At 70.3% G+C, this 57,671-nt stretch carries 50 protein-coding genes and 5 tRNA genes (2 of these 55 running past the window's edge); 16 read left to right on the forward strand and 39 right to left on the reverse strand.

What is annotated here, in order from left to right; genetic code table 11:
• Window positions 1-248 carry the 3' end of a methyltransferase type 11 gene (locus ADK36_RS37760; RefSeq protein WP_053200818.1) on the forward strand. It extends 610 nt beyond the left edge of the window, so the window shows 248 of its 858 coding nt (coding positions 611-858); the start codon falls outside the window, past its left edge; it ends in the stop codon at window positions 246-248.
• A 51-nt stretch (window positions 249-299) separates the two neighbouring features.
• Here the strand turns inward: ADK36_RS37760 and ftsH are convergent, their stop codons facing one another.
• The 6 genes from ftsH to ADK36_RS37790 form a co-directional block, all read right to left on the reverse strand.
• Entirely contained in the window at window positions 300-2,237 is a 1,938-nt protein-coding gene (gene ftsH, locus ADK36_RS37765) for an ATP-dependent zinc metalloprotease FtsH (protein WP_078942773.1), read from the reverse strand.
• A gap of 121 nt (window positions 2,238-2,358) precedes the next feature.
• Window positions 2,359-3,912: a signal recognition particle protein gene (gene ffh, locus ADK36_RS37770; protein WP_048580655.1), complete on the reverse strand. Its 1,554-nt coding sequence runs from the start codon at window positions 3,910-3,912 to the stop codon at window positions 2,359-2,361.
• A gap of 106 nt (window positions 3,913-4,018) precedes the next feature.
• A complete protein-coding gene (locus tag ADK36_RS37775) occupies window positions 4,019-6,466 on the reverse strand; it encodes a [protein-PII] uridylyltransferase (protein ID WP_048580654.1) in 2,448 nt (815 codons plus the stop codon).
• Window positions 6,467-6,494: 28 nt separating this feature from the next.
• A complete protein-coding gene (locus tag ADK36_RS37780; RefSeq protein ID WP_003997576.1) occupies window positions 6,495-6,833 on the reverse strand; it encodes a P-II family nitrogen regulator in 339 nt (112 codons plus the stop codon).
• Window positions 6,830-8,173: an ammonium transporter gene (locus ADK36_RS37785; RefSeq protein WP_048580653.1), complete on the reverse strand. Its 1,344-nt coding sequence runs from the start codon at window positions 8,171-8,173 to the stop codon at window positions 6,830-6,832. Before ADK36_RS37785 ends, ADK36_RS37780 begins: the two co-directional genes overlap by 4 nt.
• A gap of 339 nt (window positions 8,174-8,512) precedes the next feature.
• The gene (locus ADK36_RS37790; protein WP_053200820.1) at window positions 8,513-10,006 is read right to left on the reverse strand and encodes a hypothetical protein; all 1,494 of its coding nucleotides are present in this window, start codon (window positions 10,004-10,006) and stop codon (window positions 8,513-8,515) included.
• Between the two features lie 458 nt (window positions 10,007-10,464).
• Between ADK36_RS37790 and ADK36_RS37795 the strand changes: the two genes are divergently transcribed.
• Window positions 10,465-11,121, forward strand: coding sequence for a bifunctional DNA primase/polymerase (locus ADK36_RS37795; RefSeq protein ID WP_048580651.1), 657 nt, complete (start codon window positions 10,465-10,467; stop codon window positions 11,119-11,121).
• 121 nt (window positions 11,122-11,242) lie between these two features.
• Here the strand turns inward: ADK36_RS37795 and ftsY are convergent, their stop codons facing one another.
• Complete coding sequence (gene ftsY, locus ADK36_RS37800; RefSeq protein WP_048580650.1) at window positions 11,243-12,454, reverse strand: signal recognition particle-docking protein FtsY; 1,212 nt, start codon at window positions 12,452-12,454, stop codon at window positions 11,243-11,245.
• Window positions 12,455-12,559: 105 nt separating this feature from the next.
• Here ftsY and ADK36_RS37805 point away from each other — a divergent pair, with 105 nt between their 5' ends.
• Entirely contained in the window at window positions 12,560-13,531 is a 972-nt protein-coding gene (locus ADK36_RS37805) for an LLM class flavin-dependent oxidoreductase (protein WP_053200822.1), read from the forward strand.
• A gap of 52 nt (window positions 13,532-13,583) precedes the next feature.
• Window positions 13,584-13,961 carry a hypothetical protein gene (locus ADK36_RS37810; RefSeq protein WP_048580648.1) on the forward strand — a complete coding sequence of 126 codons (378 nt, stop codon included), beginning with the start codon at window positions 13,584-13,586 and terminating at the stop codon, window positions 13,959-13,961.
• Window positions 13,962-14,097: 136 nt separating this feature from the next.
• On the opposite strand, the gene ADK36_RS37815 is transcribed toward ADK36_RS37810, so the two are convergent.
• From ADK36_RS37815 to ADK36_RS37830, 4 genes are all read right to left on the reverse strand, one after another.
• Entirely contained in the window at window positions 14,098-15,513 is a 1,416-nt protein-coding gene (locus ADK36_RS37815; RefSeq protein WP_048580647.1) for a sugar porter family MFS transporter, read from the reverse strand.
• A gap of 285 nt (window positions 15,514-15,798) precedes the next feature.
• The gene (gene smc, locus ADK36_RS37820; RefSeq protein ID WP_053200824.1) at window positions 15,799-19,398 is read right to left on the reverse strand and encodes a chromosome segregation protein SMC; all 3,600 of its coding nucleotides are present in this window, start codon (window positions 19,396-19,398) and stop codon (window positions 15,799-15,801) included.
• A 253-nt stretch (window positions 19,399-19,651) separates the two neighbouring features.
• A complete protein-coding gene (locus ADK36_RS37825; protein ID WP_030048901.1) occupies window positions 19,652-19,855 on the reverse strand; it encodes a hypothetical protein in 204 nt (67 codons plus the stop codon).
• A 383-nt stretch (window positions 19,856-20,238) separates the two neighbouring features.
• The gene (locus ADK36_RS37830; RefSeq protein ID WP_078916141.1) at window positions 20,239-20,520 is read right to left on the reverse strand and encodes an acylphosphatase; all 282 of its coding nucleotides are present in this window, start codon (window positions 20,518-20,520) and stop codon (window positions 20,239-20,241) included.
• A gap of 152 nt (window positions 20,521-20,672) precedes the next feature.
• Here ADK36_RS37830 and ADK36_RS37835 point away from each other — a divergent pair, with 152 nt between their 5' ends.
• Both ADK36_RS37835 and ADK36_RS37840 read left to right on the forward strand, forming a co-directional pair.
• Window positions 20,673-21,815 (forward strand): CAP domain-containing protein, encoded by a 1,143-nt coding sequence (locus ADK36_RS37835; RefSeq protein ID WP_053200826.1) that lies wholly within the window; start codon window positions 20,673-20,675, stop codon window positions 21,813-21,815.
• An 84-nt stretch (window positions 21,816-21,899) separates the two neighbouring features.
• Complete coding sequence (locus ADK36_RS37840) at window positions 21,900-22,301, forward strand: winged helix-turn-helix transcriptional regulator (protein ID WP_048580643.1); 402 nt, start codon at window positions 21,900-21,902, stop codon at window positions 22,299-22,301.
• Here ADK36_RS37840 and mutM read toward each other — a convergent pair.
• The 8 genes from mutM to ADK36_RS37880 form a co-directional block, all read right to left on the reverse strand.
• On the reverse strand, window positions 22,274-23,134 hold the full coding sequence (gene mutM / locus ADK36_RS37845; RefSeq protein WP_048580642.1) for a bifunctional DNA-formamidopyrimidine glycosylase/DNA-(apurinic or apyrimidinic site) lyase: 861 nt from the start codon (window positions 23,132-23,134) through the stop codon (window positions 22,274-22,276). The genes ADK36_RS37840 and mutM overlap by 28 nt on opposite strands.
• A gap of 98 nt (window positions 23,135-23,232) precedes the next feature.
• The gene (gene rnc / locus ADK36_RS37850) at window positions 23,233-24,102 is read right to left on the reverse strand and encodes a ribonuclease III (protein WP_199830341.1); all 870 of its coding nucleotides are present in this window, start codon (window positions 24,100-24,102) and stop codon (window positions 23,233-23,235) included.
• Window positions 24,103-24,109: 7 nt separating this feature from the next.
• Window positions 24,110-24,283, reverse strand: a complete 174-nt coding sequence (rpmF, locus tag ADK36_RS37855; RefSeq protein WP_003951102.1) for a 50S ribosomal protein L32 — start codon at window positions 24,281-24,283, stop codon at window positions 24,110-24,112.
• Window positions 24,284-24,285: 2 nt separating this feature from the next.
• The gene (locus ADK36_RS37860; RefSeq protein WP_425315289.1) at window positions 24,286-24,951 is read right to left on the reverse strand and encodes a YceD family protein; all 666 of its coding nucleotides are present in this window, start codon (window positions 24,949-24,951) and stop codon (window positions 24,286-24,288) included.
• 119 nt (window positions 24,952-25,070) lie between these two features.
• Entirely contained in the window at window positions 25,071-26,162 is a 1,092-nt protein-coding gene (locus tag ADK36_RS37865; RefSeq protein ID WP_048580639.1) for an ATP synthase F0 subunit B, read from the reverse strand.
• Between the two features lie 58 nt (window positions 26,163-26,220).
• Entirely contained in the window at window positions 26,221-26,700 is a 480-nt protein-coding gene (coaD, locus tag ADK36_RS37870; protein ID WP_048580638.1) for a pantetheine-phosphate adenylyltransferase, read from the reverse strand.
• A 26-nt stretch (window positions 26,701-26,726) separates the two neighbouring features.
• Window positions 26,727-27,347, reverse strand: coding sequence for a 16S rRNA (guanine(966)-N(2))-methyltransferase RsmD (gene rsmD / locus ADK36_RS37875; protein WP_267887441.1), 621 nt, complete (start codon window positions 27,345-27,347; stop codon window positions 26,727-26,729).
• 48 nt (window positions 27,348-27,395) lie between these two features.
• Window positions 27,396-30,617, reverse strand: coding sequence for a helicase-related protein (locus ADK36_RS37880; RefSeq protein WP_053200831.1), 3,222 nt, complete (start codon window positions 30,615-30,617; stop codon window positions 27,396-27,398).
• 190 nt (window positions 30,618-30,807) lie between these two features.
• On the opposite strand from ADK36_RS37880, the gene ADK36_RS37885 reads away from it, so the two are divergent.
• Entirely contained in the window at window positions 30,808-32,646 is a 1,839-nt protein-coding gene (locus ADK36_RS37885) for an HSP90 family protein (RefSeq protein WP_078916139.1), read from the forward strand.
• Entirely contained in the window at window positions 32,643-35,612 is a 2,970-nt protein-coding gene (locus tag ADK36_RS37890; protein ID WP_053200833.1) for a hypothetical protein, read from the forward strand. The genes ADK36_RS37885 and ADK36_RS37890 overlap by 4 nt, the downstream gene beginning before the upstream one ends.
• A 26-nt stretch (window positions 35,613-35,638) precedes the next feature.
• Here ADK36_RS37890 and ADK36_RS37895 read toward each other — a convergent pair whose 3' ends face one another.
• Entirely contained in the window at window positions 35,639-37,342 is a 1,704-nt protein-coding gene (locus ADK36_RS37895) for a DAK2 domain-containing protein (protein WP_048580633.1), read from the reverse strand.
• A 272-nt stretch (window positions 37,343-37,614) separates the two neighbouring features.
• On the opposite strand from ADK36_RS37895, the gene rpmB reads away from it, so the two are divergent.
• Window positions 37,615-37,800 (forward strand): 50S ribosomal protein L28, encoded by a 186-nt coding sequence (gene rpmB / locus ADK36_RS37900; protein ID WP_003993230.1) that lies wholly within the window; start codon window positions 37,615-37,617, stop codon window positions 37,798-37,800.
• Between the two features lie 140 nt (window positions 37,801-37,940).
• Here rpmB and thiD read toward each other — a convergent pair whose 3' ends face one another.
• The gene (gene thiD, locus ADK36_RS37905) at window positions 37,941-38,732 is read right to left on the reverse strand and encodes a bifunctional hydroxymethylpyrimidine kinase/phosphomethylpyrimidine kinase (RefSeq protein ID WP_048580632.1); all 792 of its coding nucleotides are present in this window, start codon (window positions 38,730-38,732) and stop codon (window positions 37,941-37,943) included.
• Entirely contained in the window at window positions 38,729-39,697 is a 969-nt protein-coding gene (locus ADK36_RS37910) for a thiamine-phosphate kinase (protein ID WP_030050100.1), read from the reverse strand. Before ADK36_RS37910 ends, thiD begins: the two co-directional genes overlap by 4 nt.
• Before the next feature lie 206 nt (window positions 39,698-39,903).
• On the opposite strand from ADK36_RS37910, the gene ADK36_RS37915 reads away from it, so the two are divergent.
• Both ADK36_RS37915 and ADK36_RS37920 read left to right on the forward strand, forming a co-directional pair.
• Window positions 39,904-40,137: an Lrp/AsnC family transcriptional regulator gene (locus ADK36_RS37915; RefSeq protein WP_003997603.1), complete on the forward strand. Its 234-nt coding sequence runs from the start codon at window positions 39,904-39,906 to the stop codon at window positions 40,135-40,137.
• A gap of 20 nt (window positions 40,138-40,157) precedes the next feature.
• The gene (locus tag ADK36_RS37920) at window positions 40,158-40,688 is read left to right on the forward strand and encodes a DUF3515 domain-containing protein (RefSeq protein ID WP_048580631.1); all 531 of its coding nucleotides are present in this window, start codon (window positions 40,158-40,160) and stop codon (window positions 40,686-40,688) included.
• On the opposite strand, the gene ADK36_RS37925 is transcribed toward ADK36_RS37920, so the two are convergent.
• The 3 genes from ADK36_RS37925 to ADK36_RS37935 all read right to left on the reverse strand — a co-directional run bounded on the left by ADK36_RS37925 (window position 40,681) and on the right by ADK36_RS37935 (window position 43,726).
• On the reverse strand, window positions 40,681-41,838 hold the full coding sequence (locus ADK36_RS37925; RefSeq protein WP_048580630.1) for a D-alanine--D-alanine ligase family protein: 1,158 nt from the start codon (window positions 41,836-41,838) through the stop codon (window positions 40,681-40,683). The genes ADK36_RS37920 and ADK36_RS37925 overlap by 8 nt on opposite strands.
• Before the next feature lie 80 nt (window positions 41,839-41,918).
• Entirely contained in the window at window positions 41,919-42,929 is a 1,011-nt protein-coding gene (locus ADK36_RS37930) for an NAD(P)H-dependent glycerol-3-phosphate dehydrogenase (protein ID WP_030050097.1), read from the reverse strand.
• Window positions 42,926-43,726 (reverse strand): lysophospholipid acyltransferase family protein, encoded by an 801-nt coding sequence (locus ADK36_RS37935; protein WP_048580629.1) that lies wholly within the window; start codon window positions 43,724-43,726, stop codon window positions 42,926-42,928. The genes ADK36_RS37930 and ADK36_RS37935 overlap by 4 nt, the downstream gene beginning before the upstream one ends.
• Before the next feature lie 169 nt (window positions 43,727-43,895).
• Here ADK36_RS37935 and cofC point away from each other — a divergent pair, with 169 nt between their 5' ends.
• Both cofC and ADK36_RS37945 read left to right on the forward strand, forming a co-directional pair.
• A complete protein-coding gene (cofC, locus tag ADK36_RS37940) occupies window positions 43,896-44,597 on the forward strand; it encodes a 2-phospho-L-lactate guanylyltransferase (protein ID WP_048580628.1) in 702 nt (233 codons plus the stop codon).
• Between the two features lie 10 nt (window positions 44,598-44,607).
• Entirely contained in the window at window positions 44,608-44,811 is a 204-nt protein-coding gene (locus tag ADK36_RS37945) for a hypothetical protein (protein ID WP_048580627.1), read from the forward strand.
• Window positions 44,812-44,883: 72 nt separating this feature from the next.
• Here ADK36_RS37945 and ADK36_RS37950 read toward each other — a convergent pair whose 3' ends face one another.
• The 4 genes from ADK36_RS37950 to leuC form a co-directional block, all read right to left on the reverse strand.
• Window positions 44,884-45,531: an HU family DNA-binding protein gene (locus ADK36_RS37950; protein WP_048580626.1), complete on the reverse strand. Its 648-nt coding sequence runs from the start codon at window positions 45,529-45,531 to the stop codon at window positions 44,884-44,886.
• A gap of 138 nt (window positions 45,532-45,669) precedes the next feature.
• Window positions 45,670-45,900, reverse strand: a complete 231-nt coding sequence (locus tag ADK36_RS37955) for a hypothetical protein (RefSeq protein WP_053200835.1) — start codon at window positions 45,898-45,900, stop codon at window positions 45,670-45,672.
• A 265-nt stretch (window positions 45,901-46,165) separates the two neighbouring features.
• Complete coding sequence (leuD, locus tag ADK36_RS37960) at window positions 46,166-46,759, reverse strand: 3-isopropylmalate dehydratase small subunit (protein ID WP_048580624.1); 594 nt, start codon at window positions 46,757-46,759, stop codon at window positions 46,166-46,168.
• Window positions 46,760-46,765: 6 nt separating this feature from the next.
• Window positions 46,766-48,196, reverse strand: a complete 1,431-nt coding sequence (gene leuC, locus ADK36_RS37965; protein WP_048580623.1) for a 3-isopropylmalate dehydratase large subunit — start codon at window positions 48,194-48,196, stop codon at window positions 46,766-46,768.
• 199 nt (window positions 48,197-48,395) lie between these two features.
• Here leuC and ndgR point away from each other — a divergent pair, with 199 nt between their 5' ends.
• Window positions 48,396-49,112, forward strand: a complete 717-nt coding sequence (gene ndgR / locus ADK36_RS37970) for an IclR family transcriptional regulator NdgR (protein ID WP_048580622.1) — start codon at window positions 48,396-48,398, stop codon at window positions 49,110-49,112.
• 72 nt (window positions 49,113-49,184) lie between these two features.
• Here the strand turns inward: ndgR and ADK36_RS37975 are convergent, their stop codons facing one another.
• From ADK36_RS37975 to ADK36_RS38010, 7 genes are all read right to left on the reverse strand, one after another.
• Window positions 49,185-49,712, reverse strand: a complete 528-nt coding sequence (locus ADK36_RS37975) for a monooxygenase family protein (RefSeq protein WP_234330037.1) — start codon at window positions 49,710-49,712, stop codon at window positions 49,185-49,187.
• 360 nt (window positions 49,713-50,072) lie between these two features.
• Window positions 50,073-50,145, reverse strand: a tRNA-Glu gene (locus ADK36_RS37985).
• Window positions 50,146-50,173: 28 nt separating this feature from the next.
• A tRNA-Gln gene (locus tag ADK36_RS37990) sits at window positions 50,174-50,245 on the reverse strand.
• A 20-nt stretch (window positions 50,246-50,265) separates the two neighbouring features.
• Window positions 50,266-50,338 (reverse strand) — tRNA-Glu (locus ADK36_RS37995).
• A gap of 62 nt (window positions 50,339-50,400) precedes the next feature.
• Window positions 50,401-50,473 (reverse strand) — tRNA-Glu (locus ADK36_RS38000).
• Window positions 50,474-50,494: 21 nt separating this feature from the next.
• Window positions 50,495-50,566, reverse strand: a tRNA-Gln gene (locus ADK36_RS38005).
• A 91-nt stretch (window positions 50,567-50,657) separates the two neighbouring features.
• Window positions 50,658-51,386: an HAD family hydrolase gene (locus ADK36_RS38010; protein WP_234330033.1), complete on the reverse strand. Its 729-nt coding sequence runs from the start codon at window positions 51,384-51,386 to the stop codon at window positions 50,658-50,660.
• 116 nt (window positions 51,387-51,502) lie between these two features.
• Here ADK36_RS38010 and ADK36_RS38015 point away from each other — a divergent pair, with 116 nt between their 5' ends.
• Window positions 51,503-51,697 (forward strand): hypothetical protein, encoded by a 195-nt coding sequence (locus ADK36_RS38015; RefSeq protein ID WP_053084660.1) that lies wholly within the window; start codon window positions 51,503-51,505, stop codon window positions 51,695-51,697.
• 60 nt (window positions 51,698-51,757) lie between these two features.
• Here the strand turns inward: ADK36_RS38015 and gltX are convergent, their stop codons facing one another.
• From gltX to ADK36_RS38030, 3 genes are all read right to left on the reverse strand, one after another.
• Window positions 51,758-53,242 (reverse strand): glutamate--tRNA ligase, encoded by a 1,485-nt coding sequence (gene gltX, locus ADK36_RS38020; protein ID WP_078942775.1) that lies wholly within the window; start codon window positions 53,240-53,242, stop codon window positions 51,758-51,760.
• On the reverse strand, window positions 53,226-54,011 hold the full coding sequence (locus tag ADK36_RS38025; RefSeq protein ID WP_048580618.1) for a fumarylacetoacetate hydrolase family protein: 786 nt from the start codon (window positions 54,009-54,011) through the stop codon (window positions 53,226-53,228). The genes gltX and ADK36_RS38025 overlap by 17 nt, the downstream gene beginning before the upstream one ends.
• 127 nt (window positions 54,012-54,138) lie before the next feature.
• Window positions 54,139-54,324, reverse strand: coding sequence for a hypothetical protein (locus ADK36_RS38030; protein WP_048580617.1), 186 nt, complete (start codon window positions 54,322-54,324; stop codon window positions 54,139-54,141).
• A 598-nt stretch (window positions 54,325-54,922) separates the two neighbouring features.
• Between ADK36_RS38030 and ADK36_RS38035 the strand changes: the two genes are divergently transcribed.
• A protein-coding gene (locus tag ADK36_RS38035; RefSeq protein WP_053200840.1) for a sensor histidine kinase crosses the window boundary here: on the forward strand, window positions 54,923-57,671 show its 5' portion. Its footprint extends 974 nt past the window's final position; the window shows 2,749 of its 3,723 coding nt (coding positions 1-2,749); the start codon lies at window positions 54,923-54,925; the stop codon falls past the right edge of the window.

The raw sequence follows: 57,671 nt of genomic DNA on the forward strand, positions 1-57,671 counted from the left end.
AGGTCGCCCAACGCGCGGGGCTCAGGCCCGACGGCTCGGGCCGGGTGGCCTGCCCCTTCGGGTACGCGGACGTGGACAGTGCCGTACGCGGACTGCTGTCGACGGGCCTCTTCGACGCGGCGATCAACGCGACCGACCAGGTCCAGGTGGACAAGGAGCTGACGGAGGCACTGCATCCGCATCAGCGGCGGGACGGGACGGTGTGGATGCCGAACGTGTTCCGGTACCTGATCGCCCGGGTTCCCTGAGCCCAGGGGCGGTCGGCGGGGCCGAGTCTCGTCCCACGGGGCAGCGGCGTCCTACTGGGCGTCGTCCTTGGTCAGCCGTGTGATCCCCGCGATCCGGTACGCGTCGGCCTCCTCCAGCGTCTCGTTCTCCAGCAGTGCCTCGGCCAGGGCGTTCAACTGTCCTCGATGGTCGCCGAGTTTACGGATGGCCTCCTCGTAGCACTCGTCGACGATCCGGCGCATCTCGGCGTCGATCACGTCGAGGGTCTGCGGGGCGGCCGCGAGCCCGTACGCCTGCTGGGGGTCGCTCGGCAGGGCGGACAGCCGGCCCACCCGCTCGCTCATGCCCCAGCGGGCCACCATCGCGCGGGCGATGTTGCTGACCTGTTCGAGGTCGTTCTCGGCGCCCGTGGTGACGACCCCGTAGACCACCTGTTCCGCCGCCATGCCGCCCAGGGCACCGATGATGCGGCCGCGCAGATAGCCCTCGGAGTGCGCGTACCGCTCCACCTCGGGGGTCGACATCGTCACGCCGAGCGCCCGGCCGCGGGGCACGATGGTGATCTTGCGTACGGGGTCGGCGCCCGGCTGGAGCATGCCCAGGAGGGCGTGACCGCTCTCGTGGTACGCGGTGCGCCGCCGGTCCTCCTCGGGCATCACGAGGGTGCGCTCGGCGCCCAGCTGCACCTTCTCCAGGGCTTCGGACAGGTCAGAACCGGTCACCTGGTCCTGCTTGCGCTTCACCGCGAGCAGCGCGGCCTCGTTGGCGAGATTGGCGAGATCCGCACCGGTCATGCCCGGGGTCGTACGAGCCACCTGGGTCAGGTCCACGTCCTCGGCGAGCGGGATCCCGCGGGTGTGGATCCGCAGGATCGCCTCGCGCCCGCCACGGTCCGGCGGGGAGACGTTGACCACCCGGTCGAAGCGGCCGGGCCGGGTCAGCGCCGGGTCCAGGATGTCGGCGCGGTTCGTCGCCGCGATGACGATCACGCCCTCCGAGCCGGAGAAGCCGTCCATCTCCGTGAGGATCTGGTTCAGCGTCTGCTCGCGCTCGTCGTGGCCGCTCACCGAGGCGCCGCCGCCGCGCATCCGCCCGATGGTGTCGATCTCGTCGATGAAGATGATCGACGGCGCCACCTTGCGGGCCTCGGCGAACAGTTCCCGGACACGGGAGGCGCCGACGCCGACGATCATCTCGATGAACTCGGAGGCGGAGGCGGAGAAGAACGGCACGCCCGCCTCGCCCGCCACCGCACGCGCCAGCAGGGTCTTGCCGGTTCCGGGCGAGCCCGCGAGCAGCACGCCGCGCGGCATCTTCGCGCCCATCCTGCGGTAGGCGTCGGGGTGCTCCAGGAAGTCGACGACGTCGTCCAGTTCGCCCTTGACCTCGTCGATGCCGGCCACGTCGGCGAACGTCGTGCGTTCCTTCCCCGGCTGGAGCTCGACCGGCTTGGGCGGTGCCTTGCGGCCGAGCATGCCGCCCGCGCCACCCATGCCCGCGCCCATCCGCCGCGCGACGAAGATCCAGACCGCGAGCAGGAACACGATCGGGATCAGGGAGAAGAGCAGGTTGGACAGGACACCGCGCTCCCGTACGACGGGCTGGGCGGTCACCGTCACGTCGTGGGTGTCCAGCTGCCGCCAGAGGTCGTCGTCCGCGAAGGCCGGTCGCTGTGTCTTGAACCTGGTGTAGTCGCCGTCGCCCTCGGGGTTGTCCCGGGCGCTCTTGAGCTCCCCCTGGATCGCGTCGCCCTTGGAGTAGATCTTGTCGACATTGCCGGCGTCGACCTGCCTGCTGAACTCCGTGTAGGAGATCGTCGGCTCGTTGCCCCGGTCGAGGTACGTCAGCCCCACATAGGCGAGCAGGAACACGATCACCGCGGTGAGGAGCAGGCCCCACCAGCGGCCGCGCATCCGTCGCCCACCGGGCCGTCCGGGCGGCTCGTCCGGCGTGCCCTCGGTGCGCCACGGCTGGTCAGGGGCCTTGCGTGGTGGCGCGGCATTGCTCATATCTGGACGTTACGGCAGATGCCGGACCCTGGCATGCGCTGAGGGCGCCCCCCTTACGGAACGGCGCCCTCAATGACGTACGCGATGGACCGTCAGCCCTTGAGCTCCTTGAGCTCTCGGGTCAGCCCATGAACTTCTTGAACTCGTCCGGCAACTCGAAGTCCTGCGGAGCCTGCTGGCCCGGCACCCCGAAGGCGCCCCCGGCCTGAGCGGCGGCGGCGCGGCGGGCGGCCTCCTCCTGCTCCTGCTGCTTGCGCTTCATCGGGTTGCCGGAGCGCTGCTTGCCCTTGGCCTTCTTCGGCTGCTTCTTCGTACGGCCGGGACCGCCACCCATGCCCGGCATCCCCGGCATCCCCGGCATGCCGCCGCCCTGGGCCATGCGGGACATCATCTTGCGGGCCTCGAAGAACCGCTCGACGAGGTTCTTGACCGCGCTGACCTCGACACCGGAACCACGCGCGATACGGGCGCGGCGCGAGCCGTTGATGATCGTCGGCTCCTGGCGCTCGGCCGGGGTCATCGACTTGATGATCGCGGCCGTGCGGTCGACGTCCCGCTCGTCGAGGTTGTTGATCTGGTCCTTGATCTGCCCCATGCCGGGGAGCATGCCGAGCAGCTTGGAGATGGAGCCCATCTTCCTGACCTGCTCCATCTGGGCCAGGAAGTCGTCGAGGGTGAAGTCCTGGCCCTTCTTGGAGGCCAGCTTCTCGGCCATCTTCTGGGCTTCGGCCTGGTCGAAGGTCTTCTCCGCCTGCTCGATCAGGGTGAGCAGGTCACCCATGTCGAGGATGCGGGAGGCCATCCGGTCCGGGTGGAAGGCGTCGAAGTCGTCGAGCTTCTCGCCGTTCGACGCGAACATGATCGGCTTGCCGGTGATCTGCCGGATCGACAGGGCCGCACCACCGCGGGCGTCACCGTCGAGCTTGGAGAGCACCACGCCGTCGAAGCCGACGCCGTCGCGGAAGGCCTCCGCCGTGTTGACGGCGTCCTGACCGATCATCGCGTCGACGACGAAGAGGATCTCGTCCGGCGAGACCGCGTCCCGGATGTCCGCGGCCTGCTGCATCATCTCCTGGTCGATGCCCAGGCGGCCGGCGGTGTCCACGATCACGATGTCGTGGACCTTGGCCTTGGCGTGCTCGATGGAGTCCTTGGCGACCTTGACCGGGTCACCGACGCCGTTGCCCGGCTCGGGCGCGTAGACCGCGACGCCCGCGCGCTCGGCGACGACGCTCAACTGGTTCACGGCGTTCGGACGCTGGAGGTCACAGGCGACCAGCAGCGGCGAGTGGCCCTGCTCCTTCAGCCAGCTGCCGAGCTTGCCCGCGAGGGTGGTCTTACCGGCACCCTGCAGACCCGCCAGCATGATCACGGTGGGCGGCTGCTTGGCGAAGCGCAGGCGCCGGGTCTCGCCGCCGAGGATCGTGACAAGCTCGTCGTTGACGATCTTCAGGACCTGCTGGGCCGGGTTCAGCGCCTTGGAGACCTCTACGCCGAGGGCACGCTCCTTGACGTTCTTGATGAACGTCCGCACGACGGGCAGCGCCACGTCCGCTTCGAGGAGTGCGATGCGGATCTCGCGCGCGGTGGCGTCGATGTCCGCCTCGGAGAGCCGTCCCTTGCCACGCAGGTTCTTGAAAGTCGCTGAGAGGCGATCGGAGAGAGTATCGAACACGGCGCTCGCGGTCCTCGGGGTCGGTGGCAGCTGGGAATCGCCCTCCAGGGTATCCCGGCGGCGCAGGTTGCCGGGATCCCTGGGTTCAGAGCCTTTGAACAGGGTCTCAGCCCCGCAATGTCTCCTCCAGCTTGCGCGCCACGGCGGCCGCCTCCTCGCCGGGCAGCGGCGCTCCCTCGGGGCCTGTGACATAGAACGCGTCGACGGCGTTGGCACCCAGGGTGCTGACATGTGCACTACGCATCCGCACGCTCGCGTCCTCCAGCGCCCGGCCGATCCGGAACAGCAGCCCCGGGGCGTCCTGGGCGCGGACCTCGATCACCGTGGCCAGCCGGGACGCGGCCGGGTGGACCGACACCCTCGGTGGCGGCGGCACGACACCCCGGCGGCGCGGGTACGCGGCGTCCCGCTCGGCGAGGCGGCCGGCGATGTCCAGGGTGCCGTCCAGGGCACGTACGAGGTCGGCGCGCAGCCGGGTGGCCTGCGGCAGCGAGCCGTACTCGGCGGCGACCCGCCAGTTCAGCAGCAGGACGGAACCCTCGACGCCGTCGGGCAGGTCCAGGGCGCTCAGCTCCGCCGTGCGGACGGTGAGGCGGTGCATCGCCAGGACACCGGCCACCGCCGGCAGCACGCCCGGCTGGTCCGGTACGGCGATGAGGAGCTCCACGCCGAGCGGCTCGGGATCGCCCGGGGGCTGCTCCTCCGTCAGTGGCTCGGTCTGCGCGCGCAGGGCCAGCACCGGGCTGCCGGTCGCCATGGCCTCGATGGCGAGCCGCTCCTGCTCGGCGGTGGGCGCGGCGGCCTCGGGCTCGTCGAGGTCGTCCCCGGCGAGCACGGCGGCGACCCGCTTGACCAGGTCGGCGACCAGGGAACCGCGCCAGGACGACCATGCCGCCGGGCCGGTGGCCAGGGCGTCCGCCTCGGTCAGGGCGTGCAGCAGCTCCAGCGTGCCCTGCGAGCCGACCGCCTCGGCGACCGAACGCACGGTGGCCGGGTCCTCCAGGTCGCGCCGGGTGGCCGTGTCGACGAGCAGCAGGTGATGACGTACGAGGGTGGAGAGCACGGCCACGTCGTCGCGGTCGAAGCCGATCCGCGCGGCGACGTCCTTGGCGATGATCTCGCCGGCCACCGAGTGGTCCCCGGGCCAGCCCTTGCCGATGTCGTGCAGCAGGGCGGCGACCAGGAGGAGGTCGGGGCGGTGGACGCGGCGGGTGAACTCGGAGGCCCGGACGGCCGTCTCGATCAGATGCCGGTCGACGGTCCAGATGTGCACGGCGTTGCGCTGCGGGCGGCAGCGCACCCGCTCCCAGTCGGGCAGGAGACGGGTGATCAGTCCCTCCGCCTCCAGCGCCTCCCACACGTCGACCGTCGGGCGGCCGGAGCCGAGCAGGGTCACAAGCTGCTCGCGCGCCTCGGCGGGCCAGGGCGTGGGCAGGGGGCGCACGGTGGCCGCCAAGCGCCGCACGGCGTGCAGGGAGAGCGGGAGCCCGGCCTGCGCGGCGGCGGCCGCGGCACGCAAGGGGAGCACGGGGTCGCGTTCGGGGCGCGCGGCACGGGCGAGCACCACCTCGCCGTCCTGCTCCACCACGCCCTCCGCCAGCGGGGAGCGCTCGGCGGTCGGCTTCCCGCCGCCCAGCATGGCGCGCAGCCGCGGCCGCACGGCGCGCGACCGCAGTACACGCCCCACTTCACGCCACGTGACATCACTGGCGTACGAGATGACGCGCGCCGCCTCGTACACCTGCCGCAGCAGGGTGTCCGCGTCGAGCAGCCCCAGCTCGGCGGCGACCTGGTCCTGTTCCTGGAGCGCGAGCCGGTCGGTCGCGCGCCCGGTGGTGAGGTGCAGGGCGTCGCGTACGTCGAGCAGCCGGCGCCGGGCGTCGTCGAGGCCCTCGCGCGGGGCGTCGGCCAGCCAGGAGGCGGCGACGGCGCGCAGGATGGTGGCGTCGCGCAGACCGCCGCGGGCTTCCTTCAGGTCGGGCTCCAGGAGGTACTGCAGCTCGCCCTGGCGCTCGGCGCGCTCGGCGGACAGCTCCTGGAGTTCGGGCAGCCGCTTGGGTGCCTGGTTGCGCCAGTCGGCCAGGACCGCCGTCCGCAGTCCGGCCGTCAGACCGAGGTCGCCCGCGATGTGCCGGGCGTCCAGCAGGCCCAGCTGGACCTTGAGGTCCTCGCCGGCCGTCTTGCGGGCCTCGGCGGGTGTGCGCACGGAGTGGTCGAGGGCGAGGCCGAGGTCCCAGACCGGGTACCAGATGCGGTCGGCCAGGGCGGCCACCGCGCCGGAGTCGGTGCCATCGTGCAGCAGGAGCAGATCCAGGTCGCTGCGCGGGGACAGCTCACCACGGCCGTATCCCCCGACAGCGACCAGGGAGACCCCGCGCAGCCCCTCGGCGCCCGCGGCGAACAGTCCGGTCAGCCACTCGTCGGTCAGTTCCGCGAGGGCGGCACGGCGCGGCGGCCCGGACCGCGCCTCCTCGGTGAGGAGACGCAGCCGGGCCGCCGCGTAGCCGCTGGGTCCCGAGTCCTCTGCATCCTTGGAAACGTCCGTGCTCGTCACCCAGCGACTCCTGTTCTGTTTTCCTGCCTCAGAGCGCGTCGGGCCCGCGCTCGCCGGTCCGCACCCGTACGGCCGTCTCGACCGGGAGGGACCAGACCTTGCCGTCACCGATCTTGCCGGTGCGGGCGGCCTTGACGATGACGTCGATCAGCTGCTCGGCGTCGTCGTCCTCGGCCAGGACCTCGATGCGGATCTTCGGGACCAGGTCGACGGTGTACTCGGCACCGCGGTAGACCTCGGTGTGGCCCCGCTGACGACCGTAGCCGCTCGCCTCGGTGACCGTCAGGCCATGGACCCCGAAGGCCTGGAGGGCTTCCTTGATCTCGTCGAGCCGGTGGGGCTTGACGACTGCGGTGATGAGCTTCATGCGTCCACCTTCTTGCTCGCGGCCGCGGCGACCGGGGCGGGGGCGGCGGTCCGGGCGGCACCGCCGCCGGCGCCGCTGAAGTCGTATGCGGTCTCGGCGTGCTCGGCCTGGTCGATGCCGGCCACTTCCTCGTCCTCGGAGACCCGCATCCCGATCGTCTTGTCGAGGACGAAGGCGAGGAGCGCGGAGACGACGAGGGAGTAGGCGAGGACCGCGCCGACACCGGCGAGCTGCTTCCACAGCTGGTCGGCGTTGCCGCCGTAGAAGAGGCCCTTGGCCGGGGACTGCCCGCCGCCGGTGGCGAAGAAGCCGATGAGGACCGAGCCGGTGACACCGCCGACCAGGTGGACACCGACGACGTCGAGGGAGTCGTCGTAGCCGAACTTGTACTTCAGGCCGACGGCCATGGCGCACAGGACACCGGCGATGACGCCGACGGCGATCGCGCCGAGCGGGGAGACCGCACCACCCGACGGGGTGATGGCGACCAGACCGGCGACCGCGCCGGAGGCGGCACCGAGGGTGGTGAACGCGCCGTGGCGGATCTTCTCGTAGGCGAGCCAGGCCAGCATGGCGGCGGCGGTGGCGACCTGCGTGTTGACGAACATCAGCGCGCCGACGCCGTCGTCGTTGCCGAGCCACGAGCCGGCGTTGAAGCCGAACCAGCCGAACCACAGCAGGCCGGCGCCGAGCATGACCAGCGGAAGGCTGTGCGGACGCATCGGGTCCTTCTTGAAGCCGACGCGCTTGCCGATGACCAGGATCACGCCGAGCGCCGCGGCACCCGCGTTGATGTGGACCGCCGTACCACCGGCGAAGTCGATCACGCCGAGCTTGAACGCCCAGCCACCGCTCGGCGCCCAGACCCAGTGGGCGACCGGGAAGTACACGAGGATGGCCCACAGCGTGATGAACAGCGCCCACGCGGAGAACTTCACGCGGTCCGCGAGCGCGCCGCTGATCAGGGCGGGCGTGATGATCGCGAACATCAGCTGGAAGACGGCGAAGACGTAGACCGGGATGTTGTAGATGTCCCACAGTTCGGTCTTGCCGATCCCGCTGAAGCCGACGAAGTCGGAGGACCAGCCGATAAGACCGCCGTGCGAGTCGCCGAAAGCGAGCGAGAAGCCGAACAACACCCACAGGATGGTGATGATCCCCAGGCTGATGAAACTCATCATCAACATGTTCAGGGTGCTCTTGACGCGGACCATGCCTCCGTAGAAGAAGGCCAAGCCCGGGGTCATGAGCATCACCAGGGCGGAACAGATGAGCATGAAACCTGTGTTGGCGGGCGACAGCTCTACCTTGTCTGCCGCCATCATGATGGCTGGTGCCATCGGCGTCTCCTCGTCATGTGTACGGCCCCGTGCGGGCGAAGCCTGAGCGGAATGAGGGGCGGGCCGGTTATGCGCCAAGAGATTGGCGCAGCGCGGTTTCGGTGGAAGCCCCTCGTTGTTTCGCCGCCGTGACGAAGGCGCCCCTTGTGTTACGCCTCGATGAACTGCCGGATTGTGGGTGGGCTGATCGTTATCTTGGCGCAACCTTCAAAGGGGGAGGCAGAGAACCGGCCGCGGTCGGCCTTCCGATGACCTGGCATGGGGGAGCCGAGTCGGGCAGTTCGGGAGGGCCGGCCGCGGCCGGGGTTCAGGGGTCGCGCCGCGATTGCACGCGAAGCTTCAGACCGCCTCCGCGGTCTCCGGCAGCTCCACGGCGAGCTTGTCCGTCAGGTCCACGACCTCGGCGAGGTCCCCGAAATCGCGTACAGCCGTGTCGACCGTCTTTCGGATACGAGTGTTGACGCGCTCGGAGCGCACCTTCTTGGCGATGTGCATGGCCTGCTCCGCGTAGACCGCGCTCTGCTCCGGTTCGCGCCGCAGCAGGTGCACCGTGGACATGCCGATGAGGTTCAGTGCGTACGACCGCTGGTGCTCGCCGTCCTTCGCGAACAGGTCCACGGCCTGCCGCATCACGGGCTCGGCGAGTGAGGCGTACGTCGGGCTGCGGCCCGCGACATAGGCGAGGTCGCGGTAGGAGTGGGAGTTCTCGCCGTACAGCTCGGCCTCGGAGAAGAAGCGGATCCAGTCCGGGTCCGGCTCGTCCCAGTCGTCGGCCTCGGTGAAGGTGTCCTCGGCCATCCGGACCGCCCGCTTGCACTTGCCGGGCTGGCCCATGTTGGCGTACGCGCGGGCCTCCATCGCATACAGCATCGACTGGGTTCGCGGGCTCGCGCAGTCCCGGCTGCCGTACTGCGCGAGATGGATCAGCTCCAGGGCGTCCTCGGGCCGGCCCAGGTGGATCATCTGGCGGCTCATGCTGGACAGGACGTACGAGCCGAGCGGCCGGTCGCCCGCCTCCTTGGCGGCGTGCAGCGCGAGGACGAAGTACTTCTGCGCGGTGGGCTGGAGCCCCACGTCGTACGACATCCAGCCGGCCAGCTCGGCCAGCTCGGCGGCGACCTTGAAGAGCCTCCTGGTGGTGGCCTCGGGCTGGGGCTCCTGGAGCAGGTCGGTCACCTCGTGCAGCTGGCCCACGACCGCCTTGCGGCGCAGGCCGCCGCCGCACTGGGCGTCCCACTGGCGGAACATCACGGTGGTGGACTCCAGGAGGTCCAGCTCGGGCTTGGACAGCCGGCCACGCGCGCGTGAGGACGGGACGGGACGGGACTCCTGGTACGGGGCGGGCGGCGCGGGGACCAGCCAGCGCTGCATCGGCTCGATGAGGGCCGGGCCCGCGGACAGGGCCAGCGAGCTCCCGAGGAAGCCGCGCCGCGCCAGCATCAGGTCGCTGCGCGAGAACTCGCTGAGCAGGGCCACCGTCTGCGGGCCCGTCCAGGGCAGGTCGACGCCGGACACGGAGGGTGACTGCCGGGCGGCACGCAGGCCGAGGTCCTCGACGGAGACGACGCAGCCGAACCGCTCGGAGAACAGCTCGGACAGGATCCGCGGGATCGGCTCGCGGGGGTTCTCGCCGTCGAGCCAGCGGCGTACACGGGAGGTGTCGGTCGAGATGTGGTTGGCGCCCAACTGGCGGGCGCGGCGGTTCACTTGGCGGGCGAGCTCACCCTTCGACCAGCCGCTGCGCACGAACCAGGACGCGAGCAGCTCGTTCGGGCGCTTGTCAGCGTGCGATGCGCCACCAGCACTCGTACCGCTTCCGCTGTTGCCGCTCACTGGAACGCCCCCATCCCTTGGACCACTTGTCACCGAGTGCGCCAAGCCCTATCAGAATGCCGGTAAATACGGTCGACCGTCCGCCAATTGTCACCCTTCGAACGGAAAGCCGACTTGCCCCCGGCATACCCACGAGTGCATGTGCCCCGAAGGCTCATGCACACACGGTAATCCTACGATCACGCCCACAGCCATGGCGATCCCGGAAACGCCACCATTCGCCACCCCTTCGAATGAACTAACGGCCGCCTCCACACGATTCACTTGACATAGGACGGCCGGAAGTGGGCGGAGCGAAGCACTCAGAGGCGCGCGTCGCCGAGCCCACAACCCTGGATGCTTCCGAGCGCCGCGTGAGCCGAGCGGCGCCGGCGGGTAACCGGCCACCCAAGAACACACAGGGTCACGTTCCGCATCCGCGCCGTAACCACCCGCGCGCTGGACCCGTTGGAGGGGGCATGGGCTTCACGATCGGCGGCATCCGGGAGATCCGATCCGGCTCGCGTCGACGCGGCCGCTCCTCGGAGTGCACCGCCGTCGCCGAGTTCACCGGACTGTGGGGCTGGGACGTGGTGCCCGGCGCGCGGGCCGCGGCGGGCGCCTGTTCGTGCGGCCGCTCCGACTGTGGCGCGCCCGGCGCACACCCCCTCGACTTCGCACCCCACATCCCCGCCGGAGCCACGCTCGACGACGTCAGCAAGGCGTGGTCGGAGTTCCCGGGCGCCTCGGTGATGCTGCCGGTCGGGCGGGCGTTCGACGTGATCGAGGTGGCCGAGCCCGCCGGACGCCGCGCGCTGGCCCGGCTCGAACGCATGGGCCTCCCCCTCGGCCCGGTCACCGCCACCCCCGAGGGCCGCGCCCAGTTCTTCGTCGCGCCGGGTGCCGCCGCCGAGCTCCCCGAGCTCCTCTACCGCCTGGGCTGGGACGACCCGACCCACCTCGACCTCCGCGGCCTCGGTTCCGATACGTCCATCACGGCCCCGCCCTCCGACCGCGGCGGCCTGGGACCGGTGCGCTGGCTGCGTCCCCCCGAGCTGGACACGGCTTCGAAGCCGCCGGCGGCGCGATTGGTGCTGGGGACGTTGGCTTACGTGGCGCATCGGTCACGGGCGTAGGGCATAGGGCGTATCACGAAGCGCAAGCGTCACAGCCGTACACAGCGAAGCGCCCGTCCCCCAACTGCACCTTGGGAGGGCGGGCGCTTCTGCGAGCACATACCAAATTCGGTAGGTGGTTTCACTCCCCGATAAGGGCGTCAACGAACGCCTCCGGCTCGAACGGCGCCAGGTCGTCGGCGCCCTCGCCCAGCCCGATCAGCTTCACCGGGACGCCCAGCTCGCGCTGGACCGCGACGACGATGCCGCCCTTGGCCGTGCCGTCCAGCTTGGTGAGCACGATGCCGGTGATGTCGACCACCTCGGCGAAGACCCGGGCCTGGACCAGACCGTTCTGCCCGGTCGTCGCGTCCAGCACGAGCAGGATCTCGTCCAGGGGCGCGTGCTTCTCGACGACGCGCTTGACCTTGCCGAGCTCGTCCATGAGGCCGGTCTTGGTGTGCAGACGTCCGGCGGTGTCGATGAGGACGACGTCGGAGCCCATCTCCTTGCCCTCCTTCACCGCGTCGAAGGCGACGGAGGCGGGGTCGCCGCCCTCCGGCCCGCGCACGGTGTAGGCGCCGACGCGCTCGCCCCAGGTCTGGAGCTGGTCGGCGGCGGCGGCACGGAAGGTGTCGGCGGCGCCCAGGACCACGCTGCGGCCGTCGGCCACGAGGACGCGGGCGAGCTTGCCGGTGGTGGTGGTCTTGCCGGTGCCGTTCACGCCGACGACCATCACGATGCCGGGCTTGCTGGCCTCCGGCTCGGTCTTGACCGTGCGGTCGAAGTCGGTGCCGACCAGCTTGAGCAGCTCCTCGCGCAGCAGGCCGCGCAGCTCCTCGGGGGTGCGGGTGCCGAGGACCTTCACGCGCTCGCGCAACCCGTCGACCAGTTCCTGGGTCGGCAGCACGCCGACGTCGGCGGTGAGGAGGGTGTCCTCGATCTCCTCCCAGGTGTCCTCGTCGAGGTGCTCGCGCGACAGGAGCGTGAGCAGCCCCTTGCCGAGCGCGTTCTGCGAGCGGGAGAGCCGGGCGCGCAGGCGGATCAGGCGGCCGGCGGTGGGCTCCGGGACCTCGATCTCGGTCGGCGGGAGTTCTTCGACGACCGGCGGTTCCTCGACGGCGGTCGGTGCTCCGCCGCCCGGAAGGTCCACCTCCTCTATGGTCCGGCGCGGTTCGTCGCGCGGCGTTTCGGCCTCGTCGCCGACGTGCGGCTCGGCCGGAGGGGCGGTGATGTCGGGGGCGGCGGGGGGCGGCGGGGGCAGCTGCTTCTTACGGCGCGTGCCGACGATGAGCCCGCCGAGCGCGCCGAGCACCACCACGGCGATGACTACAGCAAGGATGAGGATGTCCATAACGCGTCCAGTATCGGCCATGGAGCCCGGCGACACCCCTATGGATGTCTGACACACCGTCAGCTAACGTCCTCCCCCACACCCGCCCGGTGAAGGGGGACCCCCATGCCCGTCACGGTCGTACGCTTCAACCTCGTCGAGCCCGACGCGACCCCCGCCTCGCTCGCCGCCCGCTACCGGGCGGCCCTGGAGATGGCCGCCTACGCCGACGAGCACGGCATCACCACCGTGCAGACCGAGGAGCACCACGGCGCCGAGAACAACTGGCTCCCGTCGCCGTTCGCCTTCGCGGCCGCGGTCTTCGGCGCGACGCGGCGGATCGCGGTCACCGTCTCGGCGATCATCGGCCCGCTGCACGACCCGCTGCGGCTGGCCGAGGAGATCGCCGTACTGGATCTGCTGAGCGGCGGCCGGCTGGTGACCGTCGCAGGCATCGGGTACCGGCCCGAGGAGTACGCCCTGTTCGACGTGGAGTGGAAGCGGCGCGGCAAGCTCCAGGACGAGCTGCTGGAGACGCTGCTGAAGGCGTGGACCGGCGAGGAGTTCGAGTACCGGGGCCGTACGGTACGGATCACTCCGCGCCCGTTCACCGACCCGCACCCCCTGCTGCTGGTCGGCGGCTCCTCGCAGGCCGCCGCCCGCCGGGCCGCCCGGCTCGGCCTGCCCTTCTTCCCCAGCGCGCATCTGCCGGAGCTGGAGGCGTACTACAAGGAGCGGCTCGTCGAGTACGGCACCGAGGGCTGGACGATGATGCCGCCCGCGGAGACACCGCTGCTGCACGTGGCCGAGGATCCCGACCGGGCCTGGGCTCGGTACGGCGGGCACTTCCTGCACGAGGCGCGGACGTACGCGTCCTGGCAGTCCGGGGACGTGCGGTCCGCCGTGAAGTCGGGGGCCACGACGGTGGAGGAGCTGCGTGCGGAGGGCGTGTACCGGATCGTGACGCCCGAGGAGTGTGTGGCCCTGGGGTTCGACAACTACGTGCTGCATCCGCTGTCGGGCGGGATGCCGGTGGAGGAGGGGTGGCGGAGCCTGCGGTTGTTCGCGCAGGAGGTGCTTCCGGCGCTGGGCCACTGACCCTCGCGGATATTCGATGGCCCGGCCGGGCGGCGGCTGATCCACTGGGCGCATGAGTCTGCTGGTGGAAGTGTTCGTCCGGGAACCGGACGGGAAATGGCAGATACTCGACGTGCCGGACGACGTCTATCAGTCCGGCGGCTTCGAGTCTTGGCGTAGGACCGTGTGGGGGTCTCAGTTCGTGCGCTCGCTGGGTGCGCGCTTCCTCCCCGTGCTGGCCGAGGGGGATCTGGAGGTGGAGGCCGAGCAGGTGCCGGAGTTCCTGAGCGAGGTCGCACTGCTGCGCGCCCACTTGGACGCGATCGCTCACGGCACGGAGCACCCGCGGACGGTCGAGGAACACCGGGACGGGATCGAGCTGCGTTTGCGGATCATCGAGGAGAGCGCCCTCAAGGCCGTGGAGATCGGCGGCGGCGTCCTCATCTGGTGACGTACGGAAGTCGGTGACGTACGAAACCGCCGCCCCGGCTCGGGCAGTGGCCGAGCCGGGGCGGCGGCGGGGATACGGGGAGAGGGGCAGCGGGGACTTGGCCCTTCCCCCCGAGTTCGGGAGCCCTTCTGGAGGCTCAGCCCATCTCCTCCAGCTTCTTGCCCTTGGTCTCGGGCACGAACTTGAGGATGAACGGAATGGAGAGGAAGGCGAACACCGCGTACATGACGTAGGTGAGCGACAGGTTCCAGTCCGACAGGTCCGGGAAGGTGATCGTGATGACCCAGTTGGCGATCCACTGGGCCGAGGCGGCCACGCCCAGGGCGGCGGCGCGGATCTTGTTCGGGAAGACCTCGCCGAGCATGACCCAGACGACCACGCCCCAGGACATGGCGAAGAAGAGGACGAAGGCGTTGGCGGCGATCAGCGCGACGTAGCCCTGCGCGGTCGGCAGCGGGTCGTTGCCGTTCTGGAAGGAGAAGGCCCAGGCGGCCGCCGCGAGCGCGACGCCCATGCCGACGGAGCCGATGAGGGCGAGCGGCTTGCGGCCGATACGGTCCACGAAGATCATCGCGATCACGGTGCCGATGATGTTGATGATCGAGGTCTCGAACGAGTAGAAGAACGAGCTCGACGGGTCGACGCCGACGGACTGCCACAGCAGGTTCGAGTAGTAGAAGATGACGTTGATGCCGACCAGCTGCTGGAAGACGGAGAGGCCGATGCCGATCCACACGATCGGCAGCAGACCGAACCGGCCGCCCAGCAGGTCCTTGAACGTCGACTTGTGGTCGCTCTTCATGGCCTGCTCGATCTCGGTCACGCGCGCGTCCAGGTCCGCGCCGCCCTCAACGTCGGCGAGCACCTTCTTCGCGTCCTCGACGCGGCCGACGCTGATCAGATAGCGCGGGGACTCCGGGATCGCGAAGGACAGCAGGCCGTAGACCACAGCGGGTACGAGCATCACGCCGAGCATCCACTGCCAGGCCTCCAGGCCCGCGACGCTGCCGCGCTCCTCGCCGTCGGCCATGTTGAGGATGGCCCAGTTGACGAGCTGGGAGACGGCGATGCCGATGACGATGGCGGCCTGCTGGAACGAGGCGAGCCGGCCGCGGTAGGCGGGCGGGGCGACCTCGGCGATGTAGGCCGGGCCGATGACCGAGGCCATACCGATGGCGATGCCGCCGAGGACACGCCAGGCGGCGAGGTCCCACGCGGCGAACGGCAGTCCCGAACCTACGGCGCTCACGGCGAACAGCACCGCCGCGATCTGCATGACGCGGATGCGGCCGATGCGGTCGGCTATGCGGCCGGCGATCGCGGCGCCCACGGCGCTGCCGAGCAGGGCGCTGGCGGCGACGGTCCCGGTGACGCCCGAGCTGAGGTCGAACCGGGCCTGGATGCCGCCGTTGGCTCCGTTGATCACGGAGCTGTCGTAGCCGAAGAGGAAGCCGCCCATGGCGGCCGCCGCGGTGATGAAGACGACGTGCCCGAGATGTTCGGGGTGAGCCGTCCTGGCTCCTGACGTCGGTGCCTGCGCTGTGCTGGTCACGTGTACTCCTCGGGCCACCGGCAACGCTGCCGGGTGGGGGTCAGCCGCTCCAAGTAGTGATACCTGAAGATAAAAGCAACGTTGCAGAGACTATGCCTTCAAGTTTCGAAGTCAATAGTCGAGCCGCTGTGAGTTTCGAGACGCGATTGGGTGACGTGTGTTCACTTCTTGAAGAAACTGGGGTGAGGCCGACCAAAGGGCGCGGGGCTGTGTCGATGTGCGGCTCCGCCGCGTGGACGCGACAAGCCACGGCGGCGCCGCAGCCGAAAGCGGCCGAAGCCGGCGCTAGCGAAGCCGCTGGCTGATGACCTTTGACACACCATCGCCCTGCATGGAGACGCCGTACAACGCGTCGGCGACCTCCATCGTGCGCTTCTGGTGCGTGATCACGATCAGCTGCGAGGCCTCCTGCAGCTCCTGCATGATGCGGATCAGCCGCTGGAGGTTGGTGTCGTCGAGGGCTGCCTCGACCTCGTCCATGACATAGAACGGGCTCGGCCGGGCCTTGAAGATCGACACCAGCATCGCGACCGCGGTGAGTGAACGCTCACCACCCGAGAGCAGCGACAGCCGCTTGACCTTCTTGCCGGGAGGACGTGCCTCGACGTCGACACCTGTGGTGAGCATGTTGTCGGGATCGGTCAGGATCAGCCGTCCCTCGCCACCGGGGAACAGCCGGCTGAAGACACCCTCGAACTCCCGGGCCGTGTCCCGGTATGCCTCGGTGAAGACCTGCTCGACCCGCTCGTCGACCTCCTTGACGACCTGGAGCAGGTCGGCGCGGGTCTTCTTCAGGTCTTCCAGCTGCTCACTGAGGAACTTGTGCCGTTCCTCCAGCGCCGCGAACTCCTCAAGGGCGAGCGGGTTGACCTTGCCGAGCTGCTGGTAGGCCCGCTCGGCGGCCTTGAGCCGCTTCTCCTGCTCGGCCCGGACGAAGGGCTTGGGCTGGTTGCGCGGGTGCTCGGGGTCCTCCGGGAGCTGCTCGCCCTCGGCGGCCAGGGAGGGCGGTACGAGCTGGTGGGGGCCGTACTCGGAGACGAGCCCGGCGGGCTCCACGCCCAGCTCCTCCAGCGCCTTGGTCTCCAACTGCTCGATCCGCATCCGCTTCTCGGCGCCGAGGACCTCGCCCCGGTGCACCGAGTCGGTCAGCTTGTCGAGTTCGGCCTTGAGGTCGCGGCCCTGGTTACGGGCGACAGTGAGTTCCTGCTCGCGCCTGGCCTTGGCGGCCTCGGCGGCGGTGCGCTCCTCGTCGGCGCGGGCGAGGGAGACCTCCACGTGCGCGAGCAGCTGCCGGGTTCCGGAAGCGACGGCTTCCGCGACGGCCGCCTCGTGCCGCAGCCGGGCCCGCCGCTGCTCGGCACGCGCGCGTGCGTCGCGCTCCGCTCGGGCGGCGCGGTCGAGGGAGTCGGCGCGGCCGGCGAGTCCCTTGACGCGTTCCTCGTGCGTACGGACCTGGAGGCGCGCCTCCATCTCGGTCTGGCGGGCGTTGGCCCCGTCGGCGGCGAGACGGTCCCGTACCGACGGGTCGGGCTCCTCCTCGACCGGCATCTCCTCGGCGACGGCGAGCCGCTCGGCCAGTTCCTCGACCTCCGTCAGGGCCTTGTCCAGGGCGTCCTGTGCCCGCGCGGCGGCGGCGACGGAACGCTCCGCTTCGCCCGCCGCGCCCCTTGCCTGGCCGGCGAGCCGGCCGAGCTGCTGGGCGACCGCCGACTTCTCCCGGTCGGCAGCCCGGCGCCGCTCCCCCAGCTCTTCGACGAGCGCGGCGGATGCCTTGCGACGCTCGGCCGCCGCGTGCTGGGCCTCGGTGAGTTCCTCGCAGCGGACGGCCAGCTCTTCCAGTTCGGCGGCGGCCTCGTCCACGGACGCCTGTACTTCGAGGAGGCTCGGCGCCCCGGCGGAGCCGCCGTGGGCGAAGTGGGCGCCGAGGAGGTCGCCTTCGGCGGTTACGGCGGTGAGGTCGGGGTGGGCGTAGACGAGTTCCTCGGCGTCTTCGAGGGTGGGGACGACGACGATGTTGTGGAGGAGGCGTCGTACTGCCGGCATCAGGTCGGAAGGTCCGCGGACGAAGTCCGCCGCGTGTTGCTGTCTGGCGGCTGCGGGCTCGTTGTGACTGGTCGCGCGGTTCCCCGCGCCCCCTGGGTCGGCTGCCGTACCGGCGTCCTGCGGTGCTCCCGCCAGCAGCAGCGACGCCCGTCCGCCGTCCTGCTTGCGCAGGAGTCTGATCGCGTCTGCCGCGGCCGACGGTGAGGTGACCGCCACGGCGTCCGCCGCTGCCCCGAAAGCGGCCGCCAGCGGGACCTCGTAGCCCGGCGTCACCGTGAGCAGCTCCGCCGCCGGGCCCAGCAGTCCCGTGAGGCGGTCCTTCGCGCCGAGCAGTATCCCCGTGCCGTCCTTGCGGCGCAGCCCCAGCGCCAGCGCCTCATGGCGGGCCTGGGTCGCGGCCCGCCTGCGCTCCGCCGCAGTGGCCGCCTCCCGGGCTGCCGTGAGGGCGGCCTCGGCCTCGCTGAGCTGCCGCTTCGCCTGTTCGTGCTGCTCGCCGAGCTCCGCGTCGCCGGCGTCCAGGCCGTCGACCTCGGCCTTCAGTACCTCGTACTCCTCCTGCGCGGCGAAGGCCCGCTCCTGGGCCTCGTCCCGTGCGGCGGCCAGGCGGTCGATCTCGGCCTGGGCGGAGGCCGCACGCGAACGGGCCGCGTTGACCTGCCCGTTCAGCCGGGCCAGGCCCTCGCGGCGGTCGGCGATGGCGCGGGCGACGTCCTTCAGACGCCGTTCCTCCTGAGTGAGGTCCCGTTCGAGTTCGGCGCGGTGGGCGACCGTGTCCTCCAGGGCGCGCTCGGCCGCCTCCAGGGCCGCTTCGAGTTCGGCCTCCTGCTCACGGATGCGGGCGGCCTCGCGCTCCATGTCCTCGGGTTCTCGGCCCCGCCGCTCCTCCGGCGGCGCGGACGTCGCGCTCTTCACGCGCGCGTCGGCCAACGAGATCGTGCCGCGCACCCGCTCGGCGAGCTGCGACAGCTCGTACCAGGTCTGCTGGGCCCGCTGGAGGCGTGGCGTGAGCTGCCGTACCTCGTCCTCCAGGAGAGCCTCGCGCTGGAGCGCCTTCTTCAGCTCCTGCTCGGCGGCTTCCTTGCGTTCCTTGAGCGCGGCCTCGTCGGCGACCTCGGCCTGGAGCGCCTCCCGGAGCCGTACGAGATCGTCGGCGAGGAGGCGGAGCCGGGCGTCGCGCAGATCCGCCTGGATGACGGCGGCCCTGCGCGCCACCGCCGCCTGGCGGCCCAGCGGCTTCAACTGCCGGCGCAACTCGTCCGTCAGGTCCTGCACGCGCGCGAGGTTGGCCTGCATCGCGTCCAGTTTCCTGAGGGCCTTCTCCTTGCGCTTGCGATGCTTGAGGACGCCCGCGGCCTCTTCGATGAAGGCGCGGCGGCCCATGGGGTCGGCATGCAGGACGGAGTCGAGCTGGCCCTGGCCGACGATGACGTGCATCTCACGGCCGATGCCGGAGTCGGAGAGGAGTTCCTGGATGTCGAGGAGACGGCAGGTGTCGCCGTTGATCTGGTACTCGCTGCCGCCGTTGCGGAACATGATCCGCGTGATGGTGACCTCGGCGTACTCGATGGGCAGTGCGCCATCGGAGTTGTCGATGGTCAGCGAAACCTCGGCACGGCCAAGTGGCGGACGGCCGGTGGTGCCGGCGAAGATGACGTCCTCCATCTTGCCGCCGCGCAGCGACTTGGCACCCTGCTCACCCATGACCCAGCTGAGCGCGTCCACGACATTGGACTTGCCCGAGCCGTTCGGTCCGACGACGCACGTGATCCCCGGCTCGAACCGGAGCGTGGTCGCCGAGGCGAACGACTTGAACCCGCGGAGGGTCAGGGCCTTGAGGTGCACGCCGCTGGACTCTACCTTCCGCCGGTATCCCACTCCATGAACCCGCGGTTTCACCGATGAACGTGCAGGGCACACCAGACGTTAAAGAGGGTGAAAGGATGCGCGGGGCAGTAAGCGGGGGCAAGAAAGAAGGGACGCCGAAGCGTCCCTTGCAACTTCTGACGGCTGACCTACCAGTCGTCTGAACAACTACTTAGCGGTTGGATACGGGCCGCCCAACCACTGCTTTTGCTGTTGTGGAGCGATGCAGTGATCAGGTGAGCGCAGGCTCCGCCTGGTGTGCGTCGATGCTCTCCATGATCCTGTCGTGAGAAGCGGCAGCCGTCAGCGCGTCGTTCTCCGCCTGGATTCGTCCGAGCTCGGATTCCAGGTCCTGTACGCGCTGCTGGAGCCGTCGCATCTCGGCGAGGAGTCGAGGGTCGGAGCCGCCGACGTAACCGAGAAGCGCCTTTGCCATGATGGATGGTCCTCCACACTGAGTGACCGACCGAAGCGGTGTGGGTCGTGAGGGATTTCGCACCCGCGGTTGCTTGGCAGGCCTGGAGTTGTACTGCCGTTCAGCCACGCCAAACAGCGAAGGTGCGCGGGGCTTTCAGCGTCTCACCAAAAAGTTTGACGGTCAACACGATCACGCCCCGTATTGGCGGGCAACCCGGGGGCACACGGCCGAAAAGCGGCTGCGCGGCGACTCCTGCGGGGCCCTCGGGGCGTGGCGATCATCCTTGAGTGCGGAGCCTGCCATCACGAGCGCTTCTTGGCAACCACCTGCTCATTTCTGCTCGGGGCAGTTGCCAGTGGCAGGTCCCTCCGCTTGCGCCAGGGACGATTTACAGAATCGGGTCAGCGGATGGCGAAGCCGTCGTAACCCCCGCGGGGTGTGTCCCAGATCTCGGTGACACCGTCGACCCGCCCGGGCGTGTCGTCTCCCTCAAGCCAACCGAGGAGCCCTTCACAGCCTTCCCGCGTGCCCTCCGCGACCACCTGGACCCGGCCGTCGTCCAAATTGAGAGCAAAACCACTCAGGCCGCCGATCTCGAGGGCCTTGGCCCGCGTGAACCAGCGAAAACCCACACCTTGGACGCGTCCACGCACCCAGGCGACCAGCCGTACATCCTCGCTCATGACTGCAACCTAACGGGCCAATGTCTCTCTGGGCACTTCCTCCTCTGGCGCTATGGGGTACCGTCCCCACCCAATGAATCCCATATGAAACTCACACGATCGAGTGAGTTCTGTGGGGATCTTGAGACCGCAGGGACGAGGAAGGCCAGGACATGGGACGCCACCGACGCTCCGCCGCCGGCCGCGCCGCCACGGGCCGCGCCACGGGGGTCACACATACGGACGGCTCTTACACGGAGGGCCACGACCCACGGGACTCGTACGGCGGCGACCGCCCGACGATGGGCATCGCGCCCTATCTGAACCCGGAGGCGTACGCCGAGGCCTACGCGAAGAGCGACGCCTACCTGTTCGCCTCGGACGACGACTACGACCGGATCACCGGCACCACGACGTTCCCGGACCACGAGACCGCCGCGTTCCGCAGTGACGGCTTCACGCCCAGCACGGGCTCCCGGCGCCCCGGCGGCGGCTCGCACCGCCGTCGCAAGAAGAAGGCCGTGGCACCGGTGAAGACCGGGCTGCTCGGCGTCTCCGCGGCGGTCGCCCTGGGCACGGTCGCGGTCGCCACGGGCGTGGTGCCCGGCATCGACAACTACCAGCTCGGCGGCGGCAACGGCGCGGACAAGGTGCAGGCCGCCGACACGCCGACCAACGCCCCGATCGAGCAGGGCGGCACGTCCGGCAGCGCCGACAGCCACGACAGCGGCTCCTCGACCAGCCGTGACGTCGAACGGCCCACCTCGCCGGCCCCGTCGACGTCGTCGGCCGCACCGACGAAGACCCCGTCGAAGAAGCCGTCGGCCACGCCCAGCCAGAAGCCGAAGGAGACTCCTTCTCGTACGGCCACGAAGGCGCCGGAGAAGGAGAAGCAGCCGGAGCGGGAGAAGACCAGCGCCCCCGTGCAGATGTCGGCCCAGGCCGCCGCCGCGGCCGAGGTGCTCCAGCTCGTCAACCAGGAGCGCGCACAGGTCGGCTGCAGCGCGGTCGCCGCCAACAGCTCCCTCACCGACCTGGCCCAGGACTTCAGCGAGGACATGGCCGCGCGGGGCTTCTTCGACCACACCGACCCCGGCGGGGCGTCCCCATGGGACCGGGCCGCGAAGGCCGGCATCACCGACCTCGGCGGCGAGAACATAGCCCGCGGCCAGGCCGACGCGGCCGCGGTGATGGATGCCTGGATGAACAGCCCGGGCCACAAGGCCAACATCCTGAACTGCGACTTCAAGACCCTGGGAGTCGGCGTGCACTTCGGTGCGGGCGGACCTTGGTGGACGCAGGACTTCGGGTACTAGGGGCACAGCACCGCACCCCAGGCGGATCTCGGCCGCAGTTAGCGCTAACTACAGGTTAGCGCTGCATTGAAGTACGCTGAAGTCATGGACGTCAAGCAGGAGGGAACCGAGGCGCAGGACCTCCCGTACAACGTGTTCGCCAAGGCCTGTCCCTCGCGCGGCACGCTGGAGCACGTCACGGGTCGCTGGGGCGGACTCACGCTCGGCGCCCTGTACGAGGGTTCGCTGCGCTTCAACGAGCTGCGCCGTCGTGTCGACGGCGTCAGCGAGAAGATGCTGTCCCAGACGCTGCACGCCCTGGAGCGAGACGGCCTGGTACACCGCGAGGCCCAGCCGACGAACCCGCCGCGGGTCGACTACGAGCTGACGCCGCTGGGGCGCGGGGTCGCCGAGCGGCTGCTGACCCTCATCCACTTCGTGGAGGGGCAGATGGACGACGTGCTGGAGGCACGTCAGCGTTACGACGGGACGCGCGGCGCCCTCTGACACTTCGGGCAGAAGTAGCTGGACCGGTTCATCCAGGGCCGTCGGCGCATCGGCGTACCGCACCGCTTGCACGGCAGCCCCTCACGGCCGTACGCGTCGAGCGACCGGTCGAAGTAGCCCGACTCACCGTTGACGTTGACGTACAGGCTGTCGAAGCTCGTGCCGCCCACCGCGAGGGCCGCGTTCATCACGTCCCTTACGTGGCCCAGGAGTTCGAGGCTGCGCGGGCGTGTGAAGGCCGCGGTCGGGCGGTCGTAGTGGAGGCGGGTGCGCCAAAGGGCCTCGTCCGCGTAGATGTTGCCGACACCGCTGATCAACGACTGGTCGAGCAGGGCCCGTTTGATGGTCGTGCGCTTGCGGCGCAGAGCCTGGTGGAAGGCCTCGTCGTCGAAGAGCGGGTCCAGGGGGTCGCGGGCGATGTGCGCGATGACGTCGGGCAGACCGTCGGCGGTGTTGTCGTGCAACGACAGGCCGCCGAAGGTGCGTTGGTCGACGAAGCGCAGCTCGGTGCCGAGGGCGTCCGCGAACCGGACCCGGATCCTGAGGTGCTTCTCGTCGGGCGCGTTCTGCGGCTGGACCAGCAGCTGACCGCTCATGCCGAGGTGGGCCAGGATCGACTGGTGCGTGTCCTCCAGGGGCAGCCACAGGTACTTGCCGCGACGGCTCGGTGTGCCGATGCGGTGCCCCTTTAGACGGTGTGCGAAGTCGTCCGCGCCGGCGATGTGCCGGCGTACGGCACGCGGGTGCAGCACCTCGGCGTCGGCGACGGTGCGATGGGCGACCCACCGCTCCAGACCGCGCCGTACGACCTCGACCTCGGGCAACTCGGGCATGGGATCCCCCGTACACACCTGCGTGGCCCGTCGGGCCCCTGAATGGACCGAGCGCCCGCCCCGCGGCGGGGTACGGGCGCTCGGATCGCTCTGTTCGGTCAGGCGGAGGCCGACGGCGCGTCGGCGTCCGGCTCAGCGGAATCCGGCTCACCGGTGTCCAGCTCAGCGGCATCCGCTGCCGCCTTCGCCTTCTTGGCGCGCTCGTCCGCCGCGGCCCGGATGGACCGCCACGCGGATTCCGCGGCCTGCTGCTCCGCCTCCTTCTTGCTGCGGCCGGTGCCGGTGCCGTACGAGACGCCTCCGACGCGGGCGGCAGCAGTGAAGGTCTTCTCGTGGTCGGGGCCGGTCTCCGTGACCAGGTACTCGGGAACACCGAGCCCCTCGGTCGCGGTGAGCTCCTGGAGGCTGGTCTTCCAGTCCAGGCCGGCTCCGAGGTTCGAGGACTTCTCGATCAGGGGGTCGAACAGGCGGTGCACCAGCTCCGCCGCCGATTCCAGTCCCTGGTCGAGATAGACCGCGCCGATCACCGCTTCCAGGGTGTCGGCGAGGATCGATGCCTTGTCCCGGCCGCCCGTGCCCTCTTCACCCCGGCCGAGCCGGATGAAGGAGCCCAGTTCCAGCCCGCGGCCGACCTCGGCCAGCGCACGCGAGTTGACCACCGCGGCCCGCAACTTGGCCAGCTGGCCTTCGGGCAGGTCCGGGTGGGTGCGGTACAGCGTGTCCGTGACAACGAGGCCGAGAACGGAGTCCCCGAGGAACTCCAGGCGCTCGTTGGTGGGCAGGCCGCCGTTCTCGTACGCGTACGACCGATGGGTCAGCGCACGCACCAGAAGGGCGGACTCGAGCTTGTACCCGAGCCGCCCTTCCAACAGCGTGTGGGACGAGGCCTGGCTGTCCGCCTTCTTGCGGGCGTTTGGGTCCGCCTTGGCGTCTTCCGCCTTCTTGGCAGTGGACACAGTGCCTCTCACCAGCCGCTCAGACCTCGAGGACCTGGCGCTTGTTGTAGGTGCCGCAAGACGGGCACGCAATGTGCTGCTGCTTGGGCTCGTGGCAGCGCTCGCACGCAACCAGGGTGGGGACCGCAGCCTTCCACTGCGACCGGCGGTGGCGCGTGTTGCTGCGCGACATCTTCCGCTTCGGAACAGCCACGGCTACTTCTCCTGCTTCTCGTCGACGCCCGCTTCCGCTTCGGCGCCGCTCATCTCGTCCTTCTCGCCGTCTCCGAGTGAACCGGCGAGTCCCTGCAGTGCCGCCCAACGGATGTCGACGGCGTCATGGTGGTGGTCCGGGTCGTCCGCAAGGCGTGCGCCGCACTCGGCGCACAGTCCCGGGCAGTCTTCCTGGCACACCGGCTGCATCGGCAGTGCGAGCACCACCGCATCACGCAGCACGGGTTCGAGGTCGAACAAGCCGTCCTCGAGAAAGAGCCTGTCCTCGTCGTCCTCGGCGTCGTCGCCGGGTTCCGCGCTGTGGTGGCGGCCCCGATCGTCGGCGTCAGGGTACGAGAACATCTCCTGGAAGTCCGCTTCGACGTCGAGCTGAAGCGGCTCCAGACACCTTACGCACTCCCCCTCGGCCTGTGCACGGCCGGTGCCTGTGACAAGCACCCCTTCCATGACCGACTCGAGCCGGAGTTCGAGCTCAACCGGGGCGCCTTCCGGCACTCCGATGACCCCCTGGATACCGAAGTCCTTGGGGGCGTCGATCGTGCGGGTCAGGCGCTGCAGCGCACCGGGCCGCCGACCCAGCTCGTGCGTGTCGAACACGAGAGGGTTGCGGTGGTCGAGGCGGGCTGTCACGCCATTCCTGCTTTCGATCTGCTGAGCTCAGAGGGTCACTGCCCTGCGGTGTTCCCGGGCAGCGTTGATCGCGGACGTACACGCGACCGAAGAGCCAGGATACTGGACCTTTCGCTCACCGCCCAATCCGGCGATCCCTACTGGCCTCGCCCCTGCTCGTAGGCCCGCAGCTGCTCCGCACTGATCATGCCGGTGTCGAAGAGGCTGGTCTCGTCGAGGGCGTATCCCTGGTCGCCCTGCGCGGCCTGCTGCGGGGCCTGGTGCTGAGTCTGGTGCTGGGCCTGGTTCGGGTCGTACGCGGCCTGCTGGGGGTCGTACCCCTGGTAGGCGTAGGGATCGGCCTGCTGGTAGCCGTACGGGTCCTGCTGGCCGCCGTACTGCTGCTGGTAGCCGTACGGATCCGCGGTCTGCTGCTGATAGCCGTACGCCGGCTGCGCGGTCTGCGGGTCGTACTGCGGCTGCGCCGGTACGGCCGCCGGCGGCTCGGCGGGGGCCGCCGGGGCGTCCCGCTCCGCGAGCGCGGCGAGGTCGGCGAGGTAGTCGGCGTCGCTGGAGTGCTGGACGGTGCCGGTGTCGTCGGCGAGGGCGCCGAGGTCGTCGGTGGCGATCCGGCCGTGCAGCTTCTGGCGGCCGCGGCCGACGGCCTCCAGGGTCTTCGCCAGGACCGCCTCGAAGGCGCCGAGCTTGATGTCGACGTATTCGTCGGCGGTGCGGCGCAGGGTCTCCGGGTCGTGGCTGCGCTCGGGGGCGTCCTCGTCCTCGTAGCCCTGCTCGTCGACTCCGGGGCCGGTGCCGAGGAGCTTCTCGCGGCCGCGGCCGACGGAGCCGAGGGTCTTGGTGAGGACGACCTCGAAGTTGGCGAGCTTGGAGTCGACGTAGTCGTCGGCCTCCGCGCGGACGTCCTCGGCCTCCTTGCGGGCCTCGGTGAGGATGCGCTCGGCCTCGGCCTGGGAGCGGCGGGCGACCTCGGTGTCGGAGATCAGGGAGCCGCGCTCGGCGTGCGCGCCCTGGATGATCCGCTCGGCCTCCTGGCGGGCCTGCTCGACCATCTGCTCGCGACCGCCGATCAGCTCCTGGGCCTGGGCGAGGGAACCGGGCAGGGCCGCGCGGACCTCTTCCAGCATCGAGAGCAGTTCGGCGCGGTTGACCACGCACGAGGCCGACATGGGCATCGACCGGGCACCTGAGACCGAGGCGACGATCTCGTCGAGCTTCTTCTGCACGTCCACCGTGTGCTCGCCACTCTCTACAGCTGTGATGGAGACGGACGGGACGACTGTAGCCCCATCAGTCCTTGCGCAGGCGCTTGTTGAGGGCCTCCAGGACCACCGGCGGCACGAGGTGGGAGACGTCCCCGCCCCAGGTCGCCACCTCCTTGACCAGGGAGGAGGACAGGAAGCTGTAGGTGGGGTTGGTCGGGACGAAGAGCGTCTCCACGCCCGACAGGCCGATGTTCATCTGGGCCATCTGCAGCTCGTAGTCGAAGTCGCTGACGGCGCGCAGGCCCTTGACGATGGCCGGGATGTCGCGCTGCTTGCAGAAGTCGACGAGGAGGCCGTGGAAGGCCTCGACGCGGACGTTGCCGTACTCGGCCGTGACCTGGCGGATCAGGTCGAGTCGCTCGTCGACCTCCAACAGGCCCTTCTTGGACTTGTTGATCATGACGGCTACGTAGACCTCGTCGTACAGCCTGGAGGCGCGGGAAATGATGTCGAGGTGTCCGTTGGTGATCGGGTCGAACGACCCGGGACAGACGGCGCGGCGCACTACTGATCCCTCGCTCTCGGGTCCGGTCATCGTGCGTCTTCGCACGTGGAGGCGGCGCGACCGTACCAAAACGTTCCCTCGCCGTAACGACGGGCCCGGATCGCTTCGAAACCGTCCGGCCACCGGAATTCGCCGCCTCTGGTGCTGCGCTCCACGGTGACGAGTGCTTCCGGCGCGAGCCAGCCCCCCGAGCGGAGTGTGAGCAGAATCTCGCGAAGATCGTGATCTGTGACTCGGTACGGCGGGTCCAGGAAGACGAGGTCGTACGGCTCGGTCGGCGCCGGGGTCTGGATGATCTGTTCGGCTTTGCCCGCCCTCACCTCGGCGCCGGGGAGGCCGAGACTCTTGACGTTCGCGCGGACGACGCGGGCCGCGCGGGCGTCGGCCTCGACGAGGAGGGTGTGGCCGGCGCCGCGGGACAGTGCTTCCAGGCCGACCGCGCCTGAACCGGCGTAGAGGTCGAGGACCCGTTCCCCGTCCAGCGGGCCGCCCAGGAGGGACTGCCAGGTGGAGAAGAGACCTTCGCGTGCGCGGTCGGAGGTGGGGCGGGTACCCGTGCCGGGGGGCACGGCTAGACGACGTCCGCCGGCTGCGCCGGCGATCACGCGGGTCATCTGTGGTCCTTGGTGGTGGGCGGCTTTAGGTATCAGTGTGGCTGGTCGCGCAGTTCCCCGCGCCACTGAGGTACGTCCACTTCACCCCTTTTCCAAGTACTGCTCCCTTTCCTCGTCCAAGAGGGCATCCAGGGCTGTACGCAGGCCGGGAAGTCCCGTCAGCTCCGGGTCGGCCGCCACAACCGCCGCCGCCTCCTCCCGTGCCTCCGCGATGATCTCCTCGTCCTCGATGACCGCCAGGACCCGCAGGCTGGACCGTGCCCCGGACTGGGCCTGGCCCAGGACGTCGCCCTCGCGGCGCTGTTCCAGGTCGATGCGGGAGAGTTCGAAGCCGTCGAGGGTGGCGGCGACCGCGTTGAGGCGCTGGCGGGCCGCGCTGGCTTCGGGCATCTCGGTGACCAGGAGGCAGAGGCCCGCCGCCGAGCCGCGGCCTACCCGGCCGCGGAGCTGGTGGAGCTGGGAGACGCCGAAGCGGTCGGCGTCCATGATCACCATCGCCGTGGCGTTGGGGACGTTCACGCCGACCTCGATGACCGTCGTGGCGACCAGGACGTCGGTCTCACCGGCGGCGAAGCGGCGCATCACGGCGTCCTTGTCGTCGGGGTGCATTCGGCCGTGCAGGACCTCGACCCTGAGGCCCTGGAGCGGTCCCTTGGCGAGCTGGTCCGCCACGTCGAGGACGGCCAGCGGCGGGCGCTTCTCGGCCTCGTCCTCGGGGGACTTCTTCTTGCCGGTCTTCTTCGGGTCGTCCTCCTCGTCGCCGATGCGCGGGCAGACGACGTACGCCTGATGGCCGTTGCCGACCTCCTCGCGCACGCGCTCCCAGGCGCGGGCCAGGAAGTGGGGCTTGTCGGCGGCCGGGACGACGTGGGAGGCGATGGGTGAGCGGCCGGCGGGGAGCTGGTCGAGGACCGAGGTCTCCAGGTCGCCGAAGACGGTCATGGCGACCGTGCGCGGGATGGGCGTGGCCGTCATGACGAGCAGGTGGGGCGGCTGCTTGCCCTTGCCGCGCAGGGCGTCGCGCTGTTCCACACCGAAGCGGTGCTGTTCGTCGACGACGACCAGCCCGAGGTCGTGGAACTGCACCTTGTCCTCGATCAACGCGTGGGTGCCGATGACGATCCCGGCCTCACCGGTGACCAGGTCGAGCAGGGCCTGGCGGCGGGCGGCCGCGCCCATGGAACCGGTCAGCAGCACCACCTTGGTGGCCTGCTCGGCGCCGCCCAGCATGCCGCCCTCGGCCAGCTCGCCCATCATCTCGACGATCGAGCGGTGATGCTGCTGGGCCAGCACTTCGGTGGGCGCGAGCATGGCGGCCTGGCCACCGGCGTCGACGACGGCGAGCATGGCGCGCAGGGCCACCATCGTGTTGTGGGTCACCGTGAAGTGGTCGGTGACGTAGGCATGGCTCGGGTGGGCGACGCTGATGCACTGGACGGGCTTACGTCCTACGTACTCAACCGCGCGAATTCCACGCCGGAACGTGTCGTATTTCGGCCTGGGCCGTACGCGTTCGGCCTTGCGGGTCAGCCGGAAGGGAGCGTATTCGTCAGGCATGGCCACCGAGACGTTGAAGGCAGCTTTCTCCGGCAGCACACTCGCTCGACCGCCCAGGGACCGCACGAGCCAGGCGACGTCGTCCGCGAGCCTGCGCGAAGCCGAGCAAAGGGAGATGCTCATGCCGTCCGACTGAACGGTGCCATCTGTGTCCAGCAGGCCTTGCAGCAGTGCGAGACGGTTCTTGATCGAGGTGTTCTTGAATTCGTCGGGAACGAACTTTCCGTGCGACGTCACACCCCACAGATCCAGATCACGCAGGGTTTGGATCACAGGATGGCGCACGCCTCCGGCACGATCCGTCAGCTGAATCGTGTAGTCACAGGAGGACCCCTTCACTGGGACCAAGCGGCAGACGGGCGCCACGGCTGTCGCCGCGGCATCCCGGATCTCGTCGTCGATGGTGGCCAGACGCAGGTTGTGCCGGAATGAGCCGTCGCCCAGGAGAAGACCGAACAGATACGGGTCGAGGGGAAGTCCGGAATCGCCTCCCAGGTCGACCGGGGCGGCCGCAGGGAGGTACCACTTGGGGTCCCCGTTCGCCTTGTACGGGTCGAGACGGATCTCCCGGGTCGTCATGACCTTGGGAGCCTGGCCACGGTGCCATCCGCAGCTCGTACCGACGATCCATAGGTGCTCGTCGTCGCACTCGACGGAGCTTCCATCGGAAAGAACCAGGCGCCAGACATCACGCTCCCCTTGTGGAAAGACCCCGTCGATCAATGCGATCCCGCCGTCCGGGACGACGACTTCGTCCCCCCTCCGCACATCCCCCATACGGCGGAAACCTGCGGGTGTCAGCACAAGCGAGTCGAGAGGCTGAGCCTTTCCGGAACCCACCTCCCCCTGCAGCAGCCGGTGCATCGGATGCTCGGTCGCCAGGTCGTCGAAGATCTCCCGCGAGACCTTTTGCTGGCCCTCGGTGAGGGTGAAGGGAAGGAGGTCGTCGAAGGACGTCAGGAGGCCGTCCGGCTTGGGTTTGCGGGCCACCGCGGGGAGTTGGGCGTCGGCATGGCGGCGGCGGGCCAGGGCGACCTGGAGGACGAAGGCCTCGTCCCACTTGAGGCGGGAGCGGGCGTCCTCGATGTCGGCCTTGGTGTGCGGGCGGTGGATCTTGAGGAGGGCCTCGGGGAGGGTGACCAGGCCGCGGCCCTCGCGGAGCGCGTCCGGGAGCGGGTCGATCGCTTCCTGGGCGCTGGGCAGGACCGTCTGGATCGCCTTGCCGATCTTCCAGGACTCCAGTTTGGCGGTGGCGGGGTAGAGGGGGATCAGGGCGCCGGCCCAGGTCTCGACCGTCTCCTCCGCGTCGCCGCGCAGCAACTCGTACGCCGGGTGCGCCAGTTGGAGACGGCGGTTGAAGACGGAGACCTTGCCCGCGAACATCGCACGCGTGCCCGGCAGGAGCTCCTTGTGGGGCTTGTGAACTCCGGCGCCGAAGAAGACCAGTTGGAGGCGGCCGCTGCCGTCGGTGATCGTGACTTCGAGGCGCTGGCCCTTGCCGCGCGGGGCCTTGGCGGAGGCGAAGGAGTGCAGACGGGCGTCCGCGACCATGGCGACCACCGTGACGTGCTCGTCCATGGGGAGGTCGGCCAGGTGCGTGAGCTGGCCGCGCTCCTCGTATCTGCGCGGGTAGTGGTGCAGCAGATCGCCGACTGTGTGCAGGCCGAGGTGCTCGGCCATCACCTTCGCGGTGGGAGGGCCGAGCACTTTCTTCAGTGGTTCTTCCAGTGCGGGCACGAGATCCATTCCACACCACGGCACTGACAATGCCGTAGAGGTCGCGGCGGCCGTCCCGGTAAACGTCCCGGAAGCCCCTGGTCAGACGTTTCGTTTCGGCTCTAGGATGGCGCGCTCCGGCCATCCTTTCGCGGTCACCGCCTCACCGGGACCGCCCGACCCCGCGCCGTCGCGAAGTCCCCCCACCGGCGCAGCGACGATGGACTCCCAGACCTCACAGTCATCCCAGGCACCTCAGCCACCCCACTCACCTCATACGTTCCAGGTCGACCTGCGTGGTCTGGTGGACCTGCTCTCCCACCACCTCTACTCCAGCCCGAAGGTCTACCTGCGCGAACTGCTGCAGAACGCCGTCGACGCCATCACCGCCAGACGCGCCGAGGAGCCGGGCGCGCCGGCCGTGGTCCGGCTGTACGCCGAGTCGGGCGCCCTGCGGGTCGAGGACTCCGGGGTCGGGCTCACCGAGGCCGACGTGCACAACCTCCTCGCGACCATCGGGCGCAGCTCCAAGCGTGCCGAGGGGCTCCAGGAGGCCCGGTCCGACTTCCTGGGGCAGTTCGGCATCGGTCTGCTGGCCTGTTTCGTGGTCGCCGAGCGGATCCGGGTGGTCAGCCGCAGCGCCCGTACGCCGGACGCGGCGCCCGTGGAGTGGACGGCGACGGACGACGGTTCGTACACCGTACGGACGCTGCCGGACGACGCCCGCCTCGAACCGGGCACCACCGTGCACCTGGTGGCGCGGGCCGGGGCCGCCGAGTGGCTGGCCGAGGACCGGGTGCTGGCGCTGGCGCGGGACTTCGGCTCGCTGCTGCCGTACGACGTCCGGGTCGGCGGCGAGGCGGTCACCGACCTGCCCGCGCCCTGGGACCGGCCGTACCCCTCCCCCGCCAACCGGCGGGTGGCCCTGGCCCGGCACTGTCACGACCTGTTCGGATTCACCCCGCTGGACTCGATCGAACTGGACGTGCCGCTCGCGGGGATCCGTGGCGTGGCGTACGTCCTTCCCTCGGCGGTCAGCCCGGCCCAGCGGGCGGGTCATCGTGTCCACCTCAAGGGCATGCTGCTGACCGAGCGCGCCGAACAGCTGCTGCCGGACTGGGCGTTCTTCGTGCGCTGCGTCCTGGACACCGACAGCCTCAGGCCGACGGCCTCGCGTGAGTCGCTGTACGAGGACGAGACGCTGGCGGGCGTACGGGAGGCGCTCGGCGAAAGGATTCGGTCGTGGCTGACCGGGCTCGCGGCGGGTGATCCGGAACGGCTGGCGGCCTTCCTGTCCGTGCACCACCTGGGCGTGAAGTCGCTCGCGCGGCACGACAAGGAGATGCTGCGCACCATGCTGCCGTGGCTCCCCTTCGAGACGACCGACGGGCCGCTGTCCCTGGAGGAGTTCGCGCAGCGGCACCCGGTCGTGCACTTCACGCGAACCGTCGAGGAGTACCGGCAGGTCGCGCCGATCGCGTCCGCGCAGGGCGTCGGGGTGATCAACGGCGGCTACACGTACGACAGCGAGCTGGTCGAGGCGCTGCCGTCGGTACGGCCGGGAACGGTCGTCGCCGAGCTGGACGCGGACACCGTGACCGCCCACCTGGACTCGGTCGACCCGGCCGAGGAGCTGGCCCTGGCGGGCTTCCTGGCCACCGCGCGGGCGAAGCTCGACCCGCTGGGCTGTGACGTCGTCCTGCGCGCCTTCCACCCGCTGTCCGTGCCCGCGCTGCACCTCGACGACCGGGCGGCCCGGCACGAGCAGGCCCGCGCGGACGCCGAGGAGCAGGCCGACGACCTGTGGGCGGGCATCCTGGGCTCGCTGCGCGGCAGCGCGCCACGCGCGCGTCTCGTGCTCAACCACCTCAACCCGCTGATCCGGCGGATCAGTTCGCTGGGCGATCCGGAGCTGATCGGCACCGCCACCGAGTCCCTCTACGGGCAGGCGCTGCTGATGGCGCAGCGTCCGCTCAGGCCCGCCGACTCGGCGCTGCTGAACCGGTCCTTCATCGGTCTGCTGGAGTGGGCCACGAACGGCGAGGAGGGTCGCCGATGAGCGACGTCACGGACTTCGACTCGCTGCGCCGGGCGATGGCGGAGAACTCCGAGGAGCCGGAGGGTCCCGCCCGCAACGCGCGCGCGGAGCAGCTGCTCTCCGAGGCCGAGAAGCTGAACATCCCGCTCGCCGTGATCGAGGCGCTCGGACACCAGCTGAAGGTCTACAACTACAGCTCCGAGAAGGACAAGATGTTCGTCCCGTTCGCGCGTCTGCTGCGCATGTGGGACGAGCAGCCCGGGGACTTCGACGAGTACGAGACGCATTCGCTGCACTGGTTCTTCAAGTGGATGTCGTCCGGCATGCTCGATCAGCCGCACATCCCGCTGGCCTCGATCGAGAAGTGGCTCGGCGAGATGGAGCACCGCTACCGGCTCGCCGGGCACTCCGAACGGGCCGTACGCGGCGCCGAGTTCAGCGTGGCCGCGCATGTCGGGGACGTGGCGCGGGCGGAGCGGGCGTACGACGCCTGGCTGGCCGCCGACCGGGACAGCATGGCCGACTGCCACGCGTGCGAGCTGCACGGGCAGGGGTGGTGGCAGGCCGAGCGGGGCCGGGACGCCGAGGCGATCCGGCTGTGGGGACCGGTCCTGGAGGGCGAGTTCACCTGCGCCCACGAGCCGCACACCGTCCTCGCGTCCTCCCTGGCGCCCCTGCTGCGCCTGGGCCGCCTGGACGAGGCCCGCGCCCACCATCTGCGGGGCTTCCGGCTCGTACGGGCCATGGAGAGCATGCGCGGCGCCTACGCGGACCACGTGGAGTTCTGCGCGCTCAGCGGCAACGAGGCGCGCGGCCTGGAGCTGCTCGCCGAGCGGCCGGCGTACTTCACGGACGACGGGCATCCGCGCAGCAAGCTGGAGTTCATGGCGGTGGTGGCCCTGCTCATGGACCGTCTGAGCGAACTGGGCCTGGGCGATCAGCGGGTGCCGGGTCCGGCGGACCGTGAGTGGACCGCCCGTGAACTCGCCGCACACGCGCGCGTGGAGGCCCTCGCCCTCGCGGCGGGCTTCGACCGGCGCAACGCCACGGACCACGTCAGTGAGCGGGCACGCGCGCGTATGGCGCAGCGGCCGCTGGTGGAGCGGCTGCCGCTGGGCGTGCGGACGCCGGCGGCACGTCCGGCGGGGGTGACGGCGCCCGCTCCGGCGGCGGCCACCGTGTCGGCAGGTGCCGAGAGCGCGGAAGGGGAGCCCGACCTGGCCGCGCTCCTCATCGAGGCACGGCGGCTGTCGGACACCCTCCAGCCCCACGCCATCGAGGCCTGGGCGGCCGTCTCGCGGGCCGCCGAGGACGTCGAGCTGGCCGCCCGCGACCGCGCGGAGATCGCCGATCACCAGGCGATGGACCTGGGCCCCGAGGGCATCGCCCTGTTCGAGGAGGCCGCCGGGCTGTACGCGGAGGCGGGCGACCCCGGCGAGTCCCTGGCGGCACGCGCGCGTGGAGCGTACGTACGCGCTCTCACCGGCGAAGTGCCCGAGGCCCTCGCGGTGATCGCCGACCTGTACGACCGGGCCCTCGCGCTGTACGCCGAGGACGGCACGGGCGTACGTCAGACGGCGGCCGTTCTCATGAGCCGGGCGCGGGTCCTGATGCGGCGGGTGCACGAGGCGGAGGGCGCGACGCAGGAGGCCGCCCAGGCCGATGCCAAGGCGGCCGCGGGTGAGGTGCTCGCGCTCGTCGACGGACGGGCCGGGGACGACGTACGGCTTGCCGCGCGGGCCGCGGAGGCGCGGGCGATACTCGCGGAGCTGGCCGCGCTCGGCGGGGACGTGGAGCAGGCGGCGGAGCTGTTCGCGCGGGCTTCGGCGGCGTTCGTCGAGGCGGGGCTGCCGTGGTTCGCGGTGGAGTACGAGGCCCGGCTGGCCGGACTCGCGCACCATCTCGGCGACATCGCGGAGGCCGAGCGGGCGCTGCGGGCGGCCCTGGAGCACGGCGGGCCGCACCTGGAGGCGCCGGGGCGGGCCCAGCTGCACCTCCAGCTGGCCGAGGTGCTCGGCGGCCGGGGGCTGGCCGAGGAGGCCGCGGAGCACGCCCTGGAGGCGGCGCACTGGGCCGACGAGGCGGGCGAGAGCCGGACGCTGGGCGCCTGGGCGCGGCAACAGCTCGGCGGGCTGCTGCTGCGGCAGGGACGGTTCGCCGAGGCCGCCGAGGTGCTGGAGTCGGCGCTGCCCGACCTGACCGCCGAGATGCACGGCGACGGCGCGGTCGTCCAGACGCAGTGGTGGCTCGGCGACTGTCTGAGCGAGCTCGGCGAACACCGCGAGGCGGCCGACCGCCGGTTGCAGGCCGCGGAGATCGCCCGGCACTGGCCCGAGCAGCACGACCACGCCACGCTCGCCCACCTCGCCGCCGAATCCCTCGGCCACGCGGGCCTGCACGCCGAGGCGGACCAGGCGTACGCGCGCGCGGGCGCGCTGTGGCGGACCCTCGGCAACGTCCACGGCCTCGTCCGCTCCCTGCGCGCCCGCGCGTGGCTGGCGTTGCGCGTGGAGGACGTGGAGGGCCTGGACGGCGGCGCCGACGCGGCGTCCGAGTTGATGGCGAGCGCGGTCGGCGAGTGCACGGCGGCGCTGGACTCGGCGGACGACGAGGAGGCGCGCATGCGGATGGTCGCCGAACTCGGCCACACCCACCGGCAGTTCAGCGACCTGCTGGCCCGTTCGGCCACGGAGGACGCCGAGGACGAGTCGATCCGGGCCGCACTGGAGGGGGCCCTGTGCCAAGTGACGCAGGCCGTCGCGGTGTTCGCCTCCCTCGGCGAGGACGCCCTGCACAGCCGCACCGGCGCCGAACTCGCCGCGGGCTGGCTGGAGGCCGACCTGAGCCGCCCGGACCGCGCGGCCGCACGCGCGCGTGCGGTGCTGGCGGCCTACGAGGGTCACGACGAGGACGACGGGGCGGTACAGGAGCGGCGGGCCGAGGCCGAGCAGATGCTTGAAGTGGTGGAGGAGCAGGACACGGAGTAACGGGTGGGCGGCCCGCGGGGCCCGCGTTACTCCACGCCGATGAGCAGCAGCGCCCCTTGCCGCCCGCCCCGGTACACCACCGTGTCGACGGCGAGATACGACTCACGCACGCGTGCTTCGAGGTGCTCGGCGATCGCCTCCGGCGCGTCGTCGCCGAGGACGAGGGTGACGAGTTCACCGCCGGCCGAGAGCATGCGGTCGAGGACGGTCTCGGCGGTGGCCGTGACGTCCGTCCCGATCACGGCCACATCCCCCTCGACGAGGCCGAGGACGTCGCCGGCCTGGCAGATGCCGGCCATGGTCCAGGACTGCCGTTCGGCGACGGCGACCTCGGCGTAGCGGGTCGCGCCGGCCGCCGAGGTCATCGACACGACGTCCTCGTCGAAGCGGCGCTCCGGCTCGTGCACGGCGAGCGCCGCGATGCCCTGGACGGCGGAGCGGGTCGGGATCAGCGCCACGCGGATGCCCTCCGCGCGGGCCTGCTCGGCCGCCGCGGCCGCGGTGTGGCGCAGCTCGGCGTCGTTGGGCAGCAGCACGACCTCGCGCGCGTGGGCACGTCGTACGGCCTCCACCAGCTCCCCGCTCGCAGGCGGCTCCCCGGGGCGCGCGAGGACGGTGGTCGCGCCGGCCTCGCCGTACAGCCCGGCCAGGCCCTCCCCCGGCACGACGGCGACGACGGCACGCTGGGCGCGCTCCCGGGGCGGCCGCTCGGCACCGGTGGTGTGCACGTCACCGGCACCGAAGTGGGTGATCCGGATCCGGTACGGCCGCCCGGCCTCGACGCCGGCTTCCACCGCGGCCCCGGCGTCGTTCACGTGCACGTGCACGTTCCACAGCCCGTCGCCGCCGACCACCACGAGGGAGTCCCCGAGGCCGTCGAGCCGCTCCCGCAGCCGCGCCACGGCCGTGTCCTCGGCCTCCAGCAGGTAGATCACCTCGAACGCCGGGCCGCCCTCCTCCGTGCCGTCGGCGCACTGCTCGGCACCGGCGGACGAGACGCTCCCCGCGCCGCTCGGGGCGCCGCGCGAACCGTCCGACACACCCACCACGCGCGTGTGCCCGGCGGAGAACCGGGGCGCCGCCTCCCCCGTGAGCGTCTCCACCAGGGCGCCGAGCACCGCCAGCAGCCCCCGGCCGCCAGCGTCGACCACCCCCGCGCGCTCCAGGACCGCCAGCTGTCCGGGCGTCGCGGCCAGTGCCGCTCGCGCCCCCTCGTAGGCCGCCCGCGCGACCGCCCCGCAGTCGTCGCCCTCTGCCGCACCGGCCGCGTCGGCCGCCGCGGAGGCGACCGTGAGGACCGTGCCCTCGACGGGGTGGGCCACGGCCTGGCGGGCGGAGTCGGCCGCGTGCCGCAGAGCGAGGCGCAGACCGGAGCCGTCGGTATGAACCGTGTCACCGTCGGCGGCGAGCACCTGGGCCATGCCTCGCAGCAACTGGGCGAGGATCGTCCCGGAGTTCCCCCGGGCACCTATCAGGGCCCCGTGCGCCATCGCGCGGACGGCGTCCGCGAGGCTGGGTTTCCCCACGTCGTAGGCGGTGAACACGGCCTCCACCGCCGCGACCGCCGACTCCGCGGTGAGATACAGGTTCGTCCCCGTGTCGCCGTCGGCCACGGGATAGACGTTGATCGCGTCGATCTCCTCGCGCGCCCGACCGAGTGACTCCAGCGCGAGGCCGCACCAGGTGCGCACCGCGAGAGCATCGAAGAATGTCTGCGGCACCTGCGCCACCTGCGCCTTCCCTGAGCTGCCGGTCCCTGAGCTGCTGGACGTGGCACGCAGCGTAGACCCAGAGCCGGTGCGCACCGGAAGAGGGCCGGGAGCGGGCTCCTGATCAGGCATGGTAGTTTCGTTCTACTGGCGCAGTCGTTGTATGCTGCTCCGGTTGCCCGATGCAGATCGGGCCGTTCCCCTGGCAATGTCACTCAGATCTCTGATCCTAGATCTCGATCCCGGCATGCCGGGATTAACCGTAAGTGGATCTGAAGTCTTTGGAGTGACCCGTGGCTGCCAACTGCGACGTCTGCGGCAAGGGGCCGGGCTTCGGCAACAACATCTCGCACTCGCACCGCCGTACGTCCCGTCGCTGGAACCCGAACATCCAGCGCGTCCGTACCGTGGTCGGCGGGACGCCGAAGCGCGTGAACGCCTGCACCTCGTGCATCAAGGCCGGCAAGGTCTCGCGCTGACGCCATCAGCTGAGCGCGCGGCCACTGCCGGTTCGCCGCATAGAGCCGGTCCACCTCGGTGGACCGGCTTTTTGCTGTGCCCGAGCGACTGATCGGCCAGGCCGCCGGGCGGCTGATCGGCTGAGCGGCCACCGAAGCCGCTATGAGCGCCCGCGGAACCGCCACCCATGATCCACCGGCCCGATCCCCCCACCGAGCGCGAACCCCGCCTTGATCGCCCCGGTGACGTACTCCTTGGCCGCCGCCACCGCCTCCGGGACGGACTGCCCCTTCGCGAGCCCTGAGGCGATCGCGGAGGCGAGCGTGCAGCCCGTGCCGTGGGTGTGCCGGTTGTCGTAGCGGGGGGCCCGCAGCCAGTGCTCCTCGGAGCCGTCGGTCAGCAGATCCACGGCGTCCCCGGACAGATGGCCGCCCTTGATCAGCACCCAGCGCGGCCCGTACGCCAGAACGGCCGCCGCGGCCTCCCGAAGCTGCTCCTCCGCCTCGACGTGGACGCCGGTGAGTTGCGCCACCTCGTCGAGGTTGGGGGTCGCCACGGTCGCCACCGGCAGCAGCTTCGTGCGTACGGAGTCCAGCGCGGAGGCCGCGAGCAGCGGGTCCCCGTGCTTGGACACACCGACCGGGTCGACGACCGCCGGCGCGTCCGTCCCCCCGATCAACTCCGCCACCGTCTCGACGAGTTCGGCGGACGCCAGCATCCCCGTCTTGATCGCCTGGACGCCGATGTCGTCGACGACGCTGCGGTACTGGGCGCGCACCGCCTCCACGGGCAGTTCCCAAGCGCCCTGCACACCGAGGGAGTTCTGCGCGGTGACCGCCGTGATCACGCTCATGCCGTGCACGCCGAGCGCGAGCATCGTCTTCAGGTCGGCCTGGATCCCCGCGCCGCCGCCCGAGTCGGAACCCGCCACCGTGAGGACGCCCGGGATCATGACTCGATGTCCCCGCCGAAGTGGTCCCAGCCGCCCTTCTTGGTCCACGGCGCCCCGTCCACCGTCACCTGCGGCAGCGCGGAGGGGTTGAGGACCTCGCCGATGACCTTCCAGCGGGCCGGGAGCTTCACGTCCGGCGGGAAGGTCGCCACGATCGCGTGGTCCTCTCCCCCGGTCAGCACCCACTGCATGGGATCGACGCCGACGGCCTGTCCGATGTCGTTCATCTGGGTCGGGATGTCGATCGCGCCGGAGCGGATGTCGATCCGGACCTTGCTGGCCTCGGCGATGTGCCCGAGGTCGGCGATCAGCCCATCACTGACGTCGCACATCGCGGTCGCGCCGAGCCCCGCGGCGGCCGGACCCGCGTGGTACGGCGGCTCCGGGCGCCGATGGGCCTCGACGAAGGCGCGCGGCGAGCGGAACCCCCGGGCGAGCACGGCGTATCCGGCCGCGGACCAGCCCAGCCAGCCGGTCACCGCGACGAGGTCGCCGGGCTGCGCGCCCGCCCGCGTCACGGGCTCCTGGTTGCGCAGATCGCCGAGCGCGGTGATCGACACCATGATCGAGTCGCCTCGTACGACATCACCGCCGACCACGGAGGCGCCGGCGACCTGGCACTCGTCGCGCAGGCCGTCCATCAACTCGGTCGGCCAGGTCACCGGGAGTTCGGCGGGGACGACCAGGCCGAGCAGCAGGGCGGTCGGTACGGCGCCCATGGCGGCGATGTCCGCGAGGTTCTGCGCGGCGGCCTTGCGGCCGACGTCGTAGGCCGTGGACCAGTCGCGGCGGAAGTGCCGTCCCTCCAGCAGGATGTCGGTGCTGGCGACCACCCTGCGGTCGGGCGCGGCCACCACCGCGGCGTCGTCGCCGGGGCCTACCCGGACCGCCGGGGTGGTGGTGAGACGGGAGGTGAGCTCCCTGATGAGCCCGAACTCGCCGAGCTCACCAACAGTGCCCTTCATTGCCCTTACGCCCCTTCCGTCCCTGTCCGTACCCGGTCGCGCGTCACTACTGTCCTCGCTACGGTCGAGGTGTACGTCAACTTCTGTCGTGCCGGTACCCCGGCGCGCAAGCCCCGGCCATCGCAGGTCTCCCCGCGGCGAGCGGCGACGCGATACCGTGGCGTTCCTTTTCCCCACATGATCCTCGTGGCCGCCCTGGAGGTTCCGTGGTACAGGCGTACATCCTGATCCAGACGGAGGTCGGCAAGGCGTCGACCGTCGCCGAGACGATCAGCAAGATCCCTGGAGTCATCCAGGCCGAGGACGTGACAGGACCGTACGACGTCATCGTGCGCGCCCAGGCCGACACTGTCGATGACCTGGGTCGCATGGTGGTCGCGAAGGTCCAGCAAGTGGACGGCATCACCCGCACACTGACCTGCCCGGTCGTACATCTGTAGCCCCCGTCTACCCTTGGCCGGTGAACTCTTTGCGTCACCGGCACATCTCTGTCCTCGGGCTGCCCGCGCTCGTCCTGCTGATCACCGCAGCGGGCTGCTCATCAGCAGACGGCAGCGCGTCGACGGCGGTTCCCAGTCCCGCCGCGAAAGCCACGAAGCTGTGCCGGAACCTCGACAAGGTACTGCCGGCCAAGGTGGACGGTGAGCGCCGTGAGGACCCCTCACCCGCGTCCGCGCTGACCGCGGGCTGGGGGGACTCGGCGATCATACTGCGGTGCGGTGTACCACGACCCCCGAAGATGGTCGACCCCAAGGTGGCCGAGGGCCGGGACCCGGACGCGGTGGCCGGGGGCGTGGAAGACGTCAAGTGGCTGATGGAGAAGCAGGACGGCGGCGGGTACCGGTTCACGACCGCGAGCCGCCTCGCGTACGTCGAGGTCACGGTGGAGAAGGGGCTGGACAGCTCGGGGGTGCTGATCGACCTGGCTCCGGCCATCAAGAAGGCGATCCCCACCGGGATCGCCGACCTGACCGGGACGGGTCCTACCTGAGGCCGGTGGACCGCCGCAGCGCCGCCTGGATCAGCCGGTCCACCAGGTCCGGGTAGCTGATCCCGCTCGCCTGCCACATCTTCGGGTACATCGAGATCGGCGTGAAGCCGGGCATCGTGTTGATCTCGTTGATCACGAACTCCCCGTCCTCGGTGAGGAAGAAGTCCGCGCGCACCAGGCCCTCGCAGCTCGCCGCGTCGAAGGCGTCCACCGCGAGCCGCTGGACCTCGGCCGTCTCCTCCGGCGTCAGCGGCGCCGGCACGATCCCGGGCGTCGAGTCGATGTACTTGGCCTCGAAGTCGTAGTACGCGTGCGCGTCCGGCGGCGGGATCTCGGCCGGTACGGAGGCGCGCGGGCCGTCCTCGAACTCCAGGACGCCGCACTCGATCTCACGGCCGCGCAGGGCGGCCTCGACGAGGATCTTCGGGTCGTGCCGCTGGGCCTCGACGATTGCCTCGTCCAGGCCCGACAGGTCCTCGACCTTGGTGATGCCGATCGAGGAACCCGCGCGCGCGGGCTTCACGAAGAGCGGCCAGCCGTGCTCGCCGGCCAGGTCGACGATCTTCTTGCGGGCGGCCGACTCGTCCTGCTCCCACTCGCGCGGCCGGATCACCACGTACGGGCCCACCTTGAGCCCGAACGAGGTGAACACCCGCTTCATGTACTCCTTGTCCTGGCCGACGGCCGAGGCGAGAACACCCGAACCCACGTACGGGACGCCGGAGAGCTCCAGGAGGCCCTGGAGGGTGCCGTCCTCGCCGTACGGGCCGTGCAGCACCGGGAAGACGACGTCGACGTCACCGAGTGCCTTGGGAACCGATCCGGGCTCGCTGTAGACCACTTCGCGGCTCGCGGGATCGACGGGGAGCACCACGCCGCCCTCGCTGGACTCGGCGAGGTCCTCGACGTCGGGCGTACGGCGCTCGCTGATCGCCATGCGTTCGGGATCGTCGGCGGTGAGCACCCAGCGGCCGCCGCGCGTGATGCCGATCGGCAGGACGTCGTACCGCGTCCGGTCGATCGCACGCAGTACGGCGCCGGCGGTCACCATGGAGATCCCGTGCTCGGAGCTGCGACCGCCGAACACGACGGCCACACGCGGCTTGCGGGGCGGCTGGTCAGGGCTCTGGGGGAGGTTCTCGGTGCTCATATCGCGATGAGCGTACCCGCCCGTAGGGGCCGAGTCAGCGTCCGGAGGGTGGCATTCGCTCAGCGTCGCACCGGCTTCGCTCAGCGTCGCTCCGGCTTGGCGCTGCGCGACATGAGCTCCTTCAGGGCGACCACGGGCGGCTTGCCCTCGTGGACGATGCCGACGACCGTCTCCGTGATGGGCATGTCGACGCCGTGCCTGCGGGCCAGATCCAGCACGGACTCACAGGACTTGACGCCCTCGGCGGTCTGCTTGGTGACCGCGATGGTCTCCTGCAGGGTCATGCCCTTGCCGAGGTTGGTGCCGAAGGTGTGGTTGCGGGACAGCGGCGAGGAGCACGTCGCCACCAGGTCGCCGAGGCCCGCGAGTCCGGCGAACGTCAGCGGGTCGGCGCCCAGCGCGACTCCGAGCCGCGCGGTCTCGGCGAGGCCGCGCGTGATGAGCGAGCCCTTGGCGTTGTCGCCGAGCCCCATGCCGTCCGCGATGCCGACGGCGAGCCCGATGACGTTCTTCACGGCACCGCCCAGCTCACAGCCCACCACGTCGGTCTCGGTGTACGGCCTGAAGTACGGCGTGTGACAGGCGGCCTGGAGGCGCTGGGCGACGGACTCGTCGGTGCAGGCGACCACCGCGGCGGCCGGCATCCGCGCGGCGATCTCACGGGCCAGGTTGGGCCCGGTGACGACGGCGATGCGGTCGTGGCCGACCTTGGCCACGTCCTCGATGACCTCGCTCATCCGCATGGCGGTGCCGAGTTCGACACCCTTCATGAGGGAGACGAGGACCGTGCCCGGCGCCAGCATCGGCGTCCACTCGGCGAGGTTGGCGCGCAGGGTCTGGGAGGGGACCGACAGCACCGTGAAGTCGGCGCCGGCCATGGCCTCCGCGGGGTCCGTGGTCGCCCGCATGCCCTGCGGCAGCTCGACGCCGGGGAAGTAGTCGGGGTTCGTACGGCTCGAGTTGATGGCCTCGGCGACCTCGGGGCGACGCGCCCACAGGGTGACCTCGCACCCCGCGTCGGCGAGGACGATGCCGAAGGCGGTGCCCCACGAACCAGCACTCAGAACTGCCGCCTTGACCGGCTTGCTCACGTGCCCTGCCCCTCTTCCTGCTCGGCCTTTGCCTGCTCGGCCCTCGGCTGCGTCCGCCGGTTCTGCGCGGCAGTGCGGCGGCGCTGCTCGATGCGCTCCTGACGCGGATCGTACGGCTTCTCGGGCGCCTTCTCGCCGCGGATCTCCTCCAGCTGGCGGGTGATGGCGGCCATGATGACCTCGGTCGCCTCCTTCAGCAGCTCCGGGGTCATCTCCTTGTCGTAGAAGCCCGCGAGATCCACGGGCGGGCCCGCGAGCACCCGGTGGGTCTTGCGCGGAAGGATGTTGAGCTTCTTGGCGTAGGGCGGCAGCAGTTCGTTGGCGCCCCACTGCGCGACCGGGATCACCGGGCACTTGGTCTGGAGGGCGACGCGTGCGGCACCGGTCTTGCCGGTCATCGGCCACTGTTCCGGGTCCCGGGTGATGGTGCCCTCGGGGTAGAACGCGACGCACTCGCCGCGCTCCACGGCGCCGATGGCGGCCCGGAAAGCGCTCAGCGCGTCCGTGGTCTCCCGGTAGACGGGGATCTGCCCGGTACCGCGCATCGCGGCGCCGACGAATCCCTTCCGGAAAAGCCCGCTCTTCGCCAGGAATCGCGGAACCCGGCCGGTGTTGTACTGAAAGTGCGCGTACGCGAAGGGATCGATGTGCGAATTGTGGTTCACCGCGGTGATAAATCCGCCCTCGGCCGGAATGTTCTCCATTCCACGCCAGTCCCGCTTGATCAGAACCACCAGCGGCGGTTTGCAGAGCACCGCGGCGAAGCGATACCAGAAGCCGATTCTGCGGCGGGGCACGCGGACACCTTCCTCTAGGGATCAAGCACATCGGGCCGGAGGGCCGCACAAGTGTCGCCCCGGGCCGCCGGTCTGTCGAGAACACCGTACGCCTCGCCACCGTCACCGCCAGATGGCCCTGGTGACGGCTGAGTGACAATGGCCGCGACAAGAGAGGGACGGAACGCTCGTGCAGTGGACCTTGGTCATACCCCTGAAGCCCTTGGCGCGGGCGAAGAGCAGGCTCTCGGACACCGCGTCGGACGGGCTGCGCCCGGGCCTGGCCCTCGCGTTCGCCCAGGACACGGTGGCGGCGGCGCTGGCCTGCCCGGCGGTGAAGGATGTGGCAGTCGTCACGAACGACGCCCTGGCCGGCCGCGAGCTGGGCGTACTCGGAGCGCATATCGTCCCGGACGAACCAGGAGGCGGCCTGAACGCAGCGCTGGCGCACGCGACGGCAGTCGTACGGTCGTCCCGCCCCGAAAGCGCCGTAGCGGCCCTGAACGCCGATCTTCCGGCGCTGCGCCCCCTGGAATTGTCCCGTGTCCTGGATGCGGCAACGGAATTCCCCCGCGCTTTTCTCCCGGACGCGGCAGAGATCGGCACGACTCTGTTGGCCGCGGCCCCGGGCCGGGAATTGCTACCGGCATTCGGCCAGGATTCCCGGGCCCGCCATCGCGCGTCCGGGGCCGTGGAACTCCCCCTCGACGAGGTGGATTCCGTACGCCAGGACGTGGACACCGGCGAGGATCTGCGGGCCGCGCTCGCCTTGGGAGTGGGCCCGCGAACAGCGGCGGCAGCAGCAAGGCTGCTGATCACGCACCCCAAAGGGGCGCGAGCAACTGCGCGACCAGCCCCGACGGCGCCGCACTCGCACCACAACCCGTCGTAGGGTTGCAGCCATGCAGGCCACCGCATACACCTACGACGAGAACACCCGCTCCGGCAGCGTCCTCCTGGACGACGGCACCCCCGTCCCCTTCGGCGCCCCCGCCTTCGACGCCGGAGGCCTACGGCTGCTGCGCCCCGGCCAACGGGTCCGCATCGAGACGGAGGGTGAGGGCGAGGCCCTGCGCATCACGCTGGTGACCCTGCAGACCCTGTGAACGACAGCTGAACACGCCGCGGGCCGGACTCCACACGGAGTCCGGCCCGGCGCGTGAGTGCCCCAGCGGTTCTCACCTCTTGCGGGCGGTGGCCTTCTTGGCGGTGGTCTTGCGAGCCGTCGACTTCTTGGCGGGCGCCTTCTTGGCGGTCGCCTTCTTCGCCGGGGCCTTCTTGGCCGTCGCCTTCTTGGCCGTGGTCTTCTTCGCCGCGGTCGTCTTCTTGGCGGCCGTCGTGGTCTTCTTCGCCGGCGCCTTCTTCGCGGTGGTCTTCTTGGCGGCGGCCGTGGTCTTCTTGGCCGTCGTCTTCTTCGCCGTCGTCTTCTTCGCGGCGGCCGCCTTGGTGGTCTTCTTCGCGGCGGCCTTCTTGACCGTCGCCGCGGCACCACCGGTCAGGCTGCCCTTGGGCGCCTTCTTGACGGCGACCTCGCCACCGCGCGGCAGCTTCTTCGAGCCGCTCACCAGGTCCTTGAAGCCCTGACCGGCACGGAAGCGCGGAACGGAGGTCTTCTTGACGCGAACCCGCTCGCCCGTCTGGGGGTTACGGGCGTAACGAGCGGGCCGGTCGACCTTCTCGAACGAACCGAAGCCGGTGACCGAAACCCGCTCACCCGAGACGACCGCGCGGACGATCGCGTCCAGTACGTGGTCGACAGCATCGGCGGCCTGCTGTCGGCCGCCCATCTTGTCGGCAATCGCTTCTACGAGCTGCGCCTTGTTCACGTCTTCCCCTTCGGAGACATCGCCAGAACGAAAGTGTTCAAGCTTTTTCGCACGTTAGGCAGATATATACCGCAAATCAAACACGAAACGGGCTAATCACCCTTGTGCCGCAACAGACTCGACTGTCTCGAAGGTTGATCAGCGTTCCTCTTCGGGGAATCGCCCCGCCTCAAGATCCGCCATGAACCGCTCCAGACGCCTTGCCGCTTCGGCGACGTCGTGCTTGGCCGCGGCCGTAATGACCAGCAGCTTCCGGGTCAGCGCCATCCGTACGCCCTCCGGGACTTGCAGTGCGCGCACCCTTGTGTGCGCTTCCTTCAGTTGGTCCGCGACTGCCGCATAGAGCTCGAGTTGGCCGTCGTGGTCCATGCACAGATTGTGCCATCTGGGGCGAGTTGTCGCCTGCCAGGGGTGCAACTCCGGCCTCGAATGGCCTTCCGGGCACTTGCGGAAGTCGCGGCCACACCACTCGCGTACCCCAGCAACACCCTTCGTAACGTGGGAAGTTGACCGGCGAACGCGAGCGGCGCAGGGCCGTTCGGGTGCAGACATGGCAGTACCCCCGATCGGGCTGATCGGGGGTACTGAGGGGGTATTGCGCTGTCCGAAAGTCGCCTTGCGCGGCGGCTTCGGATCAGGTCTGAAGCGTGCGCGGCTTGAACGACGGCCGCTTCGCCTCGTAGGCCGCGATGTCGGCCTCGTTCTGGAGGGTGATCGAGATGTCGTCGAGGCCGTTCAGCAGCCGCCAGCGGGAGTTCTCGTCCAGCTCGAAGGAGGCGGTGATGCCCTCGGCGCGCACCTCGCGGGCCTCGAGGTCGACGGTGATCTCGGCCTGCGGGTCCTTCTCGGAGAGCTCCTGGAGCGCGTCCACGATCTTCTGCTCCAGAACCACCGTGAGCAGGCCGTTCTTGAGCGAGTTGCCGCGGAAGATGTCCGCGAAGCGCGAGGAGATGACCGTCTTGAAGCCGTAGTTCTGCAGCGCCCACACGGCGTGCTCACGGGAGGAACCGGTGCCGAAGTCGGGACCGGCGACCAGCACCGTGGCGCCCTGCCGCTCCGGCTGGTTGAGGATGAACGTCTCGTCCTTGCGCCAGGCCTCGAACAGCCCGTCCTCGAAACCGTCCCGCGTGACCTTCTTGAGCCAGTGAGCAGGGATGATCTGGTCGGTGTCGACGTTGGAGCGGCGCAGCGGAACGGCCCGGCCGGTGTGCTTGGTGAATGCTTCCATGGCTGATCAGACTCCAGCGGGCGTACGGGTCTCGGCGTCGGACAGGTCGGCCGGGGAGGCCAGGTGGCCCAGGACCGCGGTGGCCGCCGCGACCTGCGGCGACACCAGGTGCGTACGACCGCCCTTGCCCTGCCGGCCCTCGAAGTTGCGGTTGGACGTGGACGCGGAGCGCTCACCCGGGGCCAGCTGGTCCGGGTTCATGCCCAGACACATCGAGCAGCCCGCGTGCCGCCACTCGGCGCCGGCCTCCTTGAAGACGACGTCCAGACCCTCGGAGACGGCCTGCAGACCGACCCGCGCGGAGCCGGGGACGACCAGCATCCGTACGCCGTCGGCGACTTTGCGGCCCTTCACGAGCTCGGCGGCGGCGCGCAGGTCCTCGATGCGGCCGTTGGTGCACGAGCCTACGAAGACGGTGTCCACCTTGATGGAGCGCAGCGGCTGTCCGGCCTCCAACCCCATGTATTCCAGGGCCTTTTCGGCGGCGAGGCGCTCCGAAGCGTCTTCGTACGAAGCCGGGTCGGGGACGGACGCCGAAAGCGGCGCACCCTGGCCGGGGTTGGTGCCCCAGGTGACGAACGGCGACAGTTCGGCTGCCTCGATCACGACCTCGGCGTCGAACTCGGCGTCGTCGTCGGTCTTCAGCGTCTCCCAGTACGCGACGGCCGCGTCCCAGTCCTCGCCCTTGGGGGCGTGCGGGCGGCCCTCGAGGTAGTCGAAGGTGGTCTGGTCGGGGGCGATCATGCCCGCGCGGGCGCCGGCCTCGATCGACATGTTGCAGATGGTCATCCGGGCCTCCATCGAGAGCTTCTCGATGGCGGAGCCGCGGTACTCCAGGACGTAGCCCTGGCCGCCACCCGTGCCGATCTTGGCGATGATCGCCAGGATCAGGTCCTTGGCGGTGACGCCGTCGGGCAGTTCGCCGTTGACCGTGATGGCCATGGTCTTGGGGCGGGCCATGGGCAGCGTCTGGGTGGCCAGCACGTGCTCGACCTGGGAGGTGCCGATGCCGAACGCGAGGCCGCCAAAGGCGCCGTGCGTGGAGGTGTGCGAGTCACCGCAGACGACCGTCATACCGGGCTGGGTCAGGCCCAGCTGCGGGCCGACGACGTGCACGACGCCCTGCTCGACGTCGCCCAGCGGGTGCAGGCGCACACCGAACTCGGCGGCGTTCGCGCGCAGCGTCTCCAGCTGGACGCGGGAGACCGGGTCAGCGATGGGCTTGTCGATGTCGAGGGTCGGGGTGTTGTGGTCCTCGGTGGCGATGGTCAGGTCGAGCCGGCGCACCTTGCGGCCGCTCTTGCGGAGGCCGTCGAAGGCCTGCGGGCTGGTCACCTCGTGCAGCAGGTGCAGATCGATGAAGAGGAGGTCGGGCTCGCCCTCGGCGCGCCGGACGACATGGTCGTCCCAGACCTTCTCCGCGAGTGTCCTACCCATCGCTTTCCCTCCGGCCGGCATACGGTCCACCGGCCCAACTAGAGATCTTGAAAGGCGGCACCGCCCGCGCCCCTGCTTCCGGGCGTCCGCCGCCAGGCCCGTTCTGTTCACGGGCCGCTCTGCCTTCGTTCTTCCAGAGTGGCGCGTTCCACGGAAAATTGAACTTGCGTTTCACAGAGTGAGACGCGAGTATCGTTTCATGGACAACAGTAGCGGCGTCGGCGTTCTGGACAAGGCAGCCCTTGTCCTGAGCGCCCTGGAGTCCGGTCCGGCCACCCTCGCAGGGCTCGTCTCGGCCACCGGATTGGCACGACCCACGGCACATCGACTTGCCGTGGCCCTGGAACACCACCGCATGGTGGCGCGTGACATGCAGGGCCGGTTCATTCTCGGCCCTCGGCTGGCAGAACTGGCCGCGGCCGCCGGTGAGGACCGTCTCCTCGCCACGGCGGGCCCGGTCCTCACCCACCTCCGGGACGTCACGGGCGAGAGCGCGCAGCTCTACCGCCGCCAGGGCGACATGCGCATCTGCGTCGCCGCGGCGGAACGCCTGTCCGGCCTTCGGGACACGGTCCCGGTCGGCTCGACGCTCACGATGAAGGCGGGCTCCTCGGCGCAGATCCTCATGGCCTGGGAGGAGCCGGAGCGTCTGCACCGTGGCCTCCAGGGCGCCCGTTTCACGGCCACCGCGCTCTCGGGCGTACGCCGCCGGGGCTGGGCCCAGTCGATCGGCGAGCGCGAGCCGGGCGTCGCCTCGGTCTCCGCGCCCGTACGCGGCCCGTCGAACCGCGTGGTGGCCGCCGTATCGGTCTCCGGCCCCATCGAGCGCCTGACCCGGCACCCGGGCCGTATGCACGCCCAGGCCGTCATCGACGCCGCCGGCCGCCTCTCCGAGGCCCTGCGCCGCACCGGCTGACCCCGGGACACGTCAGCGGGGAGGACCTGCCTCAACGCCGCGGCAGGCCCTCCCCGTCCCCCGGTCCCCCCGTCACCTGGCTTCTTCGGCCGCCTTCGCCCTGGCCGACCGGTGCGCGAACCGGTCCTTGGCGTAGCGCCCCCGCTTCTCCACCGGCACCTGCCCGTGCGCCGCGGCGAGTCCGAACGCCGGCATGTCCGCGTAGATCGACTCGTACGACCCCTCCGGCGCGACGTATGCCTCATGCCACAGCCCGACGTGCTGCCGGATCTTCCCAGCCTTCTCCGTACGGTTGTAGATCGCCCACGCCCGACGGTGCGGCGCGTCCGACGCGTGCGCGTACGCGTGGAGCTTCTCCTTGGACTCCCAGTACTGGACGACGTAGTACGTCCGCGGCGAGGCCGTCACCGCGCGATGGTCCAGGTCGGCCGGGTGCCGGTGGCGACGGTCAAGGAGGTGCTGGGGCATGTCGACGACGACTCGCTGCCTTGCGCGATCCGCCTCGGCGCCGCGATGTGGGCGTTGCCGCAGGTGCGGGAGCCGGACGAGGACGACGAGTACGTCCAGGCCGCACACCAGGAGGTCACCGCGCTCCTGGATCGGCTCGGCCGGGAGAACGCCGAGCGGCTCACGGCCATCTCCCCCGCGTACCGCTCGCTGGTGGTGGCGGTGGCCGCGTTCCGCCGGCTCGGCTTCGGCTTCGGCGCCGAACTGCTCGCGCCGTACGCCGAGTTGATGCGCCGGACGGCCGTCCTCGACCTGGACAACATGGAGACATACCCGACGGAGGCGGAGCGGATCGAGTTCGCGGTCCTGGGGGGCGATCCTCAACGAGCCGGTACTGCGGGCGCTGCACCGACTGGCCCAGGAAGAGGAGTCGACGCGGCGGTACGGCTTCGACGAGTAGCCTGCGCCAGGCACGACGAAGGCCCTCCGCCGAAGCGAAGGGCCTTCATGTTGTACCCCCGACCGGATTCGAACCGGCGCTACCGCCTTGAGAGGGCGGCGTGCTAGGCCGCTACACAACGGGGGCGAGGATCTTACGTTTCCGCAGATCCGAGCTGGTCTACCTGGACTCGAACCAAGACTAACTGAACCAGAATCAGTCGTGCTGCCAATTACACCATAGACCAATGTGGTTTAGACCAGTTCGTACCCCCGACCGGATTCGAACCGGCGCTACCGCCTTGAGAGGGCGGCGTGCTAGGCCGCTACACAACGGGGGCCCTAGCGATCCTGCATCAAGAACGGTGGGAGCTACCCGAACCGTCCTCGCGGGAAGGATCTGTACCCCCGACCGGATTCGAACCGGCGCTACTGCCTTGAGAGGGCAGCGTGCTAGGCCGCTACACAACGGGGGCTTTGCAGATGAGCTCTGCGAGCTGGCCTACCTGGACTCGAACCAAGACTAACTGAACCAGAATCAGTCGTGCTGCCAATTACACCATAGGCCACTGGAACGCAAGCCCCTCAGGGGGCCTTGTTCTAGTTTGCTCCCCCGGGTTTCGGCCTTTCGGCCCGCTCTCCGGCGGCGCAGGAAGAACATTACCCGAAGGTGGACGGGGCTCCAAAACGGGTATCGGTGCCGAGGAGCGCGGGGAGTTCGGCGAGGGAGGCGATCCGGTGCGGTCCGCCGGGGGCGTCAGCGCTGGTGTACACGCCGTCACGGTCGATCCAGACCGACAGCAGCCCGGCCTCCGCGGCGCCGCGCCCGTCGATCTCCGGGTGATCACCGACGTACGCCACCTGGTGCGGGGCGAGCTCCAGGGCGGTGCAGGCGGCATGGAAGGCGCCGGCCTCCGGCTTGGAGACGCCGAGCTCGGCGGCGCAGAGGATGGCCTCGAAGCGGTGGTGGACGCCGAGCACGCGCAGTTTGCGGTCCTGGACGTGGATGCTGGAGTTGGACAGCACCGCGTGCCGGTGGCTGGCCGCGAGGGCGTCCAGGACCGGGAGGACGTCCGGGAAGAGGGCCCATGCGGTCTCGTAGTGCGCGACGTACCGCTGGAACCACGCGTCGGCCTCCGCGTCGCTCAGCTCCTCCCCCAGGAACACCCGCACCCGGTCCCGGCGCTGCCCCTGGAAGTCGACCTCCCCGGCCGAGAACCGCGCCCACTGCTGGTCGGTGATCGCCCTCCAGCGCACGATGGCCTGCTCGACGCTGTCGTACGCGTCCAGCAGCCCCTCGGCCGCCAGATGCAGACGCATTCCGGCGCGGTCGGCCCCCGTGTAGTCGAAGAGGGTGTCGTCGACGTCCCAGACAACGGCTCTGATCACCCTGACAGACTGGCACACCGGGGCCATGAGCGAGTACCGCATCCAGATCACCGTGGAGGGCCCGTGCGACGTACGAAGCACTGCCCGAGGAGCGTCGAGCCCATCTGGACAGGGCCGTGCGGATACTGGCGCGTGACCCGTTCCGCAAGAACGCGACCGCGCAGCTCGGTCCCGACGAGCACCTGCGCAAGGCGTACGTAGCGCCCGGTGTGCTGCTGGGGTACATGGTCGCGGGAGCCGTCATGGTCATCGTCGTACTGGAGATCTTTGACGAGTTCGCGTACCTGATCGACGAGACCGGCGCGGTCTGAGACGGACGCGTGAGGGGCGGCACCGAGATCCGGGTGCCGCCCCTCAGGTATGTGGGAGTACTACGCCGCCAGCCTCGCCAGCGCCGCGTCGATGCGGGCCAGGGTCGTGTCCTTGCCCAGGACCTCCAGGGACTCGAACAGGGGCAGGCCGACGGTGCGGCCGGTGACGGCGACGCGGACCGGGGCCTGGGCCTTGCCGAGCTTGAGGCCGTGGGCCTCGCCGGCCGCCAGGACGGCCTCCTTCAGGGACTCGGCCGAGGTCCAGTCGGCCGCCTCCAGCTTCTCGCGCGCGGTGCGCAGGAGGGCGTCCGACCCCTCCTTCATGGCCTTCGTCCAGCTCACCTCGTCGAAGACCGGCTCGGCGAGGAAGAGGAAGTCGACGTTGTCCGTGATCTCGGAGAGGACCTTCAGACGCGTCTGGGCGTGCGGGGCGATCGCGTGCCACTTGGCCTCGTCGAAGTCCTCCGGCGCCCAGGGGGCGAACGGGGCCTTCAGCCAGGGCGCGCAGCGCTCCGTGAAGTCCTTCACGTCGAGCAGACGGATGTGGTCGCCGTTGATCGACTCGCACTTCTTCAGGTCGAAGCGGGCCGGGTTGGGCTGCACGTCCGTGACGTCGAAGGCCGCGACCATCTCGTCCATCGTGAAGATGTCCTGGTCGGCGGAGAGCGACCAGCCGAGGAGGGAGAGGTAGTTGAGGAGGCCCTCCGGCAGGAAGCCGCGCTCGCGGTAGAGGTTCAGCGACGACTCGGGGTCACGCTTGGAGAGCTTCTTGTTGCCCTCGCCCATCACGTACGGCAGGTGGCCGAACTGCGGGATGCCCTTGGCGACGCCCAGCTCCATCAGCGCCTTGTACAGGGCGATCTGACGGGGTGTCGAGGAGAGCAGGTCCTCGCCGCGCAGGACGTGGGTGATCTCCATCAGGGCGTCGTCGACCGGGTTGACGAGGGTGTACAGCGGGGCGCCGTTCGCGCGGACGATGCCGTAGTCCGGGACGTTCTCCGGGGTGAAGGTCAGCTCGCCGCGGACCAGGTCCGTGAAGGTGATCGTCTCGTCGGGCATGCGGAAACGGACGATGGGCGTACGGCCCTGGGCCTTGTACTCCTCGACCTGCGCGCCGGTCAGGTCGCGGCAGTGACCGTCGTAGCCGGAGGGCTTGCCGGCGGCGCGGGCGGCCTCGCGGCGGGTGTCCAGCTCCTCCTGGGAGCAGTAGCAGTAGTACGCGTGGCCGCCGTCCAGCAGCTTCTGCGCGATCTCCTTGTAGCGGTCCATGCGCTGCGACTGGCGGTACGGCGCGTGCGGGCCGCCGACCTCGGGGCCCTCGTCCCAGTCGAAGCCCAGCCAGCGCATCGAGTCGAGCAGCTGGTTGTAGGACTCCTCGGAGTCGCGGGCCGCGTCGGTGTCCTCGATGCGGAAGACGAGCGTGCCCTGGTGGTGCTTGGCGAACGCCCAGTTGAACAGGGCGGTGCGGACCAGGCCCACATGGGGGTTACCGGTGGGCGAGGGGCAGAAACGTACGCGGACGGGTGCGCTAGCCACGCTTGACAACCTTGTTGGTGAGAGTGCCGATGCCTTCGATGGTGACGGCGACCTCGTCGCCGACGGTGAGCGGCCCGACGCCTGCCGGGGTGCCCGTGAGGATCACGTCGCCGGGGAGCAGCGTCATGGCCTCGGAGATGTTGACGATCAGATCCTCGATCGGGTGGATCATCTCGCTGGTGCGGCCGAGCTGGCGTTGTTCGCCGTTGACCGTGAGCTGGATGGTCAGGTCGGCGGCCGTTTCGAGGGCCAGGTCCGTCTCCACCCAGGGGCCCAGCGGGCAGGAGGAGTCGAAGCCCTTGGCCCGGGCCCACTGCTTCTCGCGCTTCTGGACGTCACGGGCGGTGATGTCGTTGGCGCAGGTGAAGCCGAAGATCACGTCCTTGACGCGGTCGCGCGGGACCTCGCGGCACATACGGCCGATGACGACGGCCAGTTCGGCCTCGTGGTGGAGGTCCTCGGTGAAGGACGGGTACTGGATCTCGTCGCCGGGGCCGATCACCGAGGTCGACGGCTTGAAGAAGGCGAACGGGGCGTCGGGCACCTCGTTGCCGAGTTCGCGCGCGTGCTCGGCGTAGTTGCGGCCGAAGGCCACGACCTTGTTGGGGAGCACCGGCGGCAGCAGCCTGACCTTGCTCAACGGCACCTTCGTACCGGAGAGCTCGAAGTCCGCGAACGGGATGCCCTTGATGATGTCGAGGACGAGCTCGTCCGGCTTGTCGCCCTCGACCGCGCCGAAGGCGACGTTCCCGTCGATGGAGAATCTGGCGATGCGCACGGGATCCTGCGCCCCTCACTTAGGCCGGCTGGAGTCTGACGCTCCAGGCTAACGCGGGGAGGGGCGGGCGCCTCGCGCATTACCGCCGTACGCGGGCGCTTTGAGTGATCCGGGGGCGGCGCGCGTACTACCCGGCGACGGAGGCCGTGGCGGGGGCCTCCATGAGGATGGTGCGCCTGGGGTTGGCGGTCTGGGTCGGGAGGTCGACGGAGTGCTCCTGCTCCGGGGTGTGCAGGGCGTCGGCGTCCTCGAGGTGCGCCAGCGTCGTGCGCCGCGGGTTGGCTATGTTGTGGAACATCATCGTCGTCTTCACGGTTGTACGTGACCCTGTCCTGTTCGGGGCGCCGGTGGAGCCTGGTCTCGCGCGGGCGCGGGGTTGTCAAAGTCTTACATGATGTAAAGCGTCAGGCTAAACATGCGGTTCCCCTCCACAGCGGTGAAGACCCCTTGATCGGTATGTGAGTTTGCTCACGACTCCAAGGGCAAAACGGTCAATTCAGGCGGGCAATCCACCCCCGCGAAACGGACATTGACCCCCTGAAGCCATCATTCCGCTCCTGATCATGGCGACTGGGACACCTCTCGCAGCCGGGCGGCTCGCGGGCATAAGTCCGCTTTGGCCGGGATCAGTTTCTACGGCAGGTAATCTCGCCCTCACGTGGTGTCACGTATGTCACGGCTCGACCTACGGGCCTTGTTGGAGATCCTGCACTGTGCTGGAATTCCACGGACCGCCGCAGGATCGAGCCGGCGCACAGGGGGCGCACCGAGCGCCTGGTGGCGGCGAGAAGGGGGAGCCAGCGCCGGTCACTCACGACCACCCGGGAGCGTGTTCAGGACGCTCCCATAACGCCGACACCGTGTCCGTCCGTTCACGCGGAAGGGCGCCTGGTCCAGAGGTTGCGACGCTAGTGCAGGGACGTTTCAAGAGGGATGGCAGCGCTTCGGCGGAGCCGGAGCACGGCGGGACCGACCGAGGTCCCTCGACCCAGCACGCCCAGAACCAGGGCCCGGCCCCGTCCGTCGACGGCGGTGAGCGCTCCGGGCGCCCCGCCGTGTCGGCGTCCCCGGGGACGGCGGGCCCTTCCGCGCCGGCCGGGAAGAAGGCCCCCAAGGGCAGCACTGGCCCCGGCGCGCGAATAGCCCTGCGCAACTGGCGCATCTCCACGCGACTGGTGGCGCTGCTGACGCTCCCCGTGGTCGCGGCCACCTCGCTGGGCGCCCTGCGCATCAGCGACAACATGGACGACATCCAGCAGCTCGACAACATGAAGCTGCTGACGGACATGACCAAGCGGGCCACCGAGCTCGCCGCGGCGCTCCAGGAGGAGCGCGACCAGTCCGCCGGTCCGCTCGCGCACGGCGCCAAGGCGACCGACTACACGGTCAAGGGGTACCGGGACAAGACGGACCGGGCAGCCGACAGCTTCCGGGAAGCCTCCGAAGAGGTCGACAACAACAGCCAGGGCAGCAACCTCAAGGGCGTCCGGGACAACCTCGTCCAACTCGTCGGCGACCTGAACAACATCGCGAAGATCCGCAACACGGCCTACGAGGCCAAGGACAACTCCACGCAGACCGTGGAGGCCTACCACCGTCTGATCACCAACCTGCTGGGTCTCTCGCAGGACATGGCGGAGGCGACCAGCAACCCGGAGATGATCCAGAGCACGCGTGCCCTGGCGGCCTTCTCCACCGCCAAGGAGTACGCGTCCATCCAGCGCGCGGTCCTCGCGGCGGCACTGCCCGCGAACAACGACAGCGTCGGTGACCTCTCCGAGAACGACCGGCTCTACGCCGAGTCGGCGCTGACGAGCCAGCGGTCCGAGCTGAAGAGCTTCCGGAGCATCTACGGCACCCAGGGCGCCGCCGACCTGCTCAAGTCCATCGAATCGGGCAACCCGACGATCACGGCCAGCGACAAGTACGCCAACCGTGCGCTCGGCAACCCCAACGCCCTGGACGACCTGGAGAAGCGCTCCTACCGGGACTGGGTCGACGACAGCACCACCAAGATCCAGCAGATGCGCGCCATCGAGACGACGCTGCTGGAGGACATGGAGCAGAAGGCCCGCGAGCTGCGCAACGAGTCGGAGCGCGAGGCGATCATCTCCGGTGCGCTGATCCTGCTCGTGCTCGGTGTCTCGCTGGTCGGCGCGTTCGTGGTGGCCCGCTCCATGATCCGCTCGCTGCGCCGCCTGGAGGAGACCGCCACCAAGGTCGCCCAGGACCGGCTGCCCGAGCTGGTCAAGCAGCTGTCCGAGTCGGACCCGCAGGACGTCGACACCTCCGTCGAGTCGGTCGGTGTGCACTCCCGGGACGAGATCGGCCAGGTGGCCGCGGCCTTCGACGACGTGCACCGCGAGGCGGTCCGCCTCGCCGCCGAGCAGGCCCTGCTGCGGGGCAACGTCAACGCGATGTTCACCAACCTCTCGCGCCGCTCCCAGGGCCTCATCCAGCGTCAGCTGTCGCTCATCTCCGAACTGGAGTCCCGCGAGGCCGACCCGGACCAGCTGTCCTCGCTGTTCAAGCTCGACCACCTCGCGACGCGTATGCGCCGTAACGGTGAGAACCTCCTCGTCCTCGCCGGTGAGGAGCCCGGCCGTCGCTGGACCCGCCCGGTCCCGCTGGTCGACGTGCTCCGTGCCGCCGCGTCCGAGGTGGAGCAGTACGAGCGGATCGAGCTGGCCTCCGTGCCGACCACCGAGGTCGCCGGCCGCGTCGTCAACGACCTCGTGCACCTCCTCGCCGAGCTCCTGGAGAACGCCACCTCGTTCTCCTCCCCGCAGACCAAGGTCAAGGTCACCGGTCACGCGCTGCCCGACGGCCGCGTCCTGATCGAGATCCACGACACCGGCATCGGCCTCTCCCCCGAGGACCTCGCCGCGATCAACGAGCGGCTCGCCTCGCCGCCCACCGTGGACGTCTCCGTCTCCCGCCGCATGGGCCTCTTCGTGGTCGGCCGGCTGTCGCAGCGGCACGGCATCCGCATCCAGCTGCGCCCGTCCGACTCCGGCGGTACGACCGCGCTGGTCATGCTGCCCGTCGACGTCGCCCAGGGCGGCAAGAAGCCCGCTCCGGGCAAGCCCGGTCCGGGCGGTCCCGGTGGTTCCGGTGGCCCGGCCGCCGCGCAGGCCGCCGCCGGTGCGGCTGCCGCCCGTCGCCAGGCCCAGTCCGGTGGCGGTTCCCTCGGCGCGGGTGCGCCGGGTGGCGGCGCCCTCGGTGCCGGCCAGTCCGGCGGAGGCCGGCTCGGTGCCGGTCAGGGTCCGCGGGCCGCGCTGCCGGGACGTGACGGCGGCGGGCTTCCGGGCGGACCGGGTGCACCGCGTGGGCCGCAGGGTCCGGGCGGCACGCCGCCGCAGGGCCGCCCGGCTCCCGCGGGTGCCGGCGCCGGCTTCGGCGGCCAGGCCCCGGGCGCTCCGCAGGGGCTGCAGGCCGCGGGTACGGGTCAGGACCCGTTCGGCGCGGGCCAGGACCCCTTCGGCGGCTCCCGTGGCGCGAACCCCGGCCGCGAGCAGTCCCCACCCCCCGGTGCCGAGAAGGGTCGCCGTGGTCGCCAGCCGCAGCTTCCGCCGCGCGGTGGTCCGCGTGCCGAGCTGCCCGGCGGCAACCAGCCGTCCCGCCCCAGCTGGAGCGACGAGAACGCGCAGCCGCCGGTGC

Source organism: Streptomyces viridochromogenes, from assembly GCF_001270495.1.
GTDB lineage: Bacteria > Actinomycetota > Actinomycetes > Streptomycetales > Streptomycetaceae > Streptomyces > Streptomyces viridochromogenes_A.

Coding starts and splice junctions, on each gene's coding strand:
- ADK36_RS37780 (WP_003997576.1), bottom strand. CDS start 6,833: ATGAAGCTCATCACCGCAGTCGTCAAGCCCCACCGGCTCGACGAGATC.
- mutM (WP_048580642.1), bottom strand. CDS start 23,134: ATGCCCGAGTTGCCCGAGGTCGAGGTCGTACGGCGCGGTCTGGAGCGG.
- ADK36_RS37795 (WP_048580651.1), top strand. CDS start 10,465: ATGGGCTTCACGATCGGCGGCATCCGGGAGATCCGATCCGGCTCGCGT.
- ftsH (WP_078942773.1), bottom strand. CDS start 2,237: ATGAGCAATGCCGCGCCACCACGCAAGGCCCCTGACCAGCCGTGGCGC.
- leuC (WP_048580623.1), bottom strand. CDS start 48,196: ATGGGTAGGACACTCGCGGAGAAGGTCTGGGACGACCATGTCGTCCGG.
- ADK36_RS37925 (WP_048580630.1), bottom strand. CDS start 41,838: ATGAGCACCGAGAACCTCCCCCAGAGCCCTGACCAGCCGCCCCGCAAG.
- ADK36_RS37785 (WP_048580653.1), bottom strand. CDS start 8,173: ATGGCACCAGCCATCATGATGGCGGCAGACAAGGTAGAGCTGTCGCCC.
- ADK36_RS37835 (WP_053200826.1), top strand. CDS start 20,673: ATGGGACGCCACCGACGCTCCGCCGCCGGCCGCGCCGCCACGGGCCGC.
- leuD (WP_048580624.1), bottom strand. CDS start 46,759: ATGGAAGCATTCACCAAGCACACCGGCCGGGCCGTTCCGCTGCGCCGC.
- ADK36_RS37955 (WP_053200835.1), bottom strand. CDS start 45,900: ATGGACCACGACGGCCAACTCGAGCTCTATGCGGCAGTCGCGGACCAA.
- ADK36_RS37805 (WP_053200822.1), top strand. CDS start 12,560: ATGCCCGTCACGGTCGTACGCTTCAACCTCGTCGAGCCCGACGCGACC.
- ADK36_RS37830 (WP_078916141.1), bottom strand. CDS start 20,520: ATGAGCGAGGATGTACGGCTGGTCGCCTGGGTGCGTGGACGCGTCCAA.
- ADK36_RS37890 (WP_053200833.1), top strand. CDS start 32,643: ATGAGCGACGTCACGGACTTCGACTCGCTGCGCCGGGCGATGGCGGAG.
- ADK36_RS37810 (WP_048580648.1), top strand. CDS start 13,584: ATGAGTCTGCTGGTGGAAGTGTTCGTCCGGGAACCGGACGGGAAATGG.
- ADK36_RS37880 (WP_053200831.1), bottom strand. CDS start 30,617: ATGGATCTCGTGCCCGCACTGGAAGAACCACTGAAGAAAGTGCTCGGC.
- ADK36_RS37885 (WP_078916139.1), top strand. CDS start 30,808: ATGGACTCCCAGACCTCACAGTCATCCCAGGCACCTCAGCCACCCCAC.
- ADK36_RS37825 (WP_030048901.1), bottom strand. CDS start 19,855: ATGGCAAAGGCGCTTCTCGGTTACGTCGGCGGCTCCGACCCTCGACTC.
- ADK36_RS37910 (WP_030050100.1), bottom strand. CDS start 39,697: ATGAAGGGCACTGTTGGTGAGCTCGGCGAGTTCGGGCTCATCAGGGAG.
- ADK36_RS37840 (WP_048580643.1), top strand. CDS start 21,900: ATGGACGTCAAGCAGGAGGGAACCGAGGCGCAGGACCTCCCGTACAAC.
- ftsY (WP_048580650.1), bottom strand. CDS start 12,454: ATGGACATCCTCATCCTTGCTGTAGTCATCGCCGTGGTGGTGCTCGGC.
- ndgR (WP_048580622.1), top strand. CDS start 48,396: ATGGACAACAGTAGCGGCGTCGGCGTTCTGGACAAGGCAGCCCTTGTC.
- thiD (WP_048580632.1), bottom strand. CDS start 38,732: ATGATCCCGGGCGTCCTCACGGTGGCGGGTTCCGACTCGGGCGGCGGC.
- ADK36_RS37945 (WP_048580627.1), top strand. CDS start 44,608: ATGCAGGCCACCGCATACACCTACGACGAGAACACCCGCTCCGGCAGC.